The organism is Pseudomonas sp. GM21 (genome assembly GCF_000282215.1).
Taxonomy (GTDB): Bacteria; Pseudomonadota; Gammaproteobacteria; order Pseudomonadales; family Pseudomonadaceae; genus Aquipseudomonas.
In genome coordinates, this window is the sequence record NZ_AKJS01000019.1 from 1 (window position 1) to 57,671 (window position 57,671).

General features: G+C 60.4%; 45 protein-coding genes (1 of these 45 running past the window's edge). 28 read left to right on the forward strand and 17 right to left on the reverse strand.

The window, feature by feature from the left end:
* Positions 1 to 194 precede the first annotated feature (194 nt).
* The 9 genes from paaA to paaZ all read left to right on the forward strand — a co-directional run bounded on the left by paaA (position 195) and on the right by paaZ (position 9,491).
* Entirely contained in the window at positions 195 to 1,184 is a 990-nt protein-coding gene (gene paaA / locus PMI22_RS24545) for a 1,2-phenylacetyl-CoA epoxidase subunit PaaA (protein ID WP_007943392.1), read from the forward strand.
* Between the two features lie 27 nt (positions 1,185 to 1,211).
* Positions 1,212 to 1,493, forward strand: a complete 282-nt coding sequence (paaB, locus tag PMI22_RS24540; RefSeq protein WP_007943393.1) for a 1,2-phenylacetyl-CoA epoxidase subunit PaaB — start codon at positions 1,212 to 1,214, stop codon at positions 1,491 to 1,493.
* A gap of 8 nt (positions 1,494 to 1,501) precedes the next feature.
* Positions 1,502 to 2,263, forward strand: coding sequence for a 1,2-phenylacetyl-CoA epoxidase subunit PaaC (gene paaC / locus PMI22_RS24535; RefSeq protein WP_007943394.1), 762 nt, complete (start codon positions 1,502 to 1,504; stop codon positions 2,261 to 2,263).
* Positions 2,250 to 2,783: a 1,2-phenylacetyl-CoA epoxidase subunit PaaD gene (paaD, locus tag PMI22_RS24530; protein WP_007943395.1), complete on the forward strand. Its 534-nt coding sequence runs from the start codon at positions 2,250 to 2,252 to the stop codon at positions 2,781 to 2,783. The genes paaC and paaD overlap by 14 nt, the downstream gene beginning before the upstream one ends.
* Before the next feature lie 33 nt (positions 2,784 to 2,816).
* Positions 2,817 to 3,893, forward strand: coding sequence for a 1,2-phenylacetyl-CoA epoxidase subunit PaaE (gene paaE / locus PMI22_RS24525; protein WP_007943396.1), 1,077 nt, complete (start codon positions 2,817 to 2,819; stop codon positions 3,891 to 3,893).
* Between the two features lie 230 nt (positions 3,894 to 4,123).
* The gene (locus tag PMI22_RS24520; RefSeq protein ID WP_007943397.1) at positions 4,124 to 4,432 is read left to right on the forward strand and encodes a DUF485 domain-containing protein; all 309 of its coding nucleotides are present in this window, start codon (positions 4,124 to 4,126) and stop codon (positions 4,430 to 4,432) included.
* Positions 4,429 to 6,075: a cation acetate symporter gene (locus PMI22_RS24515; RefSeq protein WP_007943398.1), complete on the forward strand. Its 1,647-nt coding sequence runs from the start codon at positions 4,429 to 4,431 to the stop codon at positions 6,073 to 6,075. Before PMI22_RS24520 ends, PMI22_RS24515 begins: the two co-directional genes overlap by 4 nt.
* A gap of 34 nt (positions 6,076 to 6,109) precedes the next feature.
* Positions 6,110 to 7,363, forward strand: coding sequence for an OprD family porin (locus PMI22_RS24510; RefSeq protein WP_007943399.1), 1,254 nt, complete (start codon positions 6,110 to 6,112; stop codon positions 7,361 to 7,363).
* 73 nt (positions 7,364 to 7,436) lie between these two features.
* A complete protein-coding gene (gene paaZ / locus PMI22_RS24505; RefSeq protein WP_007943400.1) occupies positions 7,437 to 9,491 on the forward strand; it encodes a phenylacetic acid degradation bifunctional protein PaaZ in 2,055 nt (684 codons plus the stop codon).
* Between the two features lie 125 nt (positions 9,492 to 9,616).
* Here paaZ and PMI22_RS24500 read toward each other — a convergent pair whose 3' ends face one another.
* The 3 genes from PMI22_RS24500 to PMI22_RS24490 are packed head-to-tail and all read right to left on the reverse strand — an operon-like array spanning position 9,617 to position 13,057.
* Positions 9,617 to 10,504 carry a helix-turn-helix transcriptional regulator gene (locus tag PMI22_RS24500; protein ID WP_007943401.1) on the reverse strand — a complete coding sequence of 296 codons (888 nt, stop codon included), beginning with the start codon at positions 10,502 to 10,504 and terminating at the stop codon, positions 9,617 to 9,619.
* Positions 10,501 to 11,919, reverse strand: a complete 1,419-nt coding sequence (locus PMI22_RS24495) for an aminotransferase (protein ID WP_007943402.1) — start codon at positions 11,917 to 11,919, stop codon at positions 10,501 to 10,503. Before PMI22_RS24495 ends, PMI22_RS24500 begins: the two co-directional genes overlap by 4 nt.
* A gap of 31 nt (positions 11,920 to 11,950) precedes the next feature.
* On the reverse strand, positions 11,951 to 13,057 hold the full coding sequence (locus PMI22_RS24490) for a polyamine ABC transporter substrate-binding protein (protein ID WP_007943403.1): 1,107 nt from the start codon (positions 13,055 to 13,057) through the stop codon (positions 11,951 to 11,953).
* A 228-nt stretch (positions 13,058 to 13,285) separates the two neighbouring features.
* Between PMI22_RS24490 and PMI22_RS24485 the strand changes: the two genes are divergently transcribed.
* The 5 genes from PMI22_RS24485 (at position 13,286) to PMI22_RS24465 (ending at position 19,490) form a co-directional block, all read left to right on the forward strand.
* Entirely contained in the window at positions 13,286 to 14,065 is a 780-nt protein-coding gene (locus PMI22_RS24485; protein WP_007943404.1) for an enoyl-CoA hydratase-related protein, read from the forward strand.
* Positions 14,065 to 15,246 (forward strand): acetyl-CoA C-acyltransferase family protein, encoded by a 1,182-nt coding sequence (locus PMI22_RS24480; protein WP_007943405.1) that lies wholly within the window; start codon positions 14,065 to 14,067, stop codon positions 15,244 to 15,246. The genes PMI22_RS24485 and PMI22_RS24480 overlap by 1 nt, the downstream gene beginning before the upstream one ends.
* A 162-nt stretch (positions 15,247 to 15,408) precedes the next feature.
* Positions 15,409 to 16,578, forward strand: a complete 1,170-nt coding sequence (locus PMI22_RS24475; RefSeq protein WP_007943406.1) for an aromatic ring-hydroxylating oxygenase subunit alpha — start codon at positions 15,409 to 15,411, stop codon at positions 16,576 to 16,578.
* Between the two features lie 154 nt (positions 16,579 to 16,732).
* Positions 16,733 to 18,394 carry a choline dehydrogenase gene (locus PMI22_RS24470; protein ID WP_007943407.1) on the forward strand — a complete coding sequence of 554 codons (1,662 nt, stop codon included), beginning with the start codon at positions 16,733 to 16,735 and terminating at the stop codon, positions 18,392 to 18,394.
* 22 nt (positions 18,395 to 18,416) lie between these two features.
* The gene (locus PMI22_RS24465; RefSeq protein ID WP_007943408.1) at positions 18,417 to 19,490 is read left to right on the forward strand and encodes a GlxA family transcriptional regulator; all 1,074 of its coding nucleotides are present in this window, start codon (positions 18,417 to 18,419) and stop codon (positions 19,488 to 19,490) included.
* Between the two features lie 2 nt (positions 19,491 to 19,492).
* Here PMI22_RS24465 and PMI22_RS24460 read toward each other — a convergent pair whose 3' ends face one another.
* Positions 19,493 to 20,221 (reverse strand): class II aldolase and adducin N-terminal domain-containing protein, encoded by a 729-nt coding sequence (locus PMI22_RS24460; protein WP_007943409.1) that lies wholly within the window; start codon positions 20,219 to 20,221, stop codon positions 19,493 to 19,495.
* A 203-nt stretch (positions 20,222 to 20,424) separates the two neighbouring features.
* Here PMI22_RS24460 and PMI22_RS24455 point away from each other — a divergent pair, with 203 nt between their 5' ends.
* The 4 genes from PMI22_RS24455 to PMI22_RS24440 all read left to right on the forward strand — a co-directional run bounded on the left by PMI22_RS24455 (position 20,425) and on the right by PMI22_RS24440 (position 25,787).
* The gene (locus PMI22_RS24455) at positions 20,425 to 21,891 is read left to right on the forward strand and encodes an aldehyde dehydrogenase family protein (protein WP_007943410.1); all 1,467 of its coding nucleotides are present in this window, start codon (positions 20,425 to 20,427) and stop codon (positions 21,889 to 21,891) included.
* Between the two features lie 25 nt (positions 21,892 to 21,916).
* Positions 21,917 to 22,849, forward strand: a complete 933-nt coding sequence (locus PMI22_RS24450) for a choline ABC transporter substrate-binding protein (protein ID WP_007943411.1) — start codon at positions 21,917 to 21,919, stop codon at positions 22,847 to 22,849.
* A gap of 227 nt (positions 22,850 to 23,076) precedes the next feature.
* Complete coding sequence (locus tag PMI22_RS24445; RefSeq protein ID WP_007943412.1) at positions 23,077 to 24,198, forward strand: HlyD family secretion protein; 1,122 nt, start codon at positions 23,077 to 23,079, stop codon at positions 24,196 to 24,198.
* Positions 24,195 to 25,787 (forward strand): DHA2 family efflux MFS transporter permease subunit, encoded by a 1,593-nt coding sequence (locus tag PMI22_RS24440; protein WP_007943413.1) that lies wholly within the window; start codon positions 24,195 to 24,197, stop codon positions 25,785 to 25,787. Before PMI22_RS24445 ends, PMI22_RS24440 begins: the two co-directional genes overlap by 4 nt.
* On the opposite strand, the gene PMI22_RS24435 is transcribed toward PMI22_RS24440, so the two are convergent.
* The 5 genes from PMI22_RS24435 to PMI22_RS24415 form a co-directional block, all read right to left on the reverse strand.
* Complete coding sequence (locus PMI22_RS24435) at positions 25,788 to 26,228, reverse strand: carboxymuconolactone decarboxylase family protein (protein ID WP_007943414.1); 441 nt, start codon at positions 26,226 to 26,228, stop codon at positions 25,788 to 25,790.
* A gap of 99 nt (positions 26,229 to 26,327) precedes the next feature.
* Positions 26,328 to 27,770 (reverse strand): mechanosensitive ion channel family protein, encoded by a 1,443-nt coding sequence (locus PMI22_RS24430; RefSeq protein WP_007943415.1) that lies wholly within the window; start codon positions 27,768 to 27,770, stop codon positions 26,328 to 26,330.
* 189 nt (positions 27,771 to 27,959) lie between these two features.
* Complete coding sequence (gene ycaC / locus PMI22_RS24425; RefSeq protein ID WP_007943416.1) at positions 27,960 to 28,586, reverse strand: isochorismate family cysteine hydrolase YcaC; 627 nt, start codon at positions 28,584 to 28,586, stop codon at positions 27,960 to 27,962.
* A 56-nt stretch (positions 28,587 to 28,642) separates the two neighbouring features.
* Entirely contained in the window at positions 28,643 to 29,326 is a 684-nt protein-coding gene (locus PMI22_RS24420; RefSeq protein WP_007943417.1) for an isochorismatase family protein, read from the reverse strand.
* 93 nt (positions 29,327 to 29,419) lie between these two features.
* Entirely contained in the window at positions 29,420 to 30,286 is an 867-nt protein-coding gene (locus PMI22_RS24415; RefSeq protein ID WP_007943418.1) for a pirin family protein, read from the reverse strand.
* Positions 30,287 to 30,393: 107 nt separating this feature from the next.
* Here PMI22_RS24415 and PMI22_RS24410 point away from each other — a divergent pair, with 107 nt between their 5' ends.
* Both PMI22_RS24410 and PMI22_RS24405 read left to right on the forward strand, forming a co-directional pair.
* The gene (locus tag PMI22_RS24410; RefSeq protein WP_007943419.1) at positions 30,394 to 31,299 is read left to right on the forward strand and encodes a LysR substrate-binding domain-containing protein; all 906 of its coding nucleotides are present in this window, start codon (positions 30,394 to 30,396) and stop codon (positions 31,297 to 31,299) included.
* Between the two features lie 96 nt (positions 31,300 to 31,395).
* Positions 31,396 to 31,935, forward strand: coding sequence for a PaaI family thioesterase (locus PMI22_RS24405; protein WP_007943420.1), 540 nt, complete (start codon positions 31,396 to 31,398; stop codon positions 31,933 to 31,935).
* 13 nt (positions 31,936 to 31,948) lie between these two features.
* Here the strand turns inward: PMI22_RS24405 and PMI22_RS24400 are convergent, their stop codons facing one another.
* From PMI22_RS24400 to PMI22_RS24380, 5 genes are all read right to left on the reverse strand, one after another.
* Positions 31,949 to 35,167 (reverse strand): transporter substrate-binding domain-containing protein, encoded by a 3,219-nt coding sequence (locus PMI22_RS24400; protein WP_007943421.1) that lies wholly within the window; start codon positions 35,165 to 35,167, stop codon positions 31,949 to 31,951.
* Between the two features lie 12 nt (positions 35,168 to 35,179).
* Positions 35,180 to 35,800, reverse strand: coding sequence for a response regulator transcription factor (locus tag PMI22_RS24395; RefSeq protein WP_007943425.1), 621 nt, complete (start codon positions 35,798 to 35,800; stop codon positions 35,180 to 35,182).
* A gap of 154 nt (positions 35,801 to 35,954) precedes the next feature.
* Positions 35,955 to 36,371, reverse strand: a complete 417-nt coding sequence (locus PMI22_RS24390; RefSeq protein ID WP_033048835.1) for a hypothetical protein — start codon at positions 36,369 to 36,371, stop codon at positions 35,955 to 35,957.
* Between the two features lie 339 nt (positions 36,372 to 36,710).
* A complete protein-coding gene (locus PMI22_RS24385; protein WP_007943428.1) occupies positions 36,711 to 38,048 on the reverse strand; it encodes a lysine N(6)-hydroxylase/L-ornithine N(5)-oxygenase family protein in 1,338 nt (445 codons plus the stop codon).
* Between the two features lie 132 nt (positions 38,049 to 38,180).
* On the reverse strand, positions 38,181 to 38,663 hold the full coding sequence (locus PMI22_RS24380; protein WP_033048830.1) for a sigma-70 family RNA polymerase sigma factor: 483 nt from the start codon (positions 38,661 to 38,663) through the stop codon (positions 38,181 to 38,183).
* A gap of 314 nt (positions 38,664 to 38,977) precedes the next feature.
* Between PMI22_RS24380 and PMI22_RS24375 the strand changes: the two genes are divergently transcribed.
* The 3 genes from PMI22_RS24375 to PMI22_RS24365 are packed head-to-tail and all read left to right on the forward strand — an operon-like array spanning position 38,978 to position 43,526.
* On the forward strand, positions 38,978 to 40,150 hold the full coding sequence (locus PMI22_RS24375; RefSeq protein ID WP_007943430.1) for an efflux RND transporter periplasmic adaptor subunit: 1,173 nt from the start codon (positions 38,978 to 38,980) through the stop codon (positions 40,148 to 40,150).
* Positions 40,151 to 42,124: a MacB family efflux pump subunit gene (locus PMI22_RS24370; RefSeq protein ID WP_007943431.1), complete on the forward strand. Its 1,974-nt coding sequence runs from the start codon at positions 40,151 to 40,153 to the stop codon at positions 42,122 to 42,124.
* A gap of 7 nt (positions 42,125 to 42,131) precedes the next feature.
* Positions 42,132 to 43,526 carry an efflux transporter outer membrane subunit gene (locus tag PMI22_RS24365; RefSeq protein ID WP_007943432.1) on the forward strand — a complete coding sequence of 465 codons (1,395 nt, stop codon included), beginning with the start codon at positions 42,132 to 42,134 and terminating at the stop codon, positions 43,524 to 43,526.
* Positions 43,527 to 43,669: 143 nt separating this feature from the next.
* On the opposite strand, the gene pvdP is transcribed toward PMI22_RS24365, so the two are convergent.
* On the reverse strand, positions 43,670 to 45,298 hold the full coding sequence (gene pvdP, locus PMI22_RS24360; protein WP_033048831.1) for a pyoverdine maturation tyrosinase PvdP: 1,629 nt from the start codon (positions 45,296 to 45,298) through the stop codon (positions 43,670 to 43,672).
* A 363-nt stretch (positions 45,299 to 45,661) separates the two neighbouring features.
* On the opposite strand from pvdP, the gene pvdM reads away from it, so the two are divergent.
* From pvdM to PMI22_RS24335, 5 genes are all read left to right on the forward strand, one after another.
* Positions 45,662 to 47,011, forward strand: coding sequence for a pyoverdine-tailoring dipeptidase-like protein PvdM (pvdM, locus tag PMI22_RS24355; RefSeq protein WP_007943434.1), 1,350 nt, complete (start codon positions 45,662 to 45,664; stop codon positions 47,009 to 47,011).
* 28 nt (positions 47,012 to 47,039) lie between these two features.
* Positions 47,040 to 48,320: a pyoverdine-tailoring periplasmic protein PvdN gene (pvdN, locus tag PMI22_RS24350; RefSeq protein ID WP_007943435.1), complete on the forward strand. Its 1,281-nt coding sequence runs from the start codon at positions 47,040 to 47,042 to the stop codon at positions 48,318 to 48,320.
* A gap of 22 nt (positions 48,321 to 48,342) precedes the next feature.
* Positions 48,343 to 49,221, forward strand: a complete 879-nt coding sequence (gene pvdO / locus PMI22_RS24345) for a dihydropyoverdine dehydrogenase (protein WP_007943436.1) — start codon at positions 48,343 to 48,345, stop codon at positions 49,219 to 49,221.
* A gap of 226 nt (positions 49,222 to 49,447) precedes the next feature.
* Entirely contained in the window at positions 49,448 to 51,097 is a 1,650-nt protein-coding gene (locus PMI22_RS24340) for a cyclic peptide export ABC transporter (RefSeq protein ID WP_007943437.1), read from the forward strand.
* Between the two features lie 321 nt (positions 51,098 to 51,418).
* A complete protein-coding gene (locus PMI22_RS24335) occupies positions 51,419 to 53,881 on the forward strand; it encodes a TonB-dependent siderophore receptor (protein ID WP_007943438.1) in 2,463 nt (820 codons plus the stop codon).
* Positions 53,882 to 54,133: 252 nt separating this feature from the next.
* Here the strand turns inward: PMI22_RS24335 and PMI22_RS24330 are convergent, their stop codons facing one another.
* Entirely contained in the window at positions 54,134 to 55,090 is a 957-nt protein-coding gene (locus PMI22_RS24330; RefSeq protein ID WP_007943439.1) for an alpha/beta hydrolase, read from the reverse strand.
* Between the two features lie 166 nt (positions 55,091 to 55,256).
* A protein-coding gene (locus tag PMI22_RS24325) for a non-ribosomal peptide synthase/polyketide synthase (protein ID WP_007943440.1) crosses the window boundary here: on the reverse strand, positions 55,257 to 57,671 show its end. Its footprint extends 9,348 nt past the window's final position; only the last 2,415 of its 11,763 coding nucleotides appear in the window; the start codon falls outside the window, past its right edge; the stop codon is at positions 55,257 to 55,259.

Sequence of the window (57,671 nt, forward strand, 5' to 3'; positions counted from 1 at the left end):
GAGCGAAACCGCCAGTCGCCGTTACCGCAAAAACGGATATGCCCCCCCATAACAATTTCACCCCCAAAAACGACCACTCATCCCAAAGCGATACAAAAACACATGCGACACGATATTTTGTGTTTGATATTAAATTCTGTATCGCTTATAAAGTTCTCCATGCCTTCAAACAGAATAAAGGCGGGAGACCCCCCATGTACGCACAGCTCGTAGAAACCGGCGTAAAGCGCATCAAAGACCTGTCGGAGATGTCCGAACAGGAACGCGCCTTCCAGGAAAAAATCGATTCAGAAATCAAGATCGAAGCCAAAAACTGGATGCCTGATGCCTATCGCCAGACCCTGATCCGGCAGATCTCCCAGCACGCCCACTCGGAAATCGTCGGCATGCTGCCCGAAGGCAACTGGGTCACCCGCGCACCAACGCTCAAACGCAAACTGCAATTGATGGCCAAGATTCAGGACGAAGCCGGCCACGGCCTGTACCTCTACAGCGCCATGGAAACCCTGGGCGCCGACCGCGATGAAGAAATCGCCAAGCTGCACAGCGGCAAGGCCAAGTATTCGAGCATTTTCAATTACCCGACGCTGAACTGGGCCGACATGGGCGCGGTGGGCTGGCTGGTGGACGGTGCTGCCATCGTCAACCAGGTGGTATTGCAGCGCACGTCCTACGGCCCCTACTCCCGGGCCATGGTGCGCATCTGCAAGGAAGAAAGTTTCCACCAGCGCCAGGGCTACGAAATCCTCCTGACCATGATGCGTCACGGTAATCAGGCGCAAAAAGACATGGTCCAGGACGCGATCAACCGCCTGTGGTGGCCGTCGCTGATGATGTTCGGCCCAAGCGACGAACACTCGCCGAACAGCGCCCAGTCCATGGCCTGGAAAATCAAGCGCCAGAGCAACGACGAACTGCGCCAGCGCTTCATAGACCAAACCATCCCGCAGCTGGAACTGCTGGGCTGCACCTGCCCTGACCCGGACTTGAAGTGGAACGCCGAAACCGGTCACTACGACTTCGGCGAGATCCAATGGAGCGAATTCTACGAAGTGCTCAAGGGCAATGGCCCGTGCAACCAGGAACGCGTCACCACTCGCCGCAAGGCGATTGAAGACGGTGCCTGGGTTCGTGAAGCCGCCGTCGCCCACGCCCGCAAACAACAGAACAAGAACGCCGCCTGATCGGCCACCTGATGTGGAGTCATTGAAATGTCTGAATGGACCCTTTTTGAAGTCTTCGTGCGCAGCAAGCACGGCCTCAACCACAAGCACGTTGGCAGTGTCCACGCCGCCGACACCACCATGGCCATCGAAAACGCCCGCGAGTTGTATACCCGTCGCAGCGAAGGCGTGAGCCTGTGGGTTGTGCCGTCGGCACTGATTACCGCTTCGTCGCCGGATGAAAAAGACCCGCTGTTCGATCCGTCGGACGACAAGGTCTACCGCCACGCCAGCTTCTACGAGCTGCCGGCCGAAGTCGGGCACATGTGAGGTCGACCATGAATAACCAGACTGATCTGATCGAATACCTGCTGCGCCTCGGCGACAGCGCCCTGATCCAGGGCCAGCGCCTGTGCCAATGGTGCGGCAAGGCCCCGGCACTGGAAGAAGAACTGGCGTTGATGAACGTCGGCCTCGACCTGGTGGGCCAGGCGCGCAACTGGCTGGATTACGCCGCCGAACTGCTGAACGACGGCCGCGATGCCGATGACCTGGCGTTCCGCCGAGATGAGCGTGCCTATCGCAACCTGTTGCTGGTCGAACAACCGAACGGCGATTACGCGGTGACCATCCTCAAGCAATTCCTGTATGACGCCTGGCACCTGTCAGTACTCAGCGGCCTGAGCCAGTCCAGCGACGAACGCATCGCCGGGATTGCCGCCAAAGCCGTCAAGGAAGTCACCTATCACCTGCGCCGCTCCGGCGAGTGGGTCGAGCGCTTGGGCGACGGTACAGAAGAAAGCCATCGCAGGATGCTCGACGCAATCCCTGAGGTTTGGCGTTTCACTGTCGAACTGACCAGCGCTGATGACAGCGAACAACGCCTGTGCGACGCCGGCATCACCCCGGACACCGCGCAAGTCGCCGCTGCCTGGCAAGCCAAGGTCAACCAGATTTTTGCCAGCGCCACCCTGCCCGTACCGGCCGCGCCGAGCTATTTCTACCTGAATGCACGCAAGGGCCTGCACACCGAGCACCTGGGCATTCTGCTGGCCGAAATGCAGTTTTTGCCACGAGCGTACCCCGATGCGACCTGGTGAGCTGATCGCCAGCGACCTCGGCGCCCGGCCGGCACAACCGACCGACCTGGCGGCCGCGTGGGCGACCCTGGCGCAGGTCATGGACCCGGAAGTGCCGGTGGTCAGCGTAGTCGACCTCGGTATCGTGCGCGATCTCGACTGGCAGGCCGGGCACTTGCACGTGGTGGTCACACCGACCTACTCCGGCTGCCCCGCTACTGAAGTGATCGAAAGCGATATCCGCGAGGCTCTGGAGCTGGCCGGGTTCAAGGCGCCGCAACTGGAACGCAAATTGACCCCGGCGTGGACCACCGACTGGATCAGCGCCAGTGGTCGTGAACGCCTGCGCGCCTACGGCATCGCACCGCCCGAGGGCAGCACCAGCAAGCGCAGCCTGCTCGGCGAAAGCCCGGTGATCCTCTGTCCGCAGTGCGGCAGCGCCCACACCGAAGTGCTCAGCGAGTTCGGTTCCACCGCGTGCAAGGCGCTGTACCGCTGCGTCGATTGCCGGGAACCGTTCGACTATTTCAAGTGCATCTGAGCGGCAATCGGCCGTCCCAGCTGGAGAACAATAATGAGTAAATTTCACAGCCTGACCATCAAGGACGTGCGCACCGAGACCCGTGACGCGGTGTCCATCGCCTTCGAGATTCCGCAGCACCTGCAAGACAGTTTTCACTTTACCCAGGGCCAGCACCTGGTGATGCGCACTCAGCTGGATGGCGAAGAAGTACGCCGTTCCTACTCGATTTGCACCGGGGTCAACGACGGTGAACTGCGCGTCGCTATCAAGCGTGTGTCAGGCGGGCGGTTTTCGGCGTTTGCCAATGAGCAATTGAAAGCCGGGCATAGCCTGGAAGTCATGCCGCCCGCCGGGCATTTCTGCGTCGAGCTCGATCCGGCTCGCCATGGCAATTACCTGGCCGTCGCGGCCGGCAGCGGCATCACACCGATCCTGTCGATCATCAAGACCACCCTGGAAACCGAACCGCACAGCCGCGTCACGCTGCTGTACGGCAACCGTTCCAGTTCCGGTGCCTTGTTCCGCGAACAACTGGAAGACCTGAAAAACCGCTACTTGCAGCGCCTGAACCTGATCTTCGTGTTCAGCCGCGAGCAGCAGGACGTTGACCTGTACAACGGCCGGATCAACGCCGAGAAATGCGAGCAACTGTTCTCCCGCTGGCTCGACGTCAAAACCCTTGATGCGGCGTTCATTTGCGGCCCGCAGGAAATGACTGAAACCGTGCGTGACAGCCTCAAGGCCAAGGGCATGGCGTCGGAACGCATCCACTTCGAATTGTTTGCAGTCGCCGGCAGCCAGCAAAAACGTGAAGCCCGCGAGGCCGCCCGGCAATTCGATGCGGCGGTCAGCCAGATCACCGTTATCAGCGACGGTCGCGCCCTGGCTTTCGACCTGCCGCGCAACAGCCAGAGCATCCTCGACGCCGGCAACGCCCAGGGCGCCGAACTGCCCTACTCGTGCAAGGCCGGCGTGTGCTCGACCTGCAAGTGCAAGGTCATCGAAGGCGAAGTGGAAATGGACAGCAACCACGCCCTGGAAGACTACGAAGTGGCCGCCGGCTACGTGCTGTCGTGCCAGGCGTTCCCGATCAGCGACAAAGTGGTGCTGGATTTCGACCAGCTCTGAGCACTTGGCACCACGAGCCCCCGTAGCAGCTGTCGAGCCCCAGCGAGGCTGCGTTCGGCTGCGAAGCCGTCGTAAACCCTGGGTGCCCGGTTTTCCTGATGCACCGCAGTGCCTGACTTCACGACTGCTTCGCAGCCGAACGCAGCCTCGCTGGGGCTCGACAGCTGCTACGGGGTTCAAACGAAAAATCTGTTCCACCCCACAACAAAAACAACAAAAGAGAACGCGCCATGACACCCCAAGACGTAGAACTCATCCGCCAGAACCCGGATTTCATCCAGCTGGTACGCCGCAAACAGAACCTCTACTGGTCGCTGTCGCTGATCATGCTGGTGATCTATTTCGGCTTCGTTTTGCTGGTGGCGTTTTCCCCCGCCACCCTCGGCCAATCCCTGAGCGGCGGCGTAACCACCGTGGGCATGCTGGTGGGTGTGGTGATGGTGGTGCTGGCCTTCGCACTGACCGGTTTCTACGTCTATCGCGCCAACCACGTGATCGATCCGCTCAACGAAAAACTGAAGCAGGAGTGCGCCCAATGAGCCGTTTTCACGCGTTATTCCTGCTGCCACTGGCCTTTGTCGCTGACTTTGCGGCAGCGGCCGACGGCGCGACCCGTCCGCTGAACTGGAACGCGATCGGCATGTTCCTGGTGTTTGTGCTGTTCACCCTCGGTGTGACGCGCTGGGCCGCGTTGCGCACTCGTTCCGCCAGCGATTTCTACACCGCGGGCGGTGGCATGACCGGTTTTCAGAACGGCCTGGCGATTGCCGGCGACATGATTTCCGCGGCGTCCTTCCTCGGCATTTCCGCGATGATGTTCCTCAATGGTTATGACGGTCTGCTGTACGCACTGGGCGTGTTGGCGGGCTGGCCGATCATTCTGTTTTTGATTGCCGAACGTTTGCGCAATCTGGGCAAATACACCTTCGCCGACGTGGTCTCCTATCGCCTGGAACAAACCCCGGTGCGCCTGACCTCGGCCTTCGGCACCCTGACCGTGGCCCTGATGTACCTCGTGGCGCAGATGGTCGGCGCCGGCAAGCTGATTGAGCTGTTGTTCGGCATCGATTACCTCTACGCGGTAATGCTGGTGGGCGTGTTGATGGTGTTTTACGTGACCTTCGGCGGCATGCTCGCCACCACGTGGGTGCAGATCATCAAGGCCGTCATGCTGCTGTTCGGCACCACCTTCATGGCCTTCATGGTGCTCAAGCATTTCGGCTTCAGCACTGAAGCGATGTTTGCCGGTGCCACGGCCGTGCACGCCAAGGGCAACGCGATCATGGCCCCCGGCGGCTTGTTGTCGAACCCCATCGATGCGATCTCGCTGGGACTGGGCATGATGTTCGGCACCGCCGGCCTGCCGCATATCCTCATGCGCTTCTTCACCGTCAGCGATGCCAAGGAAGCGCGCAAAAGCGTGTTCTACGCCACGGGTTTCATCGGCTACTTCTACTTGCTGCTGATCATCGTCGGCTTCGGCGCAATCGTCATGGTCGGCACCGATCCGGCGTTCCGCGATGCCAGCGGCGCGATCATCGGCGGCGGCAACATGATTGCCGTGCACCTGGCTCAGGCCGTGGGTGGCAACCTGTTCCTCGGCTTCATCTCGGCGGTCGCCTTCGCCACCATTCTGGCAGTGGTTGCGGGATTGGCCTTGTCCGGCGCTTCGGCGGTGTCCCACGATTTGTATGCCTGTGTGATGCGCAAAGGTCAGGCCACTGAGCAGCAGGAAATCCGTGTCTCGCGAATCGCGACGCTGTGCATCGGTGTCCTGGCCATCATCCTTGGCTTGTTGTTCGAATCGCAGAACATTGCCTTCCTTTCCGGCCTGGTGCTGGCCATCGCCGCGTCGGTGAATTTCCCGGTGCTATTCCTCTCGATGTACTGGAAAGGCCTGACCACCCGTGGCGCGGTCACCGGCAGCCTGACGGGGTTGATCTCTGCGATTGTCCTGCTGGTGCTGAGCCCGGCGGTGTGGGTCAACGTGATGCATCACGACAAGGCGCTGTTCCCTTATTCCAACCCGGCGTTGTTCTCCATGAGCCTGGCATTTGTAAGCGCCTGGGTGTTTTCCGTCACCGACACCTCACCCCGAGCAACCCTTGAGCGTGGCCGGTATCTGGCGCAGTTCATCCGTTCCATGACCGGCATCGGTGCCTCTGGCGCCAGCAAGCACTAATTAACGATCGATCTGATGTCAGGGAACAAAAATAATGAAGCCCGCGTTTACAGCATCCCGAGAAACACTGTTTTCGTTAGCCGCCGCATTGAGCCTGCCCATGGTTGCCCCCAGCGCCATGGCTGACTTCATCGACGACAGCAAGGCCCGTATTGAAATGCGCAACTTCTACATCAATCGCGATTTCCGTCAGGACAACGCGCCGCAATCCAAGGGCGAGGAGTGGGCGCAGGGCTTCACCGGGCGCATCGAGTCCGGGTATACCGACGGAACCTTCGGCTTCGGTCTGGATGCGCTCGGCGAGCTGGGGTTGAAACTCGACGCCAGCCCGGATACCCGTGGCACCGGGCTGCTGCCCTTTGGCCCGAACAGCCATGAGCCTGCGGACGAATACAGCGAACTAGGGCTGACCGGCAAGCTGCGTGTGTCCAAAAGCGTGTTGAAGCTCGGCACCCTGCAACCCTTGCTGCCCGTGGTGAGTTACAACGACACCCGCCTGCTGGGTTCGACCTTTGCCGGCGGCTTGCTGACCAGCCAGGAAATCAATGGCCTGACCGTCAATACCGGGCGCCTGACCAAGGTCAATCTGCGGGACTCCTCCAACAACCAAGACGTCGGCTACGCGGCCGCCAGCAGTGATTACTTCAACTTCGCCGGTGGCAGCTACGCCTTCACCCCCCAACTGAGCCTGAGCTATTACTACGGCGAACTCGATCAGATTTATCGCCAGCAATTCGCCGGCCTGGTGCATACCCAGCCCTTGGGCAACGGTTTCAACCTGCGCAGTGACATTCGCTACTTTGACAGCCGCGGCGATGGCGCCGAGCGTGCCGGGCGAATCGACAACCGTAACTTCAACAGCATGTTCAGCGTGTCCCATGGCGCCCACAAGGTCAGTGCCGCCTACCAGCAGTTGTCCGGCGACAGCGCCTTTCCGTTCCTCAACGGCGGCGATCCGTACGTGGTCAACCTGGTGACCTTCAACACCTTCACCCGTGCCGAGGAAGATTCCTGGCAGCTGCGTTACGACTATGACTTCGTGGCCCTGGGCGTTCCCGGCCTGACCTTCATGACCCGCTACACCGACGGCGACCACGTCAAAGCCGGCAACGTCGACAACGGCCGCGAATGGGAACGCGACACCGATATCAGTTACGTCATCCAGAGCGGCGTACTCAAGAACGTCAACATTCGCTGGCGCAACGTGACCTTCCGCTCCGGCAATGGCTTGACCACCGACCTCGATGAGAATCGGCTGATTGTCGGTTACACCTTGGCGCTTTGGTAATGCCTGACTCGCGCGGTTGCGGCCGCACCCACTTTTTCATCCCCCACTTTTCACACCCTGAGGAGCAATCGTGATGCCTCACGCCCCTACCCTGCAAAGTTTCATCGCCGGTCGCTGGATCGGTCAACAAGGTGCCCAGGTACTGCGTAGCGCCATCGACGGCCATGAGATTGCGCGTACCCACGAAGAGCGTCCGGACTTCGCCGAAGCCGTCGAACACGGTCGCCGTCAAGGCATCAGTGGTTTGATGGCGCTGGACTTCCAGCAACGCGCCCAGCGTCTCAAGGCCCTGGCCTTGTACCTGAGCGAACGCAAAGAACAGCTCTACGCGATCTCCCACCACAGCGGCGCGACCCGTGCCGACAGCTGGATCGACATCGAAGGCGGTAACAGCACCCTCTTCACTTACGCCAGCCTCGGTTCGCGGGAATTGCCGTCGGGCAACATCGTCCACGAAGGCCCGGCGATGCAGTTGAGCAAGCTCGGCACCTTCGCCGGTACGCACATCCTGGTGCCACGCGGCGGCCTGGCCGTGCACATCAACGCCTTCAACTTCCCGATCTGGGGCATGTTGGAAAAATTCGCACCGAGCTTCCTCGCCGGCATGCCGTGCATCGTCAAACCGGCCAGCGCCACCAGCTACCTGACCGAAGCCGTGGTGCGCCTGATGGACGAATCCGGCTTGCTGCCCGCGGGCAGCTTGCAGTTGATCATTGGCAGCACCGGTGATTTGCTCGACCGTCTGCAAGGCCAGGACGTGGTGACTTTCACCGGTTCCGCCGACACCGCCGCCAAACTGCGGGTCAACCCGAACCTGATCCGCAACTCGGTGCCGTTCAACGCTGAAGCCGACTCGCTGAACTGCGCGATCCTCGCCCCGGACGTGACCCCGGATGACGAAGAGTTCGAGCTGTTCATCAAGGAAGTCGCTCGGGAGATGACCACCAAGGCCGGGCAGAAATGCACCGCCATCCGCCGCGCGATCGTGCCGGCCAAACACATCGACGCGGTCGCTACCCGCCTGCGTGATCGCCTGAAGAAAGTCGTGGTCGGCGACCCGTCGGTGGAAGGCGTGCGCATGGGCGCACTGGCCTCCCACGATCAGCAAAAAGACGTCGCCGAGCGTCTGGAAAGCCTGTTGCAGAGCAGCGATCTGCTGTTCGGCGCCCGCGACGGTTTCGAACCGCGCGGTGAAAACGTCAGCCAGGGTGCGTTCTTTGCGCCGACCCTGCTGCAAGCCCGCGACCCGCATGCCGAAGGCGGCGCACACGACATCGAGGCGTTCGGCCCGGTCAGCACCCTGATGGCCTACTACGATCTGGACGAAGCACTGGCTCTGGCCGCGCGCGGTAAAGGCAGCCTGGTGGCGAGCTTGATCACCAAAGATCCACAGATCGCCGCCAAAGCGATCCCGGTGGCAGCAGCCTGGCACGGCCGTTTGCTGGTGCTGGACCGCGAGTCCGCAGCCGAATCCACCGGCCATGGTTCGCCATTGCCGCAACTCAAGCACGGCGGCCCGGGGCGTGCCGGCGGCGGCGAAGAACTCGGCGGCTTGCGTGCGGTGAAACACTACCTGCAACGTGCGGCGGTGCAAGGTTCGCCGACCATGTTGGCGGCAGTGACCGGTGAACACGTGCGTGGCGCCAAGGTTATCGAAACCGAAGTGCATCCGTTTCGCCGGTTCTTCCAGGATTTGCAGATCGGTGAATCGCTGCTGACACATCGTCGCACCGTGACCGAAGCCGATCTGGTGAACTTCGGCTGCCTGTCCGGCGATCACTTCTACATGCACTTCGACGACATCGCCGCCAAGGAATCGCAATTCGGCAAACGTATTGCCCACGGGTACTTCGTGCTGTCGGCGGCGGCTGGTTTGTTCGTGTCGCCTGCGCCTGGGCCGGTGCTGGCCAACTATGGTCTGGATACGTTGCGCTTCATCAATCCGGTAGGGATTGGCGACACGATTCAAGCGCGGTTGACGTGCAAACGCAAAATCGACCAAGGGAAGAAGAGCCCGCAAGGCATTCCGCAAGGGGTGGTGGCGTGGGATGTGGAAGTCACTAACCAACTGGGGGAACTGGTGGCCAGTTACGACATTTTGACCCTGGTCGTGAAACGCGAGGATTGATTTTCCATTGATCGTTCCCACGCTCTGCGTGGGAATGCAGCCCGTGACGCTCCGCGTCACAGCGGACGCAGAGCGTCCATAGAGGCATTCCCACGCAGAGCGTGGGAACGATCACTGAGTAACGATCAGTGCTGGCGCAACCACTCGATAAACAGTGCAAACAGTTCTGACTGCGACCCGACTTCCAGCTTCAAATACAGGTTCTTGCGGTGCATGCGCACCGTCTCCGGCGAGATGCTCATCTGGCTGGCCGTGGACTTCACCGAATGCCCCCTGAGCACCATGTGCGCCACCTCCCGCTCACGCTCGGTCAGCACGTCGCAGCCAAAGTTTTCGAAGGCGGACTGCACCCGTTGCTTGAGATTGTCACTTTCAATGACTGCGCTATGTGCCAGGCCGCGACGGCCAAACTCGCTGATAAATTCCCGAACCAATGGCTCAACCGCCCGCAACAGATTCAGCTGTTCCGCCCGCAGACTTTCCCCGCCAAAACCCTGAAACAGACTGACCGAAACCTGGCTGTCCGGGCCGGTATCGATCAGGTAAAAACTGTCCTCGGAACACCCGGCCTTCAAGTAATAAGTCTTGTAGTACTCCGTATCGAAGAAGTTGTCCGGGGCGATTTCCTCCAGGTGATAAAACCCTTCGGCCAGCCCCTGCTCCACCGCCAGGCAAAACGGGTCGAGCAAGTAGCCACCGGAAAAATAGCGGTCGATGATCGAGTCCCGATACTGCTCCGGGATACCGCGCTGGTACAGCAACTGCGGCGCCCGGTCCTTGTGCTCCAGGCTGATCATCACCGATTCGATGGATACCAGATGCCCGAACGCCGACGCCAGGTAGTGCAGCGCATCAGGCGCGTCGACATGGGCGAATGCCTCGCGCATGTCGCCGTGCCATTTATGCAAGGCCCCGAAGGGCAGTGCGATTAGCGTATCGTCGTCGGGTTTGCTCATGCCCCGCAGTCTAGCGGGAGAACCGACGCCGGGTAACCGCCGATTGAGCGAACTCATTGCCCGAAGTACTGGCCGCTTTTTTCCAGCTCGGCGGCCACTTCAAGAATGCACACCCGCAGGATCTCGACGATTTCATCGACCTGGGCACACGTCAGGATCAGCGGTGGCGACATCACATTGAGGTGCATGATCGGCCGCACCAGCAAGCCTCGGGCCTGGGCCCGGGAGTGGATCATCTCGCCAATGTTGATCTCATCGGCGAACAACGCCTTGGTGCGCTTGTCGGCGACGAACTCCACGCAGGCCATGAGCTTCTGGCAGCGCACATCGCCCACCAGCGGCAAGTCGCTGAGGGTCGCCAGTCGCTCTTCCAGGTAAGCGCCGACCACGTCGACATGCTCCAGCAGCTGTTCCCGTTCAATGATCTCGATATTTTTCAGCGCCGCCGTGCAGCACACCGGGTGGCCGCTGTAGGTGAAACCGTGGGTAAAGCAGCGGCCCTTGCCCGGCTCGGCGATGACTTTCCAGATGCGGTCGGAAAAGATGCACGCACCCAGCGGCAGATAAGCGGACGTCAGCCCTTTGGCCGTGGTGATGATGTCGGGCTGCACATCAAACAGGTCATAGGAGGCGAAGAACTTGCCCAGGCGCCCGAACGAGGTCACGACTTCATCGGCGACAAACAGAATGTCGTAGCGCTGGCAGACTTCCCACATGCGCTTCAGGTAGCCCTTGGGCGGAATGATCACCCCGCCCGAGCCCATGATCGGTTCGGCGAAGAAGCCTGCGACCTTGTCCGCTCCGATGGCGAGGATCTTGTCTTCAAACTCTTGGACCAGAAATTCGAGAAAATTTGCCTCGTCCATCCCGTCCGGCGCGCGGTACGGGTTGGGGTTGGAGACATGGTGAATCCGGTCATTGGCGTAATCGAATTCCGGCACGCGGTCTGCAGCCTTGTTGCCGATCGACATCGTCAAAGTGGTGGAGCCGTGATACGCGTTAAACCGGGCGATAACGTGCTTCTTTTCCGGTTTGCCACGGCAGTTCTGGTAGTACTGGATCAGCCGGTACGCGGTGTCCACGGCGGTCGAGCCGCCCGTGGTCAGGAACACGTGATCGAGATCGCCGGGGGCCAGGCTGGCGAGCTTTTCGCACAACTGGATGGCGACGTTGTTGGACATGTCGGAGAACGGATTCGAATACGCCAGTTGCCGCACCTGATCAGCAATCGCCAGCGCCATTTCTTCGCGGCCCAAACCGATGTTGGTGCACCACATGCCGCCGACTGCGTCGAGAAAACGGTTGCCCTGCGCGTCGTAAATGTAGGCGCCGTCACCGGACACGATGTTCAGCGCGCCCTGCTCGGCGTGCTCGTCGAACATGTGATAGCCGTGCATGTAGTGAGCCTTGTCGGCCTTGATCAAACGAGCATCATCAACCGCTGGCAGTACTTTCAACGTTGGAGTAGCCATACAAAAACCTCGAACCGAAGGGGTTATACGTTCAGATCCCGCTCTTCACCGTGCTCCAGACGCGGGTAATGGCGCGCATCTCTTTGGCGTCCTGAGTCTTTTGCGGAAACAGCCGCTGGCGGGTTTCGTCATCGGGGTAAATCGCCGGATTGCTGCGCACATCGGCATTCAACAAAGGCGTGGCCGCCTCGTTGCTGTTGGCGTAATGGATGTAGTCGGTCACGTCCGCCATCACTTGTGGCTGCATCAAGTACTCAAGGAATTTGTGCGCATTGGCCACGTGGGGCGCATCGGCTGGGATATACATGTTGTCAAACCAGATCAGTGAACCTTCCTTGGGAATGAAATAGGCCAGGTTGATATTCAGCTTGGCTTCTTCGGCGCGGGCCATGGCCGTTGCGTAGTCGCCTGACCAGGTCATGGCCATGCACACATCGCCATTGGGCAGGCTGGTCAGGTAGTTGACCGAGTCGAATTTTTTAATGTACGGCCGAACCGACAGCAGCAGTTCCTGCGCGGCTTTCAAGTCTTCCGGCGCGGCACTTCGCGGGTCGCGTCCCAGGTACTTCAAGGCCAGTGGAATCACTTCGGTGGGCGCATCGACCAGGGTCACCCCGCAATCGGCGAAGCGCGAGACGATTTTCGGGTCGAAAATCATCGCCAGCGAACCAATCGGCGCGTCCGGCATGCGTTCCTTGATCTTGTCGACGTTGTAAGTGATGCCGTTGCTGCCCCAGGTGTAAGGCGCGGAATACAGGGTTCCGGCATCAAAGCCCTGCAAGTCCTGCAAGACTTTCGGATCCAGATTGGCCCAGCCCGGCAGCAACTTCTTGTCCAGCGGCTGGAACACTTTGGCTTTGATCAACGGCGGCGCAAGGGAGGCGTTCAACACCACCAGATCGTAACCGGAGTGCCCGGTCAGCAACTTCGCCTGGACGGTTTCGTACGCATCAAAGGTGTCGTAAATCACCTTGATCCCGGAGGCTTTCTCAAAGTCGGCCAGGGTTTTTTCGCCAATGTAGTCCGCCCAGTTATACAACCTGAGCGTATTGTTTTCGTTCACGTCGGTGGCGGCGTGAGCATTGAGTGTCAGCGGAACAAGCAACAGACTGGAAATCACCAGGAGGGCCTTGCGCATAGCAAATTCACCTTATCAAGCGAAGTCGGTTCTGGATGACCGGTTGCCCCCACTATTGAGCGATTGGGCCAACGGCACCATACCCCGAATGGGTGTGTGAGCCGTTTGCCAGCAATCGCGGCGGCCAAACATGGCAAAAAGCAGCAGTTTCGTTGACTCGTTTTGTCATAGCTCCCAAGCCGGCCGGGCGCTTAGAGTGGCTGCCGGACAAAACAGGCGGGGCATTCCATGAGTGAGCTGATCAAACAGGATCAAAACGAAGGCGTTTTGACGCTCACGCTTGACCGCCCCGACAAGCTCAACGCACTGAATAACAGCCTGTATACGCAGTTGGCTGATCTGCTGCTGGCCGCGGACGAAGACGACGGCATCGGCGTGATCGTCCTCACGGGCGGCACCACCTGCTTTACCAGCGGCAATGATCTGGCAGATTTTCTCGAACATCCGCCGACGCATCTGGACAGCCCGGCGTTTCGCCTGATGAACGTTGCCATCCACCTGCAAACACCGTTGATCGCGGCCGTTTGCGGAGCAGCCATCGGCATTGGCACTACCCTGCTGCTGCATTGTGATCAGGTTCTGGTGACGCGAAACGCCAAACTGCGCGTGCCGTTTGTGAACCTGGGCCTGTGCCCGGAGTTCGGTGCGAGCCTGTTGTTGCCGCGCCTGCTCGGCCACGCCCGCGCCGCTCGTCTGCTGCTGTGGGGCGACAGCCTCGACGGCGCCGCGGCGGTTGCCTGTGGACTGGCCAACGAACTGTTCGACGACGGGCAACAATGCCTCGACGCCGCACAGCACCTGGCTCGCCGGTTGTTGGCGTTGCCGCAGGATTCGGTACGCCAGACCCGGCAACTGCTCAAACAGGCATCGTTGCCGGAGTTAAAAGCCACCATTCGTCAGGAAAACCTGTTGTTCATTGAGCGTCTCAAGACACCTGAAGCGCAAACAGCGTTGACCGCCCTCCTTATTCGCAGTACAGAAAAGCATTCACCAAGAGGAAAGCCGTAATGAACACCCCGGATATTTTTGTTGTCAGCGCCGCACGTACCGCCATTGGCACCTTTGGTGGTTCGCTCAAAGACGTTCCGCTGGTCGACCTGGCGACCACGGCTGTCAAAGCCGCCCTGCAACGCTCCGGCGTAGATCCGGCGCAAGTTGGCCATCTGGTGATGGGCAGCGTGATCCCGACCGAAACCCGCGATGCGTACATCTCCCGGGTCGCCGCGATGAACGCCGGCATCCCGAAAGAGACCCCGGCCTACAACGTCAACCGCCTGTGCGGTTCCGGCCTGCAAGCGATCATCAATGCCGCGCAAACCCTGATGCTGGGCGATGCCGACATCGCCATCGGCGCCGGTGCCGAATCCATGAGCAGTGGCCCGTACCTGATGCCTGCCGCCCGTTGGGGTGCGCGCATGGGCAACGTCCAGGCCATCGACTACATGCTGGGCATCCTGCATGACCCGTTCCATGGCATCCACATGGGCATCACCGCCGAGAACGTCGCCGCACGCAACGGCATCACCCGTGAGATGCAAGACGCCCTGGCCCTGGAAGACCAGAAGCGCGCCGCGTTCGCCATCGCCAATGGCTACTTCAGCGAGCAAATCGCCGCAGTAGAAATTCGTGATCGCAAGGAAACCAAGCTGTTCAGCGTCGACGAGCACCCACGCGCCACCTCCCTGGAACAACTGGCCGGCATGAAGCCAGCGTTCAAGAAAGACGGTACGGTGACTGCAGGCAACGCCTCCGGCCTGAACGATGGCGCCGCTGCGCTGGTCATGGCCACCGGCGCCGCCGTGCAAGCCAACAACCTGCGCCCGATGGCCCGTCTGGTCAGCTATGCCCACGCCGGTGTTGAACCGGAACTGATGGGTCTTGGCCCGATCCCTGCCACACGCCTGGCACTCAAGCGTGCCGGCCTGACCGTCGCCGACATGGACGTGATCGAAGCCAACATCGCCTTCGCCGCCCAAGCCTGTGCCGTCAGCCAGGAACTGGACCTCGACCCGGCCAAGGTCAACCCGAACGGTTCGGGTATCTCCCTGGGTCACCCGGTCGGCGCGACTGGCGCGATCATCGCCACCAAAGCCATCCACGAACTGCATCGCACCAACGGCCGTTATGCGCTGGTGACCATGTGCATCGGTGGTGGTCAGGGGATTGCAGCGATTTTCGAACGCGCTTAAGTGTCAACGCGATGCCCGGTGCTATGCCGGGCATCGCAGCCGCTTGATGATTTCTTTCATCAACTGGTCGCAATCCATCAATACCGCCCCTTCCTCGCGCCCTAGATTAACTCCCAGAGCCAGTTGCCGTGCCGTGCGGCCAGCCCCTGTGGAGATCGCCCCATGCAAAACTTCCAAGCCCGCAAACAGCAAAGCCCCGTCGAGGGTTGGGATCATCAGGACCCGGAAGAAGCCTTCACCCTGCCCTCCCGTTATTTCTACGACGAGACCTTGTTCAAGGCCGAGCGCGACAACATTTTCATGCACGCCTGGCACGTCGCCGGGCACGTGAGTGAATTCGCCGAGCCGGGCCAGTACGTGGTGACGGATCTGTTTGATCAGAGTGTGGTGGTGGCGAAGAACCGTCAGGGGCAGATCCATGCGTTCCACAACGTTTGCCAGCATCGTGGCAACCGCTTGCTCGAAGACCGTCGCGGCACCACCGGCGGCGTGGTGCGCTGCGCTTACCACTCGTGGTGCTATGAAATGGACGGCACCCTGCGCAGCGCCCCGCGTTGCGAAAAAATGAAGAACTTCGAGTTGCAGCAGTTCAACATCCCGCAGATCCGCACCGAAGAAATGGGCGGCTTCATTTACTTCAACCTCGACCCGGCGGCACCGTCGTTGCGCGACTTGTTCCCCGGTGCCGATGAGGAAATGCACCGGGTATTTCCAGACCTCGCCAACATGCGCCTGATCGAGGAGCAGGACGTGATCGTGCCAGCCAACTGGAAGGTGATCATGGACAACTCCATCGAGGGCTATCACTTCAAGTTATCGGGACCGTGCCACATCGACCTCGCCAGGTTGATCGATTTCAAAGGCTATCAGTTGACCAAACGCGACAACTGGTGGACCTACATCGCCCCGGCCAACCTCTCGGTGACCGAAGCCTATGGCGTGCCGCTCAAACCCGACGTTAACCCGGACGAATGCTTCTTCAACATCGGCATGTGGCCGAACAACACCTTCTACACCTTCCCGTTTTCTGAGTTTCTGGGCTCCTTCATCATGATCCCGCTGGACGCCGAGCGCTCGCTGCTGCGTTTTGGCTACTACACCAACAATGCAGAAACGGCGGCGGTCAGTGAATCCTGCATGAAATGGATGAACGAAGACCTGGGACCGGAAGACATCGCGCTAAACATCTCGGTGCAAAAGGGCTTGCGTTCACTTGGCTACGACCAGGGCCGCTACATGATCGATGCCCAGCGCAGTAATGAAAGCGAGCATTTGGTGCATCACTTTCACCGGCTGGTGTTCAACGGCATACACGGACCGTCGTCGATCTGAGCCAGTCGGTTCAACACAGTCCTTGTGGGAGCGGGCTTGCCCGCGAATGCGGTGTATCAGACAAACAAATGTCGACTGACACTCCTTCATCGCGGGCAAGCCCGCTCCCACAGGTTTTGTGTAGCGATCTTTCATTTATGGAGCACACCAAACCATGGCCGATCATGCGTTTGATTACCTGATTGTGGGCGCCGGATCTGCGGGCTGCGTGTTGGCCAACCGCTTGGGCGAAGACCCCAGCGTGCGGATTCTGTTGCTGGAAGCCGGCCCGGCGGACAAGAGCTGGACCATCGACATGCCCTCGGCCGTCGGCATTGTGGTCGGCGGTACGCGCTACAACTGGAGCTATACCTCCGAGCCAGAACCGTATCTGGACGGTCGTCAAATTGGCACGCCGCGAGGCCGAACGCTGGGCGGTTCGTCCTCGATCAACGGCATGGTCTACATCCGCGGCCATGCCCGGGATTACGACGGTTGGGCCGAACAAGGCTGTGACGGCTGGAGCTACCGGCAGGTGTTGCCGTACTTCAAACGCGCGCAAACCCATGCCGATGGCGCGGACGATTACCGAGGCGCTTCGGGGCATCTGCATGTCACGCCGGGCGATACCGAAACGCCGTTGTGCGCGGCATTTCTCGCAGCGGGCGCCGAGGCCGGATATGGCTTGAGCTGTGATTTGAATGGCTATCGACAGGAAGCATTCGGGCCGGTGGATCGCACCACGCGCAACGGAAGACGCTGGAGCACGTCGCGGGGGTATCTACGCGAGGCACTGGCGCGCGGCAATGTGCGGGTGATCACTGACGCGCTGGCATTGCGCATTGTGTTCGAGGGCAAGCGCGCCGTCGGCATCGAGTATGAACAGAGCGGCAAGACTCATCAGGCCCACGCCCAGCGCGAAGTGGTGCTGACGGCTGGCGCGATCAATTCGCCACAGCTGTTGTTGTTATCGGGCATCGGCCCGGCGGCTGAATTGCGCGACCTGGGAATCACCGTGAAGCATGATCTGTCCGGCGTCGGCAAACGACTCAACGACCACCCCGACACGGTCGTGCAATACCTGTGCAAGCGGCCGGTATCGCTTTATCCGTGGACCACCGCGCCAGGCAAGTGGTGGATCGGCGCGCGCTGGTTCGCCACCCATGACGGGCTGGCGGCGAGCAACCATTTCGAGGCCGGTGCGTTTATCCGCTCGCGAGCCGGTGTCGAACACCCCGATTTGCAGCTGACCTTTATGCCACTGGCGGTCAAACCCGGTAGCGTTGATCTGGTGCCAGGGCATGCGTTTCAAGTACACATCGACTTGATGCGCCCCACCAGCCTGGGCAGCGTAACCCTGAACAGCGCCGACCCTCGACAGCCGCCGCGCATCCTGTTCAATTACCTGAAAACCGAGCAGGATCGAACCGACATGCGTGCCGGGGCGCGACTGGTACGCGAGATTATCGGGCAACCGGCAATGGCCGCGTTCAAAGGTGAAGAACTGGTCCCCGGCCCCGCCGCACAAAGTGACGAAGCGCTGGACGCCTGGGCCAGACAGGTTACGGAAACCGGCTACCATGCCAGCGGCACCTGCAAGATGGGCCCGGCTGGCGACCCACAAGCTGTGGTCGACCCGCAACTGCGTGTGCACGGTCTCGATGGACTGCGCGTGGTGGATGCGTCGATCATGCCGGTGATCGTCAGCGGCAATACCAACGCGCCGACGGTGATGATCGCGGAAAAGGCCAGCGATATGATTCGCGGACTGCAACCGCTACCGCCCATGGACGCGCCGGTATGGATTCATCCGCAATGGCAAACACGGCAACGATGATGTTTGAACCCAGAGATCACTCATGAGCAATCAACCGTCCGACAGTACAACGCCCCCCGAAACCCGTTTCACCTGGCGGCGCGGCGACAGTGCGCCGTTGCGGGTCGCGGTGTTGCTGTTGCCGTCGTTTTCCAATTTCGGCCTGGCCGCGGTGCTGGAGCCCCTGGCCATCGCCAATTGGCTGAGCCAACGGCCGATTTTCGAATGGACGCTGTTGTCGCTGGACGGCGAACCGGTGCAGGCCAGCAATGGCTTGATCACCGTGGCGAACCACGGCCTGCGGGCCGATCAGGGGTTTGATGTGTGCCTGGTGATCGCCAGTTTTGATGTGCACAAACACAGCCGCAACCTGGCGTTGAAGAGTTGGCTGCGCAAACAGGCACTGTTCGGCGCGGTGTTGATGGGGGTGGAAACCGGCACTGAACTGCTCGCCGCCGCCGGCGTGCTCGATGGCTATGAAGCCGCGGTGCATTGGGACAATCTTCAAGGCTTTCAGGAAAGTTATCCGCGGGTGCTCGCCAAGCCTCAGCTCTACACCCTGGAGCGTCAGCGCATGACATGCGCCGGCGCGACCACCACGCTGGACATGCTGCTGAGCTGGATCGGGCAAAGCGTCGACAGCGATCTGGCGCGGGAGATCGGCATGCATCTGCTGATGGGCCAGGTGCGTGCACCGGCGGACAATCAACTCGACAGCGGCCTGACTAACTCCGGGATGCAAGGCAGCAAGATTCGTCGCGCGGTGCAGTTGATGGAAAAGGCGCTGGAAGAACCGCTGGACTGCGAGGCCATTGCCAATCAGGTCGGCCTTTCGCGCCGGCAACTGGAGCGCCAGTTCAAACATCAGACCGGGCTCTCGCCGCTCAAATACTACATCACCTTGCGCCTGGCCAAGGCCCACAGCCTGTTGCAACAAACCCGCTTGAGCGTGGCGCAAGTGGCGGCGTGTTCCGGGTTCGGTTCGCTGGAGCATTTTTCGCGTACCTATCGCGCCCGTTTCGGCTGCCCGCCCAGCGAAGACCGCAGCCAGGTCTGGACCGCCCCGGTGATGCGCCAGCCGTTAAGCAAGGCGCATCGTCCGGTCGAGGCCGACTGAATTCACGTCCGATACCCGGCCTCCTCTTCGTCCAGAATTCCCATCAATGCGCTGAAATGCTTGTCGGCAAAGCCTGGATAGTCGAGCCACTGCTGGCAGGTCTTGCGCGCTATTTCATCGCTGGCAATGCGCAATTCGCGGCCGGTTGAAAGCGCGGTGATGTAGGTCTCGCAAGCGCGTTCGAAGTAATACAGATCATCGAACGCTTGAGCAATGGTCGGCGCCGCGACCAGCACGCCATGGTTGCCCATCAACAAAATCGGTTTGTCCCCCAGCAGATGGCTCACGCGCTCGGCCTCATCTCCAAGGCCCATGCCGTCGAAGCCGTCGTCGATGGCCACCCGTTCGAAGAAACGCATCGAATTTTGCTCAATCGGCGGCAACCGTGAATCCGCCAGGCACGCCAGCGCCGTCGCGTACTTCGAATGGGTGTGCAAGATGCAACGGGCGTGCGGCTGGTTGCGATGCAAGGCGCTGTGCAAGGCCCAGGCGGTGATGTCCGGCGCGTCCGGACGGTCGAGGCTGGCTGGGTCGTCGGCGTTCACCAGCAGCAGGTCGCTGGCCTTGATCGTGGAAAAATGCTTGCCGTAGGGGTTGATCAAGAACTCGCGACCGCCCCCCGACACCGCCACGCTGAAGTGATTGGCGATGGATTCGTGCAGGTTCAAACGCGCGGTCCAGCGAAACGCGCAGGCCAGGCGGATTCTCAGTTGCTCGACAGCTTGATTCATCGCATCCCCTCTCGGCTCGTTTGTCGGTTGCTGGCAGTGTAGAGAACCGGGTTGCGTGCACTTGACGGGAAGCGACACGGGTTGCCGTTCTGACACGAACGCACAACCGTCGAAAAACGGCACGCTTATGCCGCGTTTGATCAAGAGCAGCACCAGCGGCACCGCCATAGTGACGGCCACGACCCACTGGGCTGGAGACGCAAATGCAGCAGATTCCGTTGTTTATCGCCGGTGTTTGGCAAGCGCCGCAGGCGGCGCGATACCGCGATGTGATCAACCCGGCCACCGAGGACGTACTGGCGCAGGTGGCCTCGGCCGGCCCCGTAGATGCGCAACAGGCAATCAGCGCCGCGCGCGTTGCTTTCGACAGCGGGCCGTGGCCGACGATGGCGGTTACTGAACGGGCGCAACTGATGCAACGGATCGCCAGCTTGATCGAACAGGACGCCTCGAATCTGGCACGCCTGGAAACCCTCAACGCTGGCAAGACCCTGAGTGAAAGCCTCGGCGACATCGGCAATGTGGTCGCCACGTTTCGCTACTACGCGGCCTTGCTTGAAACCGAAAGCGCCAGCGTCAACAACCACGCCCCGGCGCATGTCATCAGCTTCAACCAGCGCGAACCGGTGGGCGTGTGCGCCTTGATCGCGCCGTGGAATTACCCGTTGCTGCAAGCGGTCTGGAAAATCGCCCCGGCCCTGGCCGCCGGCAACACCGTGGTGTTCAAACCCAGCAGCCTGACGCCGCTGACGGCGCATCGGCTGACTGAATTATTGATTGAAGCAGGTCTGCCGCACGGCGTGTTCAATTTACTCTGCGGCCCCGGTGACGTCGGTGAACTGCTCGCCGCCAGCCCTGACGTGGACCTGGTATCGCTGACCGGCGGCGCGGGTGCTGGCGGCAAGGTCATGCGCGCGGCCACGGGCAATTTCAAGCGTGTGGCGCTGGAGTTGGGCGGCAAGAACCCGAACATCGTGTTCGCCGACGCCGACTTCGAAGTGGCGCTGGATCAAGCGCTCAACGCGGTGTTTTTCAATGCCGGGCAGATCTGTTCCGCCGGTTCCCGGTTGCTGGTGGAGGACAGTATTCACGAGCGCTTTGTCGACGCCTTGCAGCAACGCATCGAGAAAATCCGCCTGGGCGACGGCCTTGATCCGCTGACGCAAATGGGCCCGCTGATTTCCGCCAGCCAGCGTGATCAGATCCTGACGATGATTGCCGGTGCCGTCGAGCAAGGCGCGAGGTTGCGCGCTGGCGGCACGATTCCCGAGCAGTTCGAACGCGGCTTCTGGTTGCGCCCGACCTTGCTCGATGACGTGACGTGCGAAATGCAGATCGCCCGGGAGGAAATCTTCGGTCCGGTGATCACTGTCGAGCGTTTCAGCGGCGAGGCACAGGCGCTGAAATTGGCCAACGACACGCCTTATGGCCTGGCAGCCGGCGTATGGACCCGGGATATCGGCAAGGCCTACCGCATGGCCAAACGGCTGCGGGTCGGCACCTTGTGGATCAACGACTACAACGCCGCATTCCCACAGGCGCCGTGGGGTGGCTTCAAGTCCAGCGGCATCGGGCGCGAACTGTCCCGGGCCGGGCTGGATGAATTCACCGAACTCAAGCACATCTACCTCAACACCGAACCGGCGCCGCTGAACTGGTTCGGTGTCTGACGTTTACCTCCAAGGAGTCGTCCCTATGAAAGCCTTGCTCTTGCTTGCGTCGATCACTCTGCCGCTACTGGCCCAGGCAGCGGAACCGGAGTCCTGCGCCACGGTACGTTTTTCCGATGTCGGCTGGACCGACATCAGCGTCACCACCGCGATCGCCAGCGAAGTTCTGGAATCGCTGGGCTATAAAACCAAAACCACCCTGCTGTCGATTCCCGTGACCTATCGCGCCCTGTCCTCTGGTAAAGAACTGGACGTATTCCTGGGCAACTGGATGCCCACCACCGAAAACGACATCAAGCCCTTCCGCGACGCCGGCACCGTGGAAACCGTGCGCGCCAACTTGCACGGTGCCAAATACACCTTGGCCGTGCCCGACTACGTCTACGACGCCGGGCTGCATGATTTCGCCGACATCGCCAAATTCAAGGACAAACTCAAAGGCCAACTCTACGGCATCGAACCCGGCAACGACGGCAATCGCCTGATCCAGAGCATGATCGACAAAGACGCTTTCGGGCTGAAGGATTTCAAAGTCGTGGAATCCAGCGAAGCGGCAATGCTCTCGCAACTCAAACGCTCTACGCGCAAGAACGAGTGGATGGTGTTCCTCGGCTGGGAACCGCACCCGATGAACACCCGCAACAAGATGAAGTACCTCAGCGGCGGCGACGAGTACTTCGGCCCGAACTACGGCCAGGCCACGGTCTACACCAACGTGCGCAAGGACTACCTGAAGGAATGCAGCAACGTCGGCAAACTGCTGCAAAACATGGAGTTCACACTGGCCATGGAGAATCAGTTGATGGACGCGGTATTGAATCAGAATCAGAAACCAAGGGCGGCGGCGAAGGCGTGGTTGAAGGCTAATCCGGCGGTGCTGGAGGCTTGGTTGACGGGGGTGAGCAGTCGGGACGGACAGGATGGGATTAAGGTTGCCAGTGCGCGGTTGGCTCCTTAACAAGCCATAACACTATCTGTAGCGGCAGGCGGTGCCTGCTGCTACAAAAATTGCGTTACCGCAGAAATGCAAGACGCATCCTGGTACCCACATTTCTTAAACAATTGATCAGCCTTTCTTTCTGCCGGAGTGACCTGACGACCGGCATAAAAAATCAATTGCCAGTAAATATTACCTGCGTCATATTACATGCGTAATAAACACCCGTTTTTCACAGGTAACCCCCCATGACCAGCATGCCCAGCCTCGAACCCGACCTTGCTGTCCCGGTGAGCGCACCCAAGCCTCCCCTGCTCAAACGGTTGATCCTGCTGACGGCCGTCATCGCAGCCCTGGCGTCTGCCGGGCTGTATGCGAGTCACTGGTGGACGGCCGGTCGTTTCATTGAAGAAACCGACGATGCCTACATCGGCGGCGACGTCACGGTCATCGGCCCGAAAGTCGCCGGGTATATCGAGGAAGTACTGGTCACCGACAACCAGGCAGTGAAGGCCGGCGATGTGCTGATTCGCCTCGACGCCCGCGACTACCGCGCGAATCTCGCCAAGGCCGAAGGCGCGGTCGCCGCCGAAGAAGCTTTGCTGGCCAATCTCGACGCCACCGAACAATTGCAGTACGCGGTGATCGGCCAGGCCCGCGCCGGGATCGATGCCGCTGGCGCGGAAACCGCCCGCTCTCGGGATGACAATGCCCGCTACAAAAAACTGGTGAACAGCAACGCTGTCTCGGTGGAAAGCGCACAACGGGCCGATGCCACGTTCAAGACCGCTCAGGCGCACAGTTCGCGGGCCCAGGCTGAACTACTGGCGGCGCAACGTCAGCTGAACGTGATCGACACCCAGAAACAGCAAGCCCGCGCCGCGCTGATGCAGGCTCGGGCCGAACGGGATCTGGCGCAGTTGAATGTGGGTTACACCGAACTCAAGGCCCCGGTGGATGGCGTGATCGGCAATCGTCGGGCGCGAACCGGCGCCTATGCGCAGGCCGGTTCGCAGTTGTTGTCGGTGGTGCCGTCCAGTGGTTTGTGGGTCGATGCCAACTTCAAGGAAGATCAGCTGGCGCGGATGATTCCGGGCCAACGGGTGATCATCCATGCGGACGTGCTCTCGGGGCAGGAATTCCATGGTCATCTGGGCAGCCTCGCACCGGCCAGTGGCTCGCAGTTCAGCGTGCTGCCACCGGAAAACGCCACCGGCAACTTCACCAAGATCGTCCAGCGAGTGCCGGTGCGCATCATCCTCGATCCGGCCGACGGTGTGCTCGGCCACCTGCGTCCCGGCCTGTCGGTGACGGCTGAAATCGACACCCGCAAAGACGCTGAAACCCCAGTTGTGGCCAGCACACCATGAGCCGCGTCCTCGCCGTCCCCGCGCAACCGTTCAATGCCGCCGACATGGCGACGGCGACGAAGGTGTTCGCCTTCGCCAGCATGTGTATCGGTATGTTCATTGCGCTGCTGGATATTCAGATCGTTTCGGCCTCGTTGCGAGACATCGGCGGCGGGCTCTCGGCTGGTACCGACGAAACGGCGTGGGTGCAGACCAGTTACCTGATCGCCGAAATCATCGTGATTCCACTCTCGGGCTGGCTGTCGCGGGTGTTTTCGACCCGCTGGTTGTTCTGCGCGTCGGCGGTCGGTTTCACCTTGGCCAGCCTGTTGTGTGGCATCGCCTGGAACATTCAGAGCATGATCGCCTTTCGGGCGCTGCAAGGTTTTCTCGGCGGTTCGATGATCCCGCTGGTGTTCACCACCGCGTTCTTTTTCTTCACCGGCAAACAACGGGTCATTGCAGCCGCAACCATCGGTGCCGTGGCCTCGCTGGCACCGACCTTGGGACCGGTGATCGGCGGTTTTATCACCGACATTTCGTCCTGGCACTGGCTGTTCTATATCAACCTGGTGCCGGGGATTTTCGTCGCCGTGGCCGTGCCGATGCTGGTGAAAATTGACCAGCCGGACTTGTCGCTACTCAAGGGCGCGGACTATCTGAGCATGGTGTTCATGGCGCTGTTTCTCGGCTGCCTGCAATACACCCTCGAAGAAGGCCCGCGCTGGAACTGGTTCAGCGACAGCACCATTCTCACCACCGCCTGGATCAGCGGCCTCGCCGGTCTGGCCTTCATCGGCCGGACCTTGCACGTGGCCAATCCGATCGTCGATTTACGCGCCTTGAAGGACCGTAACTTCGCCCTCGGCTGTTTCTTCTCGTTCGTCACCGGGATCGGCCTGTTCGCCACCATTTACCTGACACCGCTGTTTCTCGGCCGGGTACGTGGCTACAGCGCACTGGACATTGGTCTGGCGGTTTTCTCCACCGGGGTGTTCCAGATCATGGCGATTCCGCTGTACGCCTTTCTGGCCAATCGCGTCGATCTGCGCTGGATCATGATGGCTGGCCTTGGCCTGTTCGCCTTGTCGATGTGGGATTTCAGCCCGATCACCCACGACTGGGGCGCCAGGGAATTGATGTTGCCGCAAGCGTTGCGCGGAATTGCCCAGCAACTCGCGGTGCCACCAGCGGTGACCTTGACCTTGGGTGGCCTCGCACCGGCGCGGCTCAAACATGCGTCAGGTTTGTTCAATCTGATGCGCAACCTGGGGGGCGCCATCGGCATCGCCGCCTGCGCGACCATCCTCAACGACCGCACCAACCTGCATTTCACCCGGCTGGCGGAACACCTCAACAGCACCAACGAAGCGCTGAATCAGTGGATGTCGCAGGTCGGCAACAACTTCACCGCCCTCGGCCTCAGCGGTGACACGGGCGTCACCGCGAGCCTGCATCAGCTCTGGCTGTTGACCTACCGCGAAGCCCAGACCCAAACCTATGGCGACGCTTTTTTGATGATCATGGTTTGTTTCATTATTGCCACGGCGATGGTGCCCCTTATGCGCAAGGTGCAACCACCGGCCGCGCCGTCAGCGGATGCTCATTGATCATGCCTGAGGCATTTTGCGGAACCCAATCGCCAGGCGGTTCCAGGCGTTGATGGTGGTAATGGCCACGGTCAGGTCGACCAGTTCTTTCGGGTTGAACTCGGACGTTGCCAGTTCGTAGTCCTCGTCCGGCACATGGGTCTGGCTCACCAGCGTCAAGGATTCGGTCCAGGCCAGTGCCGCGCGTTCACGTGGGGTGAAGAACAGCGTTTCGCGCCAGGCCGACAGCGTGTACAGACGGCGCTCGTCTTCACCGCCCTTGCGGGCATCGGCGCTGTGCATGTCGAGGCAGAAGGCGCAGCCGTTGATTTGCGAGGTGCGCAGCTTGACCAGTTCGATCAGGTTCTTTTCCAGCGGCAGTTTCGAAACAGCGGTTTCCAGGGCGATCATGGCTTTGAGCGCATCCGGGGAAGCGGTGTAGAAATCGATACGAGGTTTCATGGCGGACTCCGATTACAAGTGGTGGTGGAGTCACGTTAATCCCGCCTGCCCTTCTGACAAATAGCCAATCTTCCAGAAGTCGAGGAGGCCATTGGATCGCTAGGCCTTTTTGCGCAACCACTGCAAAAACCCCTTCCTCTCCACCACCTTCGGCACTTCCTGAGTCAGTGTCTGCGCCTTGTTCAAGCGGAAATCCAGCAGCGCCTTCATCGACTCGCCAATGTCATGCCGCGCATCCAGGCAGGGTTTGAGGTAGTCCTTCTCGATCCGGTACAAGCTGCAGGCGGTCTTGGCGATGAAGTCGGCCGGCAGCGCGGAGTCCGACAGGATCCCGCCTTCGCCGATCACCTCGCCCGGGCCCATGCGCCCGGACTCGAACTTGACGCCGCCGCGGCTCAACTCCACCGAAACCACCCCGGATTCGATGATGAACAAATGGTCGCTGACTTCCCCTGCCGGCAGGACCATGTCCCCGGTACGGAAGTTTTGCAGGGTCATGTGCTGGCTGAAGGTCTCTTTCTCTTCCTGACGCAAGGTTGAGAAGATCGCCGAACCTTCCAGCAATGCCCGAGGCCGTGACAAGCCGCCCGGCGCATTCGGTTCTACGGTCGACAACAGGCTGACGCCCGCCGCCTGCAAATGCCGGTACGACAGATCGAACAACAGATTGCGCACCATGCGTTTCTGGTCCATCGAAACCACAAAGCCACTGATTTCGTATTCCACGCCGGCGGCGCTTGAGCCCTTGAGTGCGACGCACGGTGCCGGTTTGTTCAACAAAAAGCGGCAGCCCTGCATCGCCCGTTCCAGCGCATCGATCACCGTTTGCGGGCGCGCGTGCGGGCTCAGTTGCAGGCTGATCGATACGCCAAAAATGTCGCTCGGCCGGCTGAAGTTGATGATCTTGGCCTTGGCTGCCAGCGAATTGGGGATCACTGCCATGCTGCCTTGGGCGGTTTGCAGGCGCGTGGCACGCCAGTCGATGTCGATGACCCGGCCCTCAGTGCCATCGATGGAGATCCAGTCATCGAGTTGATAGGGCTTGGTGGTGTTGAGGACGATCCCGGAGAACACGTCGCTGAGGGTACTTTGCAAGGCCAGGCCGACGATGATCGCCAAGGCGCCGGAGGTGGCCAGTACGCCTTTGACCGGCAGATCGAGCACGTACGCCAGCGCCGCGATGATCGCGATCAGGAAGATCACCGCGCCCAGCAGATCCTGAAGCAAGCGCCCGGTGTGCCCGACCCGCTGCATCATCACCGCGCCGATCAGCACTGTCAGGGTCCGCGCGCCGAACAGCCACCAACCAATCTGCAAACCGGTGGCCGCCAGGTGCAATGGCACGTTGTCGGCCCAAGGCGCTACCTCCAACGGGTTCAAGCCCTCGTTGAACAACAGGACGCTGAACAACGAGAAAATCACCAGTCTGACCAGCAGTTTCCAGTTGCTGCCACTGGCACTGATCAAGCGCCACAGCCCAAGATCGACCACGATCAGGACCAGGGCGCAGACCAACGGATGATCGGTGAAAAAAGACAGCATTGAACAACTCCAACGAAGGCCAATGGCGTGAAGATCTCACACATTGGGCACAGTGTAGGAGGGTTTCATGCAAAACCAATGTGGGAGCGAGGCTGCTCGCGATGGCGGTGTGACAGTCACTGCACAGGTGTCTGTTATACCGCTTTCGCGAGTAGCCTCGCTTCCACCGGGGATTTAGGTTGCCAGCCGTTATTTGCTGTTGGTCAGTGTGTTGAAGCTGGTCATCAGGTTGCGATAGTCCGGAATGTGGTTGGAGAACAAGGTGCCCAGCCCTTCCACGTCGTTACGCCAGTCGCGATGCAGTTCACAAGCCAGGCCGAACCAGGTCATCAACTGCGCGCCGGAGGCCGACATGCGGTCCCAGGCCGATTGTCGGGTCAGCTCGTTGAAGGTGCCGGAAGCGTCAGTCACCACGAACACCTCGAAGCCTTCGGCGAGCGCCGAGAGTGCCGGGAACGCCACACAGACTTCCGTCACCACGCCAGCGATGATCAGCTGTTTCTTGCCAGTCGCCTTGATCGCCTTGACGAAATCTTCATTGTCCCAGGCATTGATCTGGCCAGGACGGGCGATGTAAGGCGCATCCGGAAACAGCGCTTTGAGCTCTGGCACCAGCGGGCCGTTGGGGCCGTTTTCGAAACTGGTGGTGAGGATGGTCGGCAACTTGAAATACTTGGCCAGGTCGGCCAGGGCCAGCACATTGTTCTTGAAACGGTCCGGTTCGATGTCGCGCACCAGAGACAGCAGACCCGCCTGGTGATCAACCATCAAAACCGCAGCGTTGTCCTTGTCGAGACGTTTGTAAGAAGTAGTCATTGCAGCAGTCCTCGCGTGTTGTCGATGCCGAATGGATGTCGGCGTGGGGTAGTCGTTTAGCGCTGGGAGTCCAGCACTTCGTGTTCATTCGCCACTTGCTGAGCCTTGAGGTAACTTTCGATCAACAATTGATAATGCGGCATGGCCTGGGCGTAGACAGCGGCCCACTGCTCGGCATCCGGACGGTTCCACGAGCCTTGCAATTCAGAGAGCGTGGCCATGATGTCGATCGGCACGACTCCGGCCTGTGCCAAACGGGCGATGGTCAGATCAGTGGCCAGTTTTGAGTGGTTGCCGGAGGCGTCGACTACCGCAAACACTTTGTAGCCCTCATGCACCGCTGCGATGGACGGAAACGCCAGGCATACGCTGGTCAGCGTGCCGGCGATGACCAGGGTTTTTTTGCCGGTGGCTTTTACTGCCGCGTGAAACTCGGCGTTGTCCCAGGCATTGATTTCGCCCTTGCGTGCCACGTATTGGGCATGCGGAGCGGCTTCGTGAATCTCGGGAATCAACGGCCCATTGGGGCCTTGCGGGACGGAAGCGGTGGTAATCACCGGCATGTTCAGCAGGGTCGCGGCTTTGGCCAGGGCAATGGCGTTGGCGCGCAGTTGTGGCACGTCCATGTCCTTGACGATCTGGAACAGCCCACTTTGGTGATCGATCAACAGCATGGCGCTGTCGTTAGGGTCGATGATCGGTTTCAGGCCGTTGAAGTTGGCCGCGTTGACGGTATTCATGTGCGTTTCCTCTTTCGTTTGGGCAACAGCCATCCCTGGCCTGAGAACCGGCCTACGCATCCTGTGTAGAGCGGGTGGTTGAAGCGCGACGGGTTAACCGTGCATCTGGCCGAAGCGGCCAGACTGGAAGTCGGCGAAAGCCTGGTGAATTTCTTGCTCGGTGTTCATCACGAACGGGCCGTGCCCGACAATCGGTTCGTCGATCGGCTCACCACTGAGCAACAGCACTACGGCGTCCTGGCTGGCTTCCAGGGTCAACTGATCGCCGTCGCGATCAAACAACACCAACTGGCCTTCGCCCACCGACTCCTGACCATTGACCAGAACCGTGCCGTGCAACACCACCAATGCCGTGTTGCGACCTTCGTGCAGGTCCAGGGTCAACAACTTGCCGTCCTTGAGACGCAAATCCCAGACGTCAATCGGCGTGAATGTGCGCGCCGGACCGGTGTGGCCGTCGAACTCACCGGCGACCAAGCGCAGGTTGCCGGCCTGGTTCTTGAGCGGGATGTTCGGGATGTCGCCATCGAGGATGGTCTGGTAACCGGCGTCGGCCATTTTGTCCCTGGCCGGCAGATTGACCCATAGCTGCACCATTTCCAGAGTGCCGCCGGATTTGGCGAAACTCTCGGAGTGAAACTCCTCATGCAAGATCCCCGAAGCAGCGGTCATCCACTGAACATCGCCAGGGCCGATCGTGCCGCCGCTGCCGGTGGAGTCACGGTGTTCCAGTTCACCCTTGTAAACGATAGTCACGGTTTCGAACCCACGGTGCGGATGCTGACCAACGCCACGTCGTTCGGTGGTCGGGGTGAATTCGGCAGGAGCTGCATGATCCAGCAGCAGGAACGGGCTGATGTGCTTGCCCAGGTGGTCGTAGGAAAACAGCGTACGAACCGGAAAACCGTCGCCGACCCAATGGGTGCGTGGACTGGTGTAGATACCGATGATGTTTTTCATGGTGTCTCCTGATGAGGTGCGTGAAGCCATGGACACAGCTTAAAACTCGAACCTTTGGTGCGCTAGACTGCAAAAATCAGTCTTTGCGTTCTATTTGGGGAACGATAATGGAAGACCTCAACACCCTTTACTACTTCACTCAAGTGGTGGAACACGGCGGTTTCGCTCCGGCTGGTCGGGCGTTGGACATGCCTAAATCGAAGCTCAGCCGACGCATCGCCGAGCTTGAAGAGCGCCTCGGTGTCCGCCTGTTGCATCGCACCAGCCGCCATTGTTCGTTGACGGAAATCGGCCAGGCTTACTACCAGCGTTGCCTGGCCATGCGCGTCGAAGCAGAAAGTGCCGCCGAACTGATCGAACGCAATCGCTCCGAGCCTCAAGGCCTGGTGCGCATCAGTTGCCCGACGGCGCTGCTCAACTCCTGGGTCGGGCCCATGCTGACGCGCTACATGCTCAAATACCCGTTGGTGGAATTATTTATCGAGAGCACCAATCGCCGGGTCGACCTGATCCACGAAGGGTTCGATATAGCCCTGCGTGTGCGCTTTCCGCCACTGGAAAACACCGACATGGTGATGAAGGTTCTGGGCAACAGTACCCAGTGCGTGGTGGGCAGCCCAGCCTGGGCCGAACGCCTGTCGTCCCCCGCCTCCCCTGCCGACCTGAGCGGTTTGCCGAGCCTGCATTGGGGAGCTGCCCAGCGTGAATATCAGTGGGAATTGTTCGGCGCCGAAGGCGCCAGCGCACTGATTCGACATACGCCACGCTTGGTCACCGATGATTTGCTCGCATTGCGTCATGCAGTGGTTGCGGGTATTGGCATTGCGCACCTGCCGAGCGTAGTGGTGCGCGATGACATGGCGGCCGGTCGGTTGGTCAACCTGGTGCCGGGTTGGGAACCAAAATGCGGAATCATCCATGCAATCTTTCCTTCTCGCCGTGGACTGCTGCCGTCGGTGCGCACGTTGATCGACTTTCTGGGAGAGGAGTTCAACCACGCTGACATCGCCTGATGTGATGCGACACGCGGGGCTGGTGGATTTTTTATTTCGGACATAATATCGATCGGGATTACAACCATAATATCCGTTCCGCCCGAGGACATATCTATGCAAAGCCCCACCCGCGAAGCCACGCTTGCTCAATGGATCGCCCAGGAACACGCCATGCGCGGCCGCCTCGCCGGCCCTGGCAGCCTGTCCATGGCCGACGTCAGCGCGCTGTCGCCCGCCGAGTTCTTCGACGGCATCGGCAACGGTGAACTGCCCTCGCCGCCGATTGGCGCGCTGATGGATTTCATCCCCATCGAATGGTCAGCCGGGCTGTTTATCTTTCAGGGCACCCCTGACGCACGGCATTACAACCCGCTGGGCAGTGTGCATGGCGGGTATGCAGCGACGTTGCTGGACTCGTGCATGGGCTGCGCGATTCATTCACAACTGAAGAAGGGTCAGGGCTATACGACGCTGGATCTGCGAATCAGCTATGTGCGTGCGCTGACGGGCGCCAGCGGGCCGGTACGCGCCGAGGGCAAGATCGTTCACTTGGGGCGTTCAACCGCGCTGGCCGAGGGGCGGATTTATGATGTGGATGGGCGGTTGTATGCGACGGGGTCGACGACTTGCATGATTCTTGAGGCGCGCACGTAAGCATCGCACCGGGCTAGTCACGCGTGAGGTGCTGCCCGAGACTTTTCATGGCGCGCTGCAGCTGATCAACGGCTTCATCGATGAGTGCGGCGCGCCCCTCGGCGCAGGCTCGCTCCAGATCCTCGCAACACTCGATCAAGCGCTCTGCGCGGACAATCCGCGCACTGCCCTTGATGCGGTGCGCCAGTTCCTGAAGACGCGGACGGTTGTCGCCAACATGCGCTTGCAGCAAATGAATACGGTCATCGTGGTTGGACTGGGCCAATTCACGCAACAATCGATTGATCAGGGTCCGGTCTTCACCGACGTAACGCTCCAGCCCCGTCAAGTCGATCCCGGTCGCTGAATGATCTTCAATCGGCGCGGGCAAATCGGCCGCGAATCGAGCCCCCAGCCACCCCCTCAAATCCGCCAGCAGGATTGGCTTGAACAAGCAGTCGTCCATGCCCGCTTCCAGGCATCGAATCTTTTCCTCAGGCTGCGCATTGGCGGTAAACCCCAGAATCATGGTGGGCGGCAATCCATAGGCACGCTCTTCATCACGAATCGCGCTCGCCAATTCATAACCGCTGAGCCCTGGCATATTGCAGTCGCTGATGACAACATCGAACTCATGGGCGCGCCATTGTTCGAGACCTTGTTCGCCATCCTCGGCCTCTATGACACAGTGCCCCAGATAGCTCAGCTGACGGTTCAGCAACAAGCGATTAACCAGAAAGTCATCGACCACCAAAACTGTCAGCGCTCGGGTGGATAGCGCTATTCCACTGTCCACCGCATCACAGGGGGACAACGCTTTCAAAGCCACCAGCGACAGACTGATGTCGGCCTGAGTGCCCTGCCCAAGGACGCTGCCGAGCACCAGCCGCCCCCCCATCATTTCGCACAGGGTGCGACTGATCACCAGCCCCAGACCGGAACCTTTGCGGCCCGACTGTTGGCTGTTGCCGACCTGGACGAACGGGCTGAACAAGCGCTGCTGATCTAGTGCGCTGATGCCAATGCCGGTGTCTTCGATATGAACGTTCACCGCCAGATGACCCGAAATTCCCGGCACAACCCGCAGTGTCAGGCTCACCCCACCTGTCTGGGTAAACTTGATCGCATTGCTCAACAGATTGGACAGCACCTGCTTGAAACGCGTTGGGTCGATCAGCACGTCACGGTCACTGCGCGCCTCCAGTTCAACTCGCCATGTCAGACCTTTCTGCCGAGCCAGGCCTTCGAACACCCGGCATACCGATGTCACCAGCGCATGCAAATTGACACGCTCGGGTGTCAGGGACAAATGGCCGGATTCGATGCGGGCAATGTCCAGGATATCGCCAATCAATGCCAGTAACTGCTGCGCGGCAGTGGACGCTACCTCCAGGGCGTCACGGTCGGCGACGCCCTCTTCTGCCCGCATCCCGGCCAATTCGAGCATGCCGATCAGGGCATTCATCGGCGTACGGATTTCGTGGCTCATGGTCGCCAGAAATGTTGTTTTCGCGCGATTGGCGTCGTCGGCGGCGTCCTTGGCGTCCTGCAATTGCTGCAACCACCGTTGACGTTGGCGGATCTGTCGGCGCTGCCAGGCGATCCAGCCGAAGGCCAGCAGGAGTAACACGGCGGCAGCGGCAAACGCCTGCAAGATGGCTGGGCGATGACGCAACCAATAGCTGTCATCCACCACCACATCATTGCCCCAGCGGGCGATCAGTGCGTCCATTTCTTCGGGCGAGATGCTCAGCAATGCCTTGTTCAAGATCGATTGCAACTCCAAAGCTTCGCGATCCGTCGCCAGCGCAATACGTGCCGGTTCATCACCCACGGTACTGCTGATCCGCAAACGGCCCTGGTAATAGCGGGCTATCAGGTAACGGGTCATGAACAATGAACTGAGTGCCGCGTCGGCCTCCGTTTTCATGACCAATTCCAGGCCTTGCGCCGGACTTTCAACATCCACCATCCGCACGCCCGGCACCCGCGCCTGAATGAGCGTGCGTATCGGGTGGCTGTGATGAATCGCCAGTCGTTTACTGGCCAGGTCCTCCAGCGTCTTTGGACTACCCGGCGTGTTGGCACTGACCAGCGTGTACGGATTGGTCAGATAGGGCCTGGTGAAATGCAGGTCTGCTTCACCTTCTGTGGTAGGGATAATCGCGGGTATGACATCGATTTCGCCCACCTTGAGTTGCTGAATCTGCTGGTCAACGGATTGGCCCCTTAGCACGTTGAAGTGCAAACCGCTGCGCTGGCTGATCAGCGTCAGCAACTGTGCCGTCAACCCATTGAATTGCCCCTCGGCATTGAAGAATGTCAGGGGCGCAAAGTTCTCGGCCACCCCGACAGTCACCGTCGGATGACGGTCCAGCCAGCGCTGCTCACTGGCGCTGAGGTTGACGCGCTGCTGTCCCAGCCGGTTGACCTTGCCGGCGCTCCAGCGCTGATCGATGGCTGCGCGTTGATCCAAGGGAATCGCCGCCAACGCCTTGTCGATGATGTGCTTCAGCGGCAGGTTGTCCCGAGCCAGAGCAAAGCCGAAGGGGTTGGCGTCGAGCCCGGACGGCCCCACTAACTGAACATCATTGGGGTAGTTATTGTTGATCAGGTAACTGGCGCTGATGAGGTCCCCCAGGTACACGTCATCTTGCCCATACGCCACCGCCCCGAGCGCATCGAGCGCTGATGGATAACGTTGCAGACTCGCCTCGGGATAAAACGTTTCTACCGCTCGCGCAGGCAAATAGTCTTCGACCATGGCGATGCGTTTACCCGCCAGGTCCTCGGGCATGCGCTCGTCCCATCGGGTGACCAGCATCGGCAGATCTTCCGCATAGGGGATGGACAGGACTAATTCGGGGTCGGCCGCTTCGAAATTGTTCGAGGTCCCAAGCAAATCAAGCGCATCGAATTTCAAAGCCTCCATGGCCGCTTCCCGCGTGCCATAACGCTGAACCTCAATGGGAATGTTCAGCAGTTGCGCAATCAATCGGGCGTAATCGGCGGTGATGCCTTCCAGCTCATTGTGTTTGCCTGTGACTTCGAAGGGTGGGTAGTCCGGCCCGCTCACCCCGAGGCGCAGAACACGCTTGCTGCGCAACCATTGCCGGTCCTTTTTATCCAACCGGACCTCATAACCCGCCACAATCGAACGCCCCAGCAGCTGCAAGGACTTCGGCTGATCATCCTGGGCGACCAGCGTCGGCGGCACCAGGCATAACATCAAGGCGCACAGCAGAATACGCACGTTAAGGCGCCCTCAGATCAAGTGATTGCGTATGGCGAAATCACGTAGATGAACAGCCGCCTTCACGCCGAGTTTTTCGATCAATCGGGTCTTGTAGGTACTGACCGTCTTGTGGCTCAGGTGCATCGCCTCGGCGATGGCCTTGTTGGTGGTACCCCGGGCGAGATACTGGAGGATGGTCAGCTCGCGGTTGGAGAGTTTATCGATCATTTGTTTTTCGCTTTGCGAAAGCGCGTCCATTGATGCGCTGGGCAGCTGCGCGAAATAGGTGTACCCGGCGATCAACGCATGTATGGCCTTGTGTAATTGACTGAGGTCGTTGGTCTTGGCGACATAGGCCAAGGCCCCGGCGCGCATGCAACGCTCCTGAAAAAACAGCGGGTCAAGAGACGTGAATACCAGCACCCTACACGCCAAATTGCTGACTTTGATTCGCTCCAGAACATCCAGCCCGTTACCGCCGGGCATCACCAGGTCCAGAATCACCAGATCAACGTTGTGCTCACGGAGTATCACCAACGCCTCACCGACGCTGGCGGCTTCATAAATCAGTTTGAAACCTTCTCGCTCAAGTACCATTTTGACTGCGGCGCAAACCACCGGATGATCGTCCACAATCAGCACTGACGTCATGGCAACTCCCTGTGCAAAAAATCGACGATGCGGCCACGTCTGCCCGCCGGAAAAGTCCGGAATAGACGCAGCAGCGGCGCGAGAACTCTTACATTGTCGGGTGGCCAAATCTACCTGTCAGAAATGACAGTCCAGACGAACGGTCACCTCGGTTTCAATCCACCATTGGCCCCTCGGGTAATGGTGCGCGCGCATCAACATCGACGCTGGACATCAAACGCTGGATGCACATCGGGTCAGGAAGCGATATTGGACTCACATGAATCGTCTGTTTTACGCAGAGAGGCATAGACGCCAATCGAGAAGGCTGGTCGTTGAAAATCAGGGCATGCCGCACCTGGCAGTTGTCGAGGAAGAACTCGTACAGGTCCAATGATCCAGCGGTTAGTGCAGCATTGATGACCACCAGGTCAAACGGTTCACAACCGTACTCGACCAGGGTCAACAGTTCTTCAAGATTTTGAACCGGTGCCACCCGGTAGTAACCCAAATGGTTGAACAGGCGCTCGACCTTCATCCGATGAAAGTGTTGCTCGTCGGCGATCAGGATTCGTAATGCTGGGTTCGTCAAAGCGAAGTCCACAAGGTATCAATGTGGGGCGCTAGGCTACGGAAGACTGATGTCGGCCTATGTAGGACTTTTCCTAATTACTCGGTCATATTTCTGAAGCAAACGAGGGAACGAGGCCGTCAGCATGAAGGCGCGATAGCTTTTCTTCGGTGATCAGGATTCGCCCGCAAGCCGTGCCGGGTGGCATTCGCACTCATGAAAAACCAGAGCCAATACCAGCCGAATTTAAGATTGCAGGGTTGCCCTGCAACATGGAATCTCCCACATTGGGCCTGTATACACAGGTCTAGTGTGGGAGCGAGCCTGCTCGCGATGGCAGCCACAGAGGCGCCGAAAATCTCAGCTGGCAGTGGCCAACAACAAGTCCACCATCGAGCGGCTGTGTCCACGGCTTTTGCCATGCTCATACAACGAACCGGCAATCTCATCCGCCCGAATCGGCAGGATTGACAGCAAAGTGTCGCTCAACCCATGGCTTGCCTGGCAGAAGCCCTGCATATAAATGCCGGCCTTGCAGCGTTCATCAGTGATCAGCTTGTAGTTGCGATCAACTTCAAAATCCCCCAGGTACTGCTCCATCGGCGCCAGCAATTTGCGGTGCATCTGCCGCTCATAACCGGTGGCCAGCACCACGGCGTCGTAATGACGCACCGTGACTTCACCCGTGGCGTTGTTGCGCACCGCCAGCTCGATCCCGCGCTCGGTGGCGGTGGCTTTTTCGATCGTGGTCAAGGTGCGGAACGCATGGCGTGCGATACCCGAGACTTTCTGGCGATAGAAGATGCCGTAGATGCGTTCGATCAGGTCGATGTCCACCACCGAATAGTTGGTGTTGTGGTACTCGTTGACCAGGCGTTCGCGCTCGCTGTGGGCTTGCTGGAACACCAGGTCGGTGAACTCCGGCGAGAACACTTCGTTGACGAACGGGCTGTCATCCGCCGGCTTCAGCGCCGAACCGCGCAGGATCATGTCGACTTGCACCGAGGGGAAGCTGTCGTTCAAATCGATGAACGCTTCCGCGGCGCTCTGCCCGCCACCGATGATGGCGATACTCATCGGCTGGTTGTTCACACACGGTTGTTTGGCCATTTGCGCCAGATACTGCGAGTGGTGAAACACACGGCTGTCATCCTTGAGCGACTTGAACGCTGGCGGAATGCGCGGTGTACCGCCAGCACTGACCACCACTGAACGCGTGGTGCGAACATGCTGATGACCCTGTGCATCGCGCGAGATCACCCGCAATGCTTCAACCTGCTGGCTGTGCAGCACCGGCTCGATGGTCAGTACCTCTTCGCCGTAACGGCTCTGCGTTTCAAATTGCGCGGCGACCCAGCGCAGGTAGTCGTTGTATTCCATGCGGCACGGATAGAAGGTGCCGAGGTTGATGAAGTCCACCAGACGACCGTGATGCTTGAGGTAGTTGACGAAGGAATACGGGCTGGTCGGATTGCGCAGCGTCACCAGGTCCTTGAGGAAGGAGATCTGCAATTCACTCTGGGTCACCAGGGTGTTGCCGTGCCAGCGATAGTCCGCCTGCTTGTCGAGAAACAGAACATCCAGCTCGCCCTGGCTCGGCCCGCGCTCTTGCAGAGCGATGGCCAGCGCCAGGTTCGAAGGGCCGAAACCGACGCCGATCAGGTCGTGAACGATGGGCGATGCAATTGCCTGTGTCATTTCCAGTGTCCTCTGGATGAACCCCTCAACCGATGGGGAGTAAGCCTAAGTGACCTGACCGGCCTTGGCAGGTCAGCAGGTCGTCTGTTGAGTAGGAACGAGGACAGTGAAATAAAATTTAACCGGCAGGGATCAATGGGCGTCCCACTGGCGCATCCGCACCCGACAATGCTTCATCGCATTGACGATGTGCTTTTCCACCAGCGCCCGGGAAATGCCCAGGTGTTCGGCAATTTCCGGATGGGACAGCCCCTCGATCTTGCGCAGTAGAAAACTGTCGCGACACAGGGGTGACAGTTCCGCCAAGGCACGCTGGAGCATTTGCAGGCGCTGGCCGTGATCGAGGCTATTGTGCGGGGATGGCGTGAAGTAACGTTCCTCGGTGTCGAGTACTTCCAGCGATTCAACCTGACGCAGGGCATTGCGCCGATGGTCGTCGATCACCAGATTGAGGGCGGTGCGATACAGAAACGCCCGGGGTTGCTCGATGGGCGTGTCGCTGGAACGCTCCAGGACCCGCACATAGGCGTCATGCACCACATCTTCGGCCACCTGGCGGTTGCCTAGCTTGGCGTTCAGGAAACACACCAGCTCGCGATAGTAGTTTTCCAACATGACTCCCGGCCGCACGGATGCGGTTTCTGTCCTTGAGCCCCATCGTCGACCGCCCAAATGGGCAGTGGCACGATAGTGGCAGTTCGAGTTGCGTAATTTATAGTAATTCTCATGTAGATTTAAAGTATTGGTTTGCCTTACACGATAAATAGCTACAGGTGTAACCCTATGTGTCAAAACCTAAATTCCACGCCCCGCTCCTCGTTTACAGGACAGCTCCCCGTCTCTGTCAACTTCCCCGACAGCGTTCGGCTGTCGCCACTCTCTGCGCGCAGGTTGAACGACGGGCCGACACCCATTGGCCGGAACCCTGCATGAAACGTCCCCGACAGACCCGACGCGCCCTGCTTGTAGCACTTGGCATGATCCCCGTTATTGCTGTCGCCGCCTGGCAGATCATCCCGCCTGGCCGGGATACATTCGCCACCGTGCCCGTCAGTCGTGGCGACATTGAAAGCAGCGTCACCGCATTGGGCACGCTGCAACCTCGGCGTTATGTCGATGTCGGCGCTCAGGCGTCCGGGCAAATCCACAGGATTCATGTGGAGGTCGGCGACGTGGTCAAGGAGGGTCAGTTGCTGGTGGAAATCGACCCGTCCACGCAACAGGCCAAACTCGACGCCGGGCGCTTCTCCATTGAAAACCTCAAGGCGCAGCTCCAGGAGCAACGGGCTCTGCACGAACTCGCGCGGCAGAAATACCAGCGCCAGCAGAACCTCAAGGCCGGCGGCGCCACCCGCGAAGAAGACGTGCAAACCGCCCAGGCCGAACTGCGCGCCACCCAGGCTCGCATCGACATGTTCCAGGCGCAGATCCGCCAGGCGCAAGCCAGCCTGCGCAGCGATCAGGCCGAGCTCGGTTACACGCGGATCTACGCGCCCATGTCCGGAACGGTCGTCGCTCTCGACGCCCGTGAAGGCCAGACGCTCAATGCCCAGCAGCAAACTCCGCTGATTCTGCGCATCGCCAAGCTGTCGCCGATGACGGTCTGGGCCGAGGTTTCCGAAGCCGACATCGGCCACGTCAAACCCGGCATGAATGCCTGGTTCACCACCCTCAGCGGTGGCAATCGTCGCTGGAGCAGCACCGTACGGCAGATTCTGCCCGTACCGCCCAAGCCACTGGACCAGACCAGTCAGGGCGGCGGCAGCCCGGCCAGTTCGAGCAAAAGCGGCAGCGCGCGCGTGGTGCTGTACACCGTGTTGCTCGACGTCGAGAACGCCGACAACGCGCTCATGGCAGAAATGACGACACAGGTGTTTTTCGTGTCCGACCAGGCCAAAAATGTACTCACCGCGCCCATTGCCGCGCTGCAAAGCGGCGTGGAACCGGGCAACCAGACCGCGCAAGTCGTGGCCAAGAACGGCAGCATCGAGCAGCGCGAAGTTCGCACCGGTATCAGTGATCGCCTGCGGGTGCAGATCCTCGATGGCTTGCAGGAAGGCGATCACTTGCTGATCGGCCCGGCCGACGGGAGTGGCGGCTGAATGCAGACGCCCCTGATCGACCTGCAAGACATCCGCAAAGCCTACGGCGGCGGCGACTCTCCCGAAGTGCATGTGCTGCGCGGTATCGACCTGTCGATCCATGCCGGGGAGTTTGTGGCGATTGTCGGCGCCTCCGGGTCCGGCAAGTCGACGCTGATGAACATCCTCGGCTGCCTCGACCGCCCCACTTGCGGCGAATACCGTTTCGCCGGGGAAAACGTCGCCGGGCTCGACAGTGACGAACTGGCCTGGCTGCGCCGTGAAGCCTTTGGTTTTGTGTTTCAGGGGTATCACCTGATTCCGTCCGGCTCGGCCCAGGAAAACGTCGAGATGCCAGCCATCTACGCCGGCACCCCGGCGGCCGAACGCCATGCCCGCGCCGCCGCCCTGCTCGACCGCCTTGGCCTGGCTTCGCGCACTGGCAACCGCCCGCACCAGCTCTCTGGCGGCCAGCAGCAACGTGTCTCCATCGCCCGCGCCTTGATGAACGGCGGGCACATCATCCTCGCCGACGAACCCACCGGCGCCCTCGACAGCCACAGCGGCGCCGAGGTGATGACGTTGCTCGATGAACTGGCGAGCCAGGGCCATGTGGTGATCCTGATCACCCACGACCGTGAAGTCGCGGCAAGGGCCAAACGCATCATCGAAATCCGCGACGGCCTGATCATCAGCGACAGCGCCCGCGACAACCCCGACGTGCAGGCCTCCGCCAATCCCGGTGCGTTGCAAGCCGTGGACTTGCGCAAGCGTCTGAGCGAAGGCGCCGAAGCCACTGGTGCGTGGAAAGGCGAACTGGTCGATGCGGTGCAAGCGGCGTGGCGAGTGATGTGGGTCAACCGCTTCCGCACTGCGCTGACGCTGCTGGGGATCATCATCGGCGTGGCGTCGGTGGTGGTCATGCTCGCCGTCGGCGAAGGCAGCAAGCGCCAGGTGATGGCACAGATGGGCGCCTTCGGCTCGAACATCATTTACCTCAGCGGTTCGGCCCCCAACCCGCGTACCGCGCCGGGCATCGTCACCCTCGATGACGTCGCGGCGGTGGCCAGCCTGCCGCAAGTGATGCGGATCATGCCGGTCAATGGCCAGGAAGCCGGGGTGCGTTTCGGTAACCTCGACCACTTGAGTTACGTCGGCGGAAACGACACCAATTTTCCGGCGATCTTCAACTGGCCGGTGGTCGAAGGCAGCTACTTCACCGAGGCCGACGAACAAAACGCCGCAGCGGTCGCGGTGATCGGCCACAAGGTGCGGACCAAACTGCTCAAGGACGTGGCCAACCCGATTGGCCAATACATCCTCATCGAAAACGTGCCATTCCAGGTGGTCGGCGTGCTCGCGGAAAAAGGCGCCAGCTCCGGTGACTCGGACAGCGACGACCGCATCGCCATCCCCTACTCCGCCGCCAGCGTCCGGTTGTTTGGCACGCATAATCCCGAATACATCGCCATCGCCGCCGCCGATGCGCGCAAGGTCAAAGAGACCGAAAAAGCCATCGAGCAACTGATGCTGCGACTGCACAACGGCAAGAAGGACTTCGAATTGACCAACAACGCCGCGATGATTCAGGCCGAAGCGCGCACGCAAAATACCCTGTCGCTGATGCTCGGTTCGATTGCCGCGATTTCGCTGCTGGTCGGCGGGATTGGCGTGATGAACATCATGTTGATGACGGTGCGCGAACGCACCCGCGAGATCGGTATCCGCATGGCCACTGGTGCACGGCAACGCGACATCCTGCGGCAATTTCTGACCGAAGCGGTGATGCTTTCGGTGGTCGGTGGGCTGGCCGGTATCGCCCTCGCGCTAATGGTCGGCGGTGTGCTGATTCTGAGCGAAGTCGCTGTCGCGTTCTCTTTGATAGCGGTGCTCGGCGCCTTCGGCTGCGCCCTGGTCACCGGTGTTGTCTTCGGCTTCATGCCGGCCCGCAAAGCTGCCCGACTCGACCCGGTCACGGCCCTTACCAGTGAATGATCTTTCCATGAAGCCGCCCCTCACTCTGTTGACGCTCTGCCTGTTGCTCGGCGCTTGCGGCTCTCCCGCCCAGCGCCCGGACAGCGGCCTCCAGCCGCCGGCCGCGTGGCAATCTCCACACAATGAAAGCGCCACCCGCAGCAACCAGCAATGGTGGACGCAGTTCGGCAGCCCGCAGCTGGATCAACTGATCGAACAGGCGCGCGTCGGCAGTTTCGATCTGGCCGCCGCCATCGCCCGGGTGCATCAGGCCCAAGCGGAAACAGTGGTGGCCGGCGGCTCGCAACTGCCGACGGTCACGGCGGGGTTGAATGCCAACCGGCAAAAACTGCTGCGCGGCAATGGCTATAGCCAACTCGATGCCGACAGTGACAACAGCGCCGTGGATTACTTCAATGCCAACCTCAGCGCCAGCTACGAAATTGATTTCTGGGGCGGCCAACGCGCTTCCCGAGACAGCGCACAGTTTGCCTTGCAAGCCAGCCAGTTCGATCAGGCCACAGTGGAACTGACCCTGCTCAGCAGCGTGGCCAGCGGCTATGCACAAACCCTGTCGCTGCGCGAACAGAGCCGCATTGCCGAGTTGAACCTGGCAAATGCGCAGAACGTTTTGAAACTGGTGCAGACCCGCTTCGACTCAGGCTCGGCGACCGCACTGGAACTGGCGCAGCAAAAAAGTCTGGTCGCGGCGCAACAACGGCAACTGCCACTGGTGCAGCAACAGGCTCAGGATGCTTCGATCAGCCTCGCGGCCCTGCTCGGTCGGCCGGTGCAGCAATTACCGCTGAGCGTGGAACACTTTGATCAACTGTCATGGCCGACCATTGATGCGGGCGTGCCCAGCGAACTGATCAAACGTCGCCCGGACATTGCCCGCGCCGAAGCGCAGTTGGCGGCGGCACAGGCGAATGTCACCGTGGCCCGCGCCGCGATGCTGCCGACCGTGACCTTGAGCGCTGAAATCGGCTCCGGCGCTGACCGCGCCGCTGATATGTTGCGCAACCCGTTTTACAACCTGACTGCGGGCCTGGTCGCACCGATCTTCAACAATGGTCGCCTCGGCGCCCAGCGCGACAAGGCCACGGCCCGCCAGGAAGAACTGCTGGAGACCTATCGCAGCGCGATCATCAATGGTTTCGCCGACGTCGAAAAAGCGCTGAACAGCATTCGCGGGCTGGATGAACAGCGGCAGTGGCAAGGTGAAGAACTGAAACAGGCGCAGACCGCGTTCGACATCGCTCAGAGCCGCTACCAGGCTGGGGCCGAGGATTTGCTGACGGTGCTGGAGACGCAACGCACGCTGTATGCGGCGCAGGATTTGAATGTGCAGCTGCGGTTGTCGAGGTTGCAGGCGAGTATTGCGCTGTACAAGGCGCTGGGTGGGGGGTGGCAGGTTTTGTGATTTGTGTCGCCAATGAGTCCGCCATCGCGGGCAAGCCCGGCTCCCACAGGATTTATGTCGCACCCAATTCATGCGGCACACCTAAAACCCTGTGGGAGCGGGCTTGCCCCGGGCGGCGTTCCGACGATGAACGATAACGCGGTTTAACTGATAACCGGCTTAGCCTTCAAATGCCGCGCATACCAAGGCCGCTGCGGCACCTTGCGGAACAAGTCCGCCAACTTCTTCTCATCCTCGCCAAACGTTATCCGCAACGCCAGCTTCATGGTTTCCGGGTCCATCTCCACTGATTTTCCCGCCTGCAACCCCGGCGTGGTGCTGCAACCGTGAGTGCTCGGCCCCAACCACGGATCAGCGACTTCCACCCAGCGCCCCGGCGCAAACCACGGCACGCCGTTAATCTCCAGCCGATTCACTTCCCCCGGATGAAAGCGTTCATGCGCGCGAAACCAGTCGTCCAGGCGATCATCGATCCAGCCGTGGAAATGCCAGAACACAGGGTTCACATGGGACGAAAACGGATCGCCAAGGAAGTCGTTTTCCGGCGCAAACCAGCGTGGGGAGAAGTCCGCCGGATCCCGGGCGAACGGCACCGGCTGGCCGTTGGACGGGTCACGTGGCACCGAGGCCCAGCGCATGTGCAGCCAGTCGTGCAGACCCAATTCCACCTCTGAACCGAACTGGCCCAGGGTCAGCTTCGACAGATAACGTGGGTCGCGATAGCGCGATTCCCACACCTGGAAATTACTGTAATACGTCTCGGCGGTCTTGATGTCGCTGACCCATTTCGAATATTCGGCATCGTCGTCGGCCAGCCAGGTCGGCGGCAGTGCGGTGCCGTCGTGGTTGTCGCAGTATTGAGCGAAGCCGAGACGATCACGAGCCAGCTCCGGCTGTGGCAGCGGGAAGTGAGGCCATGACGGCAAGTCCTGCATCGACCGCGCCGTGCCGAGCATGTGCCGGTGCATGAAGAAAAAATCCACGCCTGAGCCGTTGCGATCCTTGCGCGCACCGCGAGCATCGCGCTCCTGATCACGCGGCCCAGGCTGCCAGCCGAGGCCACGCAGGGCATTGCGTTTGTCTTCGGCCAAGGTGTGCCATTTGTCCCGAGTGGCATGCCAGAGCTGGTGAAACAGTCGATGCTCGGGTGAAATCAGCCAGGCCAACAGCGGCGCATTAAGTCCGGTGCGCTCGCGGGCTTCGGGGAAGACCCGTTTGATGGCGATAAAGCGATTGTCCTGCGCGGTCATCATCAGCGGTCGATCGAGGTTCAACACCCGACCGCTGAGCGTGCCGCTACCGGCATTGCCGAAACCGGCCCAGACCTCGTCCAGCGCCATGCTGAATTCGTAATCGGGGGTACCTTTCGCCGAATTGGCATCGACCAGCCGCCAGCTCAATTGCGCCACCTTGGCATCGGCCAGATCGCCAAGCACTCGATAGCGCGGTGCTTCGCTGGAACGCAAACGCTCGGCGGTGTCGAGAAAGCCGATCAGGCCGTGCCCTTTGTGGCCGACATCCAGAAACAGCTCCAGACCGTCGCGCGGCAAACCTTCAATACCCGCATCACGCCCCTCAAAACGAATCTGCCAGACACCGCGCAGCGTGTCCGCCAGCTGTTGGCCGGCGGAATCCGCCACATCAAAAGAAGCTTCGCCGGGGGTGATCGTCGGGTCCGGTTTCGTCCATTCGCGATGCCCATAAAAAGCCACGGGCACGACGGCACCGGTCAGCGCCAGGCCTGCCATGAACCCTCGTCGAGAAATCGTCATTGCCCTACCTGTGTCAGCCTTGAAGCAGGCTTTATCCAAGCTAGAACGTTCACCCCCTCCGAAAATTTAAAAGCATTGCGGCTCCAACGATCGTTCCCACGCTCTGCGTGGGAATGCCTCAACGGACGCTCCGCGTTCGGCTCTTCAAGGGACGCGGAGCGTGGGAACGATCAAAAATTTAAAAGCATCGCCAGCAGGCTGGCTCCCACAAGGATGGTGTGAACACCGCAGATCCCCTGTGGGAGCGAGCCTGCTCGCGATGAGGCCATCAGCCTCACTAAATTTCCAATGGCATGACTCGTTCCTCCCAGATAGCAAAGCCCCCACGTCCACACCGGGGCAACGAACCTGACTGAGGTGAACATGACAAACCCACGTTCAAAAAAGGCGCTTTACCTCGGCCTGCCCCTGGCGCTCGCGATCAGCGCCGGTGCCGGCTACGCGGTCTGGGATCACTGGTTCAAGGGCAACCCCGGTTACCCGGTCAAGGTGATGCAACAGGCCGACGAGCTGCAAACGCGCATCCTCTCCTTCGACAGCCACATCACCGTACCGCTGGACTTCGGCACCGCCGGCAACGAAGCCGACAAGGACGGCAGCGGCCAGTTCGACCTGGTCAAGACCGGGCGCGGACGCCTGTCCGGCGCCGCCCTGACCATCTTCGGCTGGCCGGAAATCTGGAATGGCGCCAACGCACCACACCGCCCCACCGAAGGCTTTGTCGACGAAGCCCGATTCGAGCAGGAAACCCGCTACAAAATCATCAACGCCATGGTTCGCGATTTTCCCAATCAAGTTGCCATCGCCTACACCCCGGACGATTTCCGCCGGTTGCACGGCGAAGGCAAGTTCGCGGTGTTCATCAGCATGCTCAACGCCTACCCCCTGGGCAACGACCTGAACGCGCTGGATAAATGGGCCGCACGGGGCATGCGCATGTTCGGCTTCAGCTACGTGGGCAACAACACCTGGGCTGACTCATCGCGGCCACTGCCGTTCTTCAATGACTCGCGCGATGCCCTCGGCGGTCTGTCGGACATTGGCAAACAAGCCGTGCATCGCCTGAATGATCTCGGCGTGATCATCGATGTGTCGCAGATGTCGACCAAGGCGCTGGAGCAAGTCGCGCAGCTGAGCCGCACACCGATGGTCGCCTCGCACTCGGCACCGCGTGCGCTGGTGGACATTGCGCGCAACCTCAGCGACCAGGAAATGCAGTTGATCAAGAACAGCGGCGGCGTGGTGCAGATTGTCGGCTTCCCGACCTACATCCGCCCCTTGAGCAAAACCACCCAGGACAAGCTGAACGCCCTGCGCGCCCGCTTCGACCTGCAACCGTTGCAAGGCCTGGAAATGGCGCTGATGCCCGGCGACCCGGTGATCACCGTCTGGTCCGAGCAACGCTTCGGCGAGTACGCCAGCCAGCTCTACGCGATTGTCGACGAAGAGCCGAAAGCCACGCTCAAGGACTACGGCGACGCGATTGACTATGCGGTGAAAAAAATCGGCATCGACCACGTCGGCATCAGCTCCGATTTCAACGACGGCGGCGGCCTGGATGGCTGGAAGGATGTCAGCGAAGCCCGCAACGTCACGGCCGAGCTGATCAGTCGCGGCTACAGCGAGGCCGATATCGCCAAGCTGTGGGGCGGCAATTTCCTGCGGGTCTGGGACCAGGTGCAGCAGTCTTCCAGGCCGGTGGCGAAAAACTGAATCCCCTTTGCAAAAGCGAACCTTGCTGATGACCAACCGTCGTACATTCCTCAAGCAGGCCGGGATTCTCGCGGCCGGCCTGCCCCTGAGCAGCGCTGTGATGTTGCCGGCACGGGCTGCCAATCCGCAGCCGCAGCCCAAGGACAAATGGGCGCAACTGCGCCAACTGTTCGATCAGGATCCGGACTATTTGCACTTCGCCAACTTCCTGGTGACCTCGCACCCGCGACCGGTGCGCGAGGCCATCGAATGGCACCGCGCCAACCTCGACCGTAACCCCGGTCGGGCGATGGATTGGGACTTGGGTGAAACGGAAAAACGCGAGCAGGAAGTACGCGTCTGGGCCGGACGTTACCTCAAGGCCGAGCCTGAGCAAATTGCCCTCACCGGCAGTACCACCGAGGGATTGTCCCTGATCTATGGCGGCATTCATGTACGCCCGGATCAGGAAATCCTCACCACCGAACACGAACACTACGCCACGAACTACGCGCTGGATTACCGGCAGCAAAAGGACGGGGTCAAGGTGCGCAAGCTCAAGCTGTTCGAGAACAGCCGCGACATCTCCGTCGATGAAGTGCTCACGTCGATCAGCAAAGGCATCCGCCCGCACACCCGCGTACTCGGCATGACTTGGGTGCAATCCGGCAGCGGTGTGAAACTGCCGATCGGCGAGATCGGCAAACTGGTCGAAGAACAGAACCGCAATCGCGACGAAAAGGACCGCATTCTGTATGTGGTCGACGGCGTGCACGGCTTCGGTGTCGAGGACCTCGACTTCCCCGACATGCACTGTGATTTCTTCATCGCCGGCACCCACAAATGGATGTTCGGCCCACGCGGCACCGGGATCATTTGCGCCTGCTCCACCGAGCTCAAGGACGTCACGCCGACCATTCCGACGTTCTCCGAAGCCACCACCTTCTCAACCATCATGACCCCTGGCGGCTATCACAGCTTCGAACACCGCTGGGCGCTGGACGAGGCGTTCAAGCTGCACCTGGAACTGGGCAAGGCCGAGGTGCAGGCGCGTATTCATGCGCTCAACACCTATGCAAAAAGCCGCTTGCTGGAACACCCGCAGATCGAACTAGTCACGCCAAAGAGCCCGGACTTGTCCGCCGGCTTCACCTTCTTCCGCATCAAGGACCGCGACTGCGAAAAAGTCGCAGCCCAATTGATGGAGAACCGCGTGGTCTGCGACGCGGTGGAGCGCGACGCCGGCCCGGTGATCCGTATTGCGCCTGGCCTGCTCAACACTGAAGACCATATCGACCGCTTCATGGCGATGCTGGCCAAGAGCCTGTGATTTCCTCTGATCGAGATGACTCATGACCCCTGATTTACTGAACCTGCCCCTCAAGGCAATCGCCCTCACCGCGCTCATGGCCAGCCTGTTGCCCGCCACCGCCCAGGCCGCCGCCCCACCGCAACCGGGCAAGGTCTTCAAGGACTGCCGCGACTGCCCGGAAATGGTGGTGCTGCCCGCCGGTACCTTCACCATGGGCACGCCGGACGATGAAGTCGGCCGCGAGCCCGACGAGGGGCCGATGCATGACGTGACCTTCGCCAAGCCGTTCGCCATGAGTCGCTTCCAGATCACCGCCGGCGAGTGGGACAGCTACGTGCGCGAGAGCGGCGTGACCATTGCCAACGGTGACACCCGACCGGGCCGCGAATGCGTCGCCAGCAAACCGCGTTATCCTCAGACGCCCCGCCAGCCAGCGGTGTGCATGAACTTCGATGACGTCAAAAACTACGTCGCCTGGCTGTCGAAAAAAACCGGGCAGACGTACCGCATGGTCAGCGAAGCCCAACGCGAATACGCCGCGCGCGGTGGCACCAAAGGCCCGTTCCCCTTCCCGTTCGATGAAGGCAAGGAATACAGTATCGCCAAACATGCCAACACCTATGGCCCGGCGGACGGTTTCAGCTACAGCTCGCCGGTGGGCAGCTACGCGCCGAACGCTTTCGGCATGTACGACATGCACGGCAACGTTTACGAATGGGTCGAAGACTGCGAACACCCGAACTACGTCGGTGCGCCCACCGATGGCAGCGCGTGGCTGGAAGCCAACTGCGAAGCCGTGCGGATTCGCGGCAATGATTGGGGTGAAGCGCCGGTGTTCTCCCGCTCCGGCAACCGCAATAGCCAGTACCCGCAAGAGCGTGGGGACTGGATAGGCTTTCGCGTTGTGCGCGAGCTCTAAGCCTCGCGCCTCATTGATCGTTCCCACGCTCCGCGTGGGAATGCCGCCAGGGACGCTCCGCGTTCCGCTGGTGAATGTGACGCAGAGCGTCACCGAATGCATTCCCACGCGGAGCGGGGGAACGATCAACCATCCCGCCCCACCGCCAGTCGGCACCCAGCTAAATTAAGCCTTCCACCAGACGTTCTACTGGGTATCTGCCTTTCCACCCAAGGAACTGTCCTCCATGCCCCAGCCAACCCGTGGCGCCCTCGGCGAATTGTTCGCCCTGTTGAAACCCTTTCGGCTGATCGTCGCCGCGTCCATTTTCCTGGGCATGGTCGGAGGCTTGAGCGTCACGGTGTTGCTGGCGACCATCAACAACGCCCTGCATTCGGACACCGGCCTGACCCAAGGCGTTGTCGCGCTGTTCGCTGGGCTGTGCCTGCTGGCGCTGCTGAGTTCGATCTGTTCCGACATCGGCACCAACTACGTCGGCCAGCACATCATTGCCAAGCTACGGAAAGAGCTGGGCGAAAAAGTCCTGTCGGCACCCATCGAACAGATCGAGCGCTACCGCAGCCACCGACTGATTCCGGTGCTGACCCACGACGTCGACACCATCAGCGACTTCGCCTTCGCCTTCGCACCGCTGGCGATTTCAGTGACGGTGACCTTGGGTTGCATGGGTTATCTGGCCATTTTGTCGTGGCCGATGTTCCTGATCATGGTCGCGGCGATCCTGATCGGCACGGCGATTCAGGCCTACGCCCAGAGCAAAGGCGTGCTGGGTTTCATGGCCGCGCGCGAGGCCGAAGACGAACTGCAAAAGCACTACAACGCGATTGCCGAAGGTGCCAAGGAGTTGCGCATCCATCGCCCGCGCCGCCAGCGCATGTTTGTCTCGGGCATCAAGGCCACCGCCGAATTCATCTGCAATACACAAGTGCGTTCGATCAACACCTTCGTGATCGCCAAGACCTTTGGCTCGATGCTGTTCTTCGTGGTGATCGGCCTGGCGCTGGCCCTGCAAACCTTCTGGCCGAGTGCCGATAAAACCGTGATGAGCGGCTTTGTGCTGGTGCTGCTGTACATGAAAGGCCCGCTGGAACACTTGATCAGCACCCTGCCCATCGTCAGCCGTGCGCAGATTGCCTTCCGCCGCATCGCCGAACTGTCCGAGCAGTTTTCCACCCCCGAACCGCATCTGCTGCTGAGCGATCAAGGGCCGATCAAACAAGCCGTGCACGAACTGAAACTGGCCGATGTGCGTTTCACCTTCCCGGCCGTTGAAGGTGTGGCGCCGTTCCAGCTCGGGCCGGTCAACCTGACGATCAAGCAAGGCGACATCACCTTTATCGTCGGCGAGAACGGTTGCGGCAAGACCACGTTGATCAAGTTGCTGCTGGGTTTGTACACGCCACAGCAGGGTGAAATCCGCGTTAATGGCCAGACCATCGACGCACAGAATCGCGATGACTATCGCCAGTTGTTCACCACGATATTCGCCGACTACTACCTGTTCGATGACGTGGTCCAGGGCGACACGCACATTCCCGAAGACGCGAACACATACCTGCAACGGCTGGAGATCGCACACAAGGTCAGCGTCAAGGACGGCAGCTTCACCACCACCGATCTGTCCACCGGCCAGCGCAAACGCCTGGCGCTGGTCAACGCGTGGCTGGAGGAGCGTCCGGTGCTGGTGTTCGATGAATGGGCGGCCGACCAGGATCCGACCTTCCGCCGGATCTTCTACACCGAGCTGCTGCCGGACCTCAAACGCCTGGGCAAGACCATCATCGTGATTTCCCACGATGACCGTTATTTCGATGTTGCCGATCAGTTGGTGCGTATGGAAAGCGGTCGGGTGGTCACCGAGTTCGCGCCTGCCTGAAAAAAACTCTCTAGTCCAACGCACGCTTTGTAGCAGCTGGCGAAGCCTGCGTCCGGCTGCGTAGCAGTCGTCAATCCGTCTCGCGAGGTCTGGCTGATGCACCGTGAATTCTGATTTCACGACTGCTACGCAGCCGGACGCAGGCTTCGCCAGCTGCTACGGACCGCGTTGCAGCATCGCGGACTGGCACTTCCCTCCAATTCAATTTTTTTAAATTTATTTCCCAGGTTTCTTTCCGGTTTTGCCTCCGCGCCCCGTCTTAATAATCATTCTTATTAACAATAACTCTACACAACATTTTTTCAGGAGCTCAGGTAAGTAATGCGACCTCTACCACGCCGCACACCTCTCGCGTTGGCCGTACAGCGCCCGTCTTTGCATCGCACCCTGTTCACCAGCGTTCTGCTGACCGCCACCTTGCTGGGGAGCTCGATGGCCACTGCTGCACCTGTAAAAGTGAATGTTGCCGTCCAGCCGCTTTCCAACGCGCTGACCGAACTGGGCATGCAGACCAACCTGCAAATCCTCTACAGCCCGGATCAGGTGGCGGGCATCAAGTCTCACGCGGTATCCGGTTCACTGGAGCCGTCCGACGCCTTGAAAGCGCTGTTGCAAGGCACTGGCATTTCGTTCCAGATCAATGGCAATACCGTGACCCTCGTGTCTGGCGGCGGCTCGGGTCTGCAACTGGGTGCAACCACCATTTCCGGACAGGCCCTGGGCCTGACCACTGAAGACACCGGTTCATACACCACCGGCGCCACCACCACCGCGACCGGGCTGCCGCTGACCATTCGCGAAACCCCGCAAACGGTGACCGTGGTCACGCGTCAAATGATGGACGACCGTGGTGTGCAAAGCGTTGCCGACGCGTTACGCAACACGCCGGGTGTCACAACGCAGAAGTACGACAGTGACCGTACCGAGTTTTCCGCCCGCGGCTTTGCCATCACCAACTTTCAGTACGATGGCGTCAACATTCCCTACGACGGTGTCTACGGCGAAAACCCGAACAACGGCGACGACGCGGCCAGCCTCGACCACATCGAAGTCATCAAGGGCGCTACCGGCCTGATGACCGGCGCTGGCGACCCGTCCGCCACGGTCAACCTGATCCGCAAGAAGCCGACCAAGGACTTCAAGGCCTCGGTCAGCGCCACGGCCGGTTCCTGGGATAACTACCGTACAGAAGGCGACATTTCTGGCTCGCTGACCGATTCGGGCAACGTACGCGGTCGCTTTGTCGGCGCGTACCAGGACAAAGATTCGTATATGGATCACTACAGCCAGAAAAAAGACATCTACTACGGCATCCTCGAAGCCGATTTGACGGACGACACCTTGCTGACGTTCGGCGTCGACAAGTCCAGCATCACCCCGCGTGGCAGTTCCTGGACCGGTAATGCGCCGTACTTCACCGACGGCAGCCGTACCGACTTCTCGCGCAGTTTCAACCCGGGTGCCGACTGGAGCCGTCGTGATTTCGACAGCGTCACCTATTTCGCGTCGCTGGAACAAGCACTGGCCAACGGCTGGAAATTCAAGGCCAGCTTCGACCAGAAAACCACCGATCACGACACCCAACTGGCGTCGGCCAGCGGTGGCTCCGCCGACCCCGTTACCGGCGAGGGCAATTTCCTGTACTGGGGTCGCTGGGAAGGTCATCGCGTACAGAACTCCGGGGACGTCAACATCTCCGGGCCGTTTTCCCTGGGCGGTCGCGAGCATGAACTGGTGGCCGGCTTCATGGCTTCCCACTCGCGCCAGACGGGTGCAACCTACGACTCCAGCGCGTTTGAACTGGTGCCGGGCAGCATCTTTGACTGGGAAGGTCACCTGCCAAAACAGGAATTCCCGAAAAACGGCAAATACGAGCGCACCCAGAGCCAGAACGGACTTTACATGGCCACCCGCCTGCGTCCGACCGACGACCTGTCGTTCATCCTCGGCGGCCGCCTGAGCACCTTCAAGTACAACGAAGACTACACCTACTATCCGGATGCAAACCTGACCGACACCCACGCCAGCTATAAGGAACATGGCGTCGTCACGCCCTACGCCGGGGTGGTCTATGACCTGAACGATGTTTACTCGGTCTATGCCAGCTACACCAAGATCTACCAGCCGCAAATTTACCAGGACATCACTGGCAAGACCCTCGACCCGGTTGAAGGCGACAGCTACGAAACCGGCATCAAGGCGGCTTATTTCGAAGGCAAACTGAACGCCAGCCTTGCCCTGTTCCAGATTGACCAGGACAACGTTGCCCAGTACGTCACCACCGACGTCAACACCGGCCGGGACGTTTATGAAGCCATCTCTGGCGCCACCACCAAGGGTGTGGAACTGGAACTGGCCGGCGAACTGGCGAAGGACTGGAACGTATCGGCCGGCTACACCTACGCCCGTACTCGCGACAAGGATGAACAACGTATCTACGGTTTCCCGCTGGCCTCCAGCAAACCGGAACACGTGGTGCGTACGTTCACCACCTATCGCCTGCCTGGCACGCTGGACCAGTTCACCATCGGTGGTGGCGTCAGCTGGCAGAGCGCGTTTTACGGCCAGAGCTTCAGCCCGACCGCCGGCAACACCCTGCTCAAGCAAGGCGGCTACACCCTCGTGGACCTGATGACGCGCTACCAGTACGACGAGCACCTGAGCTTCACCGCCAATGCCAACAACGTCTTCGACAAGAAGTACATGTCGGGCCTGGGCAACTTCGGCACGACCTTCTACGGCGAGCCGCGTAATCTGCAGATCATGGCGAAGTACGATTTCTGAGGTGTAAGCTGAAATAAAAAAATGCCCGCGTCGTGAGGTGCGGGCATTTTTTTTGCCTGGCAGATGTGTGTTGGATGTCAGGCCGCCATCGCGAGCAGGCTCGCTCCCACAGGGGATCTGCGGTGTTCACGCGACCCTTGTGGGAGCGAGCCTGCTCGCGATAGCAATAGTGGCCGCACCAGAAAGTCCCCATGCCTGGCACAAAAAAACCGCCATCCCTAAACCAAGGAATGGCGGTTTTTTCAGTTCGGTTCAAACCCGAGAACGCACCCACCCCGCCACTTCCGAGTGAATCCCCGCAACCTCCGCCAACAACCCCGCCATGCGCATAAAGTCATGGGTCATGCCCGGTTGTTCCAGCAACGTCAGCTCATTCCCCGCCATACGCAGTCGATCGGCATACGCCAACCCTTCGTCATGCAACGGATCATGCCCCGCCAGGTATACCAACGCCGGGGCCAAACCCGACAGGTCCGCCGCCAGCAATGGCGAGCAGCGCCAGTCTGCGAGGTCCTGCGGCGTGCGCCCGTAGTGCGCGTAAAACCAGTCCAAAGTTGGTGTTTCCAGCAAATACCCCTCGGCGAAATCCCGATGCGAGGCGCGTTGGGTCGTCGCATCCGTCACCGGGTACAGCAACACTTGCGCCTTGGGTTTCAGCATCAGTTCCTCAGGCTCACGCACCGCCATGATCGACAACACCGTGGCCAGGGTCGCGCCCACGCTGTCGCCGACCAACGCCACCCGATTCGCGTCCAGCCCCCGCGCGGCGCCTTCACGCACCAGCCAGTTGCCGGCATCGCAAGCATCCTGCACCGGCGTCGGGAAACGCCACTCAGGCGCCGAACGATAATCCACCGTCAACAGGGCAAAACCACCCTGCGAGGCCAATCGCCGACACAGCGCATCATGGGAATCAAGGCTGCCGACGACATAACCGCCGCCATGGAAATACAACACCACCGGCTGCAATCCCTCGACCGCTTGCCCGTCGCGATACAAGCGCGCCGGCAGGCTATGACCGTCGCGCGCAGCAAGGGTGAAGTGTTCGCAGGAAACACTGTCCAGCGGCACATCGAGAAACCCCGACGATGCTTCAAAATCGATCCGCGCCTGTTGCGGCGACTGTTCATGCATCGCGCGACTTTTGCCGGTCATCCGGCCGAACTCGGCGAGTTCGAGAAATGCTTCCAGTTCTGGCAATACGGCCATGGGAAAATCCTTCTACTCAAATAGATCGATACAAAATCTTGAAACGAGCGGAGATTTTGTGGGAGCTGTCGAGTGAAACGAGGCTGCGATCTTTTGATGTTGATCTTAAAAAGATCGCAGCCTCGTTTCACTCGACAGCTCCTACAGGGGACCGTGGCGCTCCCGTTTAAGCGATGGCCAAACGGCGCTCCAGCAGGTCTTCCAACTCATCCAGCAACTCGTCACCGCGCAGCAGTTCGTAGTGCCCGCCCGCCAGCAAACGATCTACGCCGTGACGGCCGACCTGTGTTTCAAACACCCGGCGTTCATCGTCGCGCCCGGCCACCCACCAGCGATGCGCCGTGGCCTGAATCGCCGGCAGTTGTCGATGGGCCAGTGCCAGTTGCTTGAGGCGTGAACCGGTGGCAAAGATCTGCGTCAGTTCCCCCGCACCCAATGCGGCTTGCCCGTTAGAACCGTGCATGGCCGCCTCGATCACCGCGATAGAGCCCTCGCGCTCGTTCACGTCAGCGGCTTTGAGCGCGATCAACGCCTGCGCCTCATCGGCTGGCAGACCGAGCACAAATCTCAAGAAATCGCCCAGATCTTCACGCCAGTCCCCCGCCTCTGCAGTGCCCACCACGTAACTGTCGACCAGCCCGGCAAACGCAACCGTTTCACCCTGTGATTCCAGTTCGTGAGCGACCAGTTGCGTCAGCGCTCCGCCCAACGACCAGCCCAGCAAGTAATACGGTCCATTCGCTTGCTGATGGCGGATCCGCTGCGCATAGGCTTGCGCCATGGCCACCAGCGACTCGTCCTGCCACTGAGGATCAAGCAACATGCGGCATTGCACGCCGTACACCGTGCGCCGGCCTTCCAGGCGCCGCGCCAGCGGTTCGTAGTCGAACACCGTACCGAAACCGGCGTGCAGGCAGAATAGCGCCGGCACATTCGGGATTCGCGCGTTCAGTGCCAGCAACGGCTCCGGCGCAGACACCGGTTCAGCCACCTGATAACCACTGAGTTCGGCAATGCAGGGTTTCTGCATCAAATCCCGCAGCTTCAATTCAAAGCCCGATTGCGGCTGGCTGCGTACCCGCGAGATGACTTTGAGCACCTGCAACGAGTCGCCACCCAGTTCAAAGAAATTGTCGTCGATGCCCACCTGCGGTACGCCGAGCACCTCTTGCCAGATCACGGTCAGCGCCGTTTCCAGTGCGTTGCGCGGCGCGCGATATCCACCGAGCGCCCACTCAGGCGAAGGCAGTGCGCGACGGTCGAGCTTGCCGTTGGCCGATAGCGGGAAACGCTCCAGCACCATGATCCGCGCCGGCACCATGTATTCCGGCAGTTGCGCTTGCAGTTCAGACTTCAAGCGACGATCCAGCCCGACAGCGCTGGCCGCCACCACATAACCGACCAATTGCTTGCCGGTCGGTGTCTCATGGACCACCACGGCGGCGTCCTGCACAGCCGCGCACTCACGCAAACGCGCTTCGATTTCGCCCAATTCGATACGGAAACCACGGATTTTCACCTGTTGGTCAAGCCGCCCGAGATAGTCGATCAACCCGCACTCGCGCTGGCGCACCAGATCGCCGGTGCGGTACATGCGGCCACCGGCCTCGAACGGATCAGGGATGAAGCGCTCGGCGCTCATGTCGGGACGCTGGTGGTAACCCCGCGCCAGACATTCACCACCCAGGTACAACTCACCGCTGACTCCGACCGGCAAGGGATTGAGGTCGGCATCCAGCACATACACCCCACGCCCGGCCACGCCTCGACCAATCGGCGCATAGGCCGCCTCGCAGGTTTCGCTGGCCTCGGCACGCCACAACAGCGGCGTGACCACGGTTTCGGTCGGGCCGTAACCATTGACCAGACGCTGCGGACGCAAGGTGCGCTTGACCTGTTCGAAACTCGCGTCCGGCACCGCGTCACCGCCAAAGCAATACACCTCGACCGCCGGCGGATTACCCATACGCTCGGCCACTTCGGCCATCTGTTGCAGGTACGCCGGCGGAAAGCAGGCCACGGTGATGGCATGACGATGGAGCATCTCCAAGGTGTGTTCCGGGGTCCACAAACTGTCCTCGCGGATCACCAGACTGCCGCCGGCCAACAGCACACTCAGCCAGCGCTCCTGAGCGCCGTCGAAGGCAAACGACATAAAGTGAAGCTCGCGACTGCGTGGAGCCAGTTCGTAGAGGTCAATAATGCCTCGGCAATGCCGGGCAATCGGCCCGCGTTCCACGGCCACGCCTTTCGGTTGGCCGGTGGAGCCGGAGGTGTAAATCAGGTACGCCAGATGCCCTGGCAACGGGGTGGAAACCGGGCACGCGTACTTATCGGCAAAGCTCAACTGATCGAGCAGCAGGCGTGGCGGGTGATCAGCCAGGGTCAACCGCTCGCCGAGATCGCTGTCGCAAAGCAGCAGGCTGGCGCTCGAATCGCTCAACATGTAGGCCAGTCGCTCGGCCGGGTACGCCAGGTCCAAAGGCAAGAAAGCCGCCCCTGCTTTCAGCACCGCGAGGAACGCGACAATCGTGCGTTCGGAACGCGGCAGCGCCACGGCTACCAGACTTTCCGGGCCGAT

What these genes read in the sequence shown, in the direction of transcription:
- ycaC (WP_007943416.1), bottom strand. Translation starts at nt 28,586, where the DNA reads ATGACTACTTCTTACAAACGTCTCGACAAGGACAACGCTGCGGTTTTG.
- PMI22_RS24510 (WP_007943399.1), top strand. Translation starts at nt 6,110, where the DNA reads ATGAAGCCCGCGTTTACAGCATCCCGAGAAACACTGTTTTCGTTAGCC.
- PMI22_RS24375 (WP_007943430.1), top strand. Translation starts at nt 38,978, where the DNA reads ATGAAACGTCCCCGACAGACCCGACGCGCCCTGCTTGTAGCACTTGGC.
- paaZ (WP_007943400.1), top strand. Translation starts at nt 7,437, where the DNA reads ATGCCTCACGCCCCTACCCTGCAAAGTTTCATCGCCGGTCGCTGGATC.
- PMI22_RS24415 (WP_007943418.1), bottom strand. Translation starts at nt 30,286, where the DNA reads ATGAAAAACATCATCGGTATCTACACCAGTCCACGCACCCATTGGGTC.
- PMI22_RS24480 (WP_007943405.1), top strand. Translation starts at nt 14,065, where the DNA reads ATGAACACCCCGGATATTTTTGTTGTCAGCGCCGCACGTACCGCCATT.
- PMI22_RS24385 (WP_007943428.1), bottom strand. Translation starts at nt 38,048, where the DNA reads ATGACACAGGCAATTGCATCGCCCATCGTTCACGACCTGATCGGCGTC.
- PMI22_RS24395 (WP_007943425.1), bottom strand. Translation starts at nt 35,800, where the DNA reads ATGACGTCAGTGCTGATTGTGGACGATCATCCGGTGGTTTGCGCCGCA.
- PMI22_RS24435 (WP_007943414.1), bottom strand. Translation starts at nt 26,228, where the DNA reads ATGAAACCTCGTATCGATTTCTACACCGCTTCCCCGGATGCGCTCAAA.
- paaE (WP_007943396.1), top strand. Translation starts at nt 2,817, where the DNA reads ATGAGTAAATTTCACAGCCTGACCATCAAGGACGTGCGCACCGAGACC.
- PMI22_RS24470 (WP_007943407.1), top strand. Translation starts at nt 16,733, where the DNA reads ATGGCCGATCATGCGTTTGATTACCTGATTGTGGGCGCCGGATCTGCG.
- PMI22_RS24515 (WP_007943398.1), top strand. Translation starts at nt 4,429, where the DNA reads ATGAGCCGTTTTCACGCGTTATTCCTGCTGCCACTGGCCTTTGTCGCT.
- PMI22_RS24465 (WP_007943408.1), top strand. Translation starts at nt 18,417, where the DNA reads ATGAGCAATCAACCGTCCGACAGTACAACGCCCCCCGAAACCCGTTTC.
- PMI22_RS24475 (WP_007943406.1), top strand. Translation starts at nt 15,409, where the DNA reads ATGCAAAACTTCCAAGCCCGCAAACAGCAAAGCCCCGTCGAGGGTTGG.
- pvdP (WP_033048831.1), bottom strand. Translation starts at nt 45,298, where the DNA reads ATGACGATTTCTCGACGAGGGTTCATGGCAGGCCTGGCGCTGACCGGT.
- pvdM (WP_007943434.1), top strand. Translation starts at nt 45,662, where the DNA reads ATGACAAACCCACGTTCAAAAAAGGCGCTTTACCTCGGCCTGCCCCTG.
- PMI22_RS24410 (WP_007943419.1), top strand. Translation starts at nt 30,394, where the DNA reads ATGGAAGACCTCAACACCCTTTACTACTTCACTCAAGTGGTGGAACAC.
- PMI22_RS24455 (WP_007943410.1), top strand. Translation starts at nt 20,425, where the DNA reads ATGCAGCAGATTCCGTTGTTTATCGCCGGTGTTTGGCAAGCGCCGCAG.
- PMI22_RS24490 (WP_007943403.1), bottom strand. Translation starts at nt 13,057, where the DNA reads ATGCGCAAGGCCCTCCTGGTGATTTCCAGTCTGTTGCTTGTTCCGCTG.
- PMI22_RS24495 (WP_007943402.1), bottom strand. Translation starts at nt 11,919, where the DNA reads ATGGCTACTCCAACGTTGAAAGTACTGCCAGCGGTTGATGATGCTCGT.
- paaC (WP_007943394.1), top strand. Translation starts at nt 1,502, where the DNA reads ATGAATAACCAGACTGATCTGATCGAATACCTGCTGCGCCTCGGCGAC.
- PMI22_RS24430 (WP_007943415.1), bottom strand. Translation starts at nt 27,770, where the DNA reads ATGCTGTCTTTTTTCACCGATCATCCGTTGGTCTGCGCCCTGGTCCTG.
- PMI22_RS24420 (WP_007943417.1), bottom strand. Translation starts at nt 29,326, where the DNA reads ATGAATACCGTCAACGCGGCCAACTTCAACGGCCTGAAACCGATCATC.
- paaB (WP_007943393.1), top strand. Translation starts at nt 1,212, where the DNA reads ATGTCTGAATGGACCCTTTTTGAAGTCTTCGTGCGCAGCAAGCACGGC.
- paaD (WP_007943395.1), top strand. Translation starts at nt 2,250, where the DNA reads ATGCGACCTGGTGAGCTGATCGCCAGCGACCTCGGCGCCCGGCCGGCA.
- PMI22_RS24330 (WP_007943439.1), bottom strand. Translation starts at nt 55,090, where the DNA reads ATGGCCGTATTGCCAGAACTGGAAGCATTTCTCGAACTCGCCGAGTTC.
- PMI22_RS24440 (WP_007943413.1), top strand. Translation starts at nt 24,195, where the DNA reads ATGAGCCGCGTCCTCGCCGTCCCCGCGCAACCGTTCAATGCCGCCGAC.
- PMI22_RS24380 (WP_033048830.1), bottom strand. Translation starts at nt 38,663, where the DNA reads ATGTTGGAAAACTACTATCGCGAGCTGGTGTGTTTCCTGAACGCCAAG.
- PMI22_RS24335 (WP_007943438.1), top strand. Translation starts at nt 51,419, where the DNA reads ATGCGACCTCTACCACGCCGCACACCTCTCGCGTTGGCCGTACAGCGC.
- paaA (WP_007943392.1), top strand. Translation starts at nt 195, where the DNA reads ATGTACGCACAGCTCGTAGAAACCGGCGTAAAGCGCATCAAAGACCTG.
- PMI22_RS24450 (WP_007943411.1), top strand. Translation starts at nt 21,917, where the DNA reads ATGAAAGCCTTGCTCTTGCTTGCGTCGATCACTCTGCCGCTACTGGCC.
- PMI22_RS24520 (WP_007943397.1), top strand. Translation starts at nt 4,124, where the DNA reads ATGACACCCCAAGACGTAGAACTCATCCGCCAGAACCCGGATTTCATC.
- PMI22_RS24460 (WP_007943409.1), bottom strand. Translation starts at nt 20,221, where the DNA reads ATGAATCAAGCTGTCGAGCAACTGAGAATCCGCCTGGCCTGCGCGTTT.
- PMI22_RS24405 (WP_007943420.1), top strand. Translation starts at nt 31,396, where the DNA reads ATGCAAAGCCCCACCCGCGAAGCCACGCTTGCTCAATGGATCGCCCAG.
- pvdO (WP_007943436.1), top strand. Translation starts at nt 48,343, where the DNA reads ATGACCCCTGATTTACTGAACCTGCCCCTCAAGGCAATCGCCCTCACC.
- PMI22_RS24365 (WP_007943432.1), top strand. Translation starts at nt 42,132, where the DNA reads ATGAAGCCGCCCCTCACTCTGTTGACGCTCTGCCTGTTGCTCGGCGCT.
- PMI22_RS24340 (WP_007943437.1), top strand. Translation starts at nt 49,448, where the DNA reads ATGCCCCAGCCAACCCGTGGCGCCCTCGGCGAATTGTTCGCCCTGTTG.
- PMI22_RS24485 (WP_007943404.1), top strand. Translation starts at nt 13,286, where the DNA reads ATGAGTGAGCTGATCAAACAGGATCAAAACGAAGGCGTTTTGACGCTC.
- PMI22_RS24500 (WP_007943401.1), bottom strand. Translation starts at nt 10,504, where the DNA reads ATGAGTTCGCTCAATCGGCGGTTACCCGGCGTCGGTTCTCCCGCTAGA.
- pvdN (WP_007943435.1), top strand. Translation starts at nt 47,040, where the DNA reads ATGACCAACCGTCGTACATTCCTCAAGCAGGCCGGGATTCTCGCGGCC.
- PMI22_RS24370 (WP_007943431.1), top strand. Translation starts at nt 40,151, where the DNA reads ATGCAGACGCCCCTGATCGACCTGCAAGACATCCGCAAAGCCTACGGC.
- PMI22_RS24445 (WP_007943412.1), top strand. Translation starts at nt 23,077, where the DNA reads ATGACCAGCATGCCCAGCCTCGAACCCGACCTTGCTGTCCCGGTGAGC.